At 46.6% G+C, this 57671-nt stretch carries 51 protein-coding genes (2 of these 51 cut by a window edge); 14 read left to right on the top strand and 37 right to left on the bottom strand.

The window, feature by feature from the left end; translation table 11 throughout:
* The 3 genes in view from gspE to gspC are tightly spaced (at most 52 nt apart) and all read right to left on the bottom strand, a layout consistent with a single transcriptional unit that may run on beyond the window.
* Positions 1-1291, bottom strand: partial view of a type II secretion system ATPase GspE gene (gspE, locus tag V1358_RS10695; protein ID WP_440589744.1) — the 5' portion only. The gene continues 206 nt to the left of window position 1, outside the view; only the first 1291 of its 1497 coding nucleotides appear in the window; the start codon lies at positions 1289-1291; its stop codon lies beyond the left edge, outside the window.
* A 52-nt stretch (positions 1292-1343) separates the two neighbouring features.
* Positions 1344-3410 carry a type II secretion system secretin GspD gene (gspD, locus tag V1358_RS10690; protein WP_347393544.1) on the bottom strand — a complete coding sequence of 689 codons (2067 nt, stop codon included), beginning with the start codon at positions 3408-3410 and terminating at the stop codon, positions 1344-1346.
* Between the two features lie 23 nt (positions 3411-3433).
* The gene (gene gspC, locus V1358_RS10685) at positions 3434-4378 is read right to left on the bottom strand and encodes a type II secretion system protein GspC (RefSeq protein WP_347393543.1); all 945 of its coding nucleotides are present in this window, start codon (positions 4376-4378) and stop codon (positions 3434-3436) included.
* 203 nt (positions 4379-4581) lie between these two features.
* On the opposite strand from gspC, the gene hslR reads away from it, so the two are divergent.
* The 3 genes from hslR (at position 4582) to V1358_RS10670 (ending at position 7698) form a co-directional block, all read left to right on the top strand.
* On the top strand, positions 4582-4986 hold the full coding sequence (gene hslR, locus V1358_RS10680) for a ribosome-associated heat shock protein Hsp15 (RefSeq protein ID WP_440589891.1): 405 nt from the start codon (positions 4582-4584) through the stop codon (positions 4984-4986).
* 8 nt (positions 4987-4994) lie between these two features.
* Entirely contained in the window at positions 4995-5840 is an 846-nt protein-coding gene (gene hslO / locus V1358_RS10675) for an Hsp33 family molecular chaperone HslO (protein ID WP_347393541.1), read from the top strand.
* A 319-nt stretch (positions 5841-6159) separates the two neighbouring features.
* Positions 6160-7698: a phosphoenolpyruvate carboxykinase gene (locus V1358_RS10670; RefSeq protein WP_347391292.1), complete on the top strand. Its 1539-nt coding sequence runs from the start codon at positions 6160-6162 to the stop codon at positions 7696-7698.
* A 179-nt stretch (positions 7699-7877) separates the two neighbouring features.
* Here V1358_RS10670 and envZ read toward each other — a convergent pair whose 3' ends face one another.
* The 3 genes from envZ to greB all read right to left on the bottom strand — a co-directional run bounded on the left by envZ (position 7878) and on the right by greB (position 10564).
* Entirely contained in the window at positions 7878-9197 is a 1320-nt protein-coding gene (envZ, locus tag V1358_RS10665) for a two-component system sensor histidine kinase EnvZ (RefSeq protein WP_347393540.1), read from the bottom strand.
* Positions 9198-9917: an osmolarity response regulator transcription factor OmpR gene (gene ompR, locus V1358_RS10660; protein ID WP_347391294.1), complete on the bottom strand. Its 720-nt coding sequence runs from the start codon at positions 9915-9917 to the stop codon at positions 9198-9200.
* A 161-nt stretch (positions 9918-10078) separates the two neighbouring features.
* Positions 10079-10564, bottom strand: coding sequence for a transcription elongation factor GreB (gene greB, locus V1358_RS10655; RefSeq protein WP_347391295.1), 486 nt, complete (start codon positions 10562-10564; stop codon positions 10079-10081).
* 90 nt (positions 10565-10654) lie between these two features.
* On the opposite strand from greB, the gene V1358_RS10650 reads away from it, so the two are divergent.
* The 3 genes from V1358_RS10650 to V1358_RS10640 all read left to right on the top strand — a co-directional run bounded on the left by V1358_RS10650 (position 10655) and on the right by V1358_RS10640 (position 14025).
* On the top strand, positions 10655-10954 hold the full coding sequence (locus tag V1358_RS10650; protein WP_347393539.1) for a hypothetical protein: 300 nt from the start codon (positions 10655-10657) through the stop codon (positions 10952-10954).
* 38 nt (positions 10955-10992) lie between these two features.
* Entirely contained in the window at positions 10993-11571 is a 579-nt protein-coding gene (locus V1358_RS10645) for a CBS domain-containing protein (RefSeq protein ID WP_347393538.1), read from the top strand.
* 135 nt (positions 11572-11706) lie between these two features.
* A complete protein-coding gene (locus V1358_RS10640; RefSeq protein ID WP_347393537.1) occupies positions 11707-14025 on the top strand; it encodes a Tex family protein in 2319 nt (772 codons plus the stop codon).
* 59 nt (positions 14026-14084) lie between these two features.
* Here V1358_RS10640 and V1358_RS10635 read toward each other — a convergent pair whose 3' ends face one another.
* From V1358_RS10635 to bioH, 3 genes are all read right to left on the bottom strand, one after another.
* A complete protein-coding gene (locus V1358_RS10635) occupies positions 14085-14864 on the bottom strand; it encodes a putative metalloprotease CJM1_0395 family protein (protein WP_347393536.1) in 780 nt (259 codons plus the stop codon).
* A gap of 3 nt (positions 14865-14867) precedes the next feature.
* On the bottom strand, positions 14868-15176 hold the full coding sequence (locus tag V1358_RS10630) for a hypothetical protein (protein WP_347391300.1): 309 nt from the start codon (positions 15174-15176) through the stop codon (positions 14868-14870).
* Between the two features lie 109 nt (positions 15177-15285).
* Positions 15286-16032 carry a pimeloyl-ACP methyl ester esterase BioH gene (bioH, locus tag V1358_RS10625; RefSeq protein ID WP_347391301.1) on the bottom strand — a complete coding sequence of 249 codons (747 nt, stop codon included), beginning with the start codon at positions 16030-16032 and terminating at the stop codon, positions 15286-15288.
* Positions 16033-16124: 92 nt separating this feature from the next.
* Between bioH and V1358_RS10620 the strand changes: the two genes are divergently transcribed.
* Entirely contained in the window at positions 16125-16823 is a 699-nt protein-coding gene (locus V1358_RS10620) for a ComF family protein (protein WP_347393535.1), read from the top strand.
* 43 nt (positions 16824-16866) lie between these two features.
* Here the strand turns inward: V1358_RS10620 and V1358_RS10615 are convergent, their stop codons facing one another.
* Positions 16867-19422: a M14 metallopeptidase family protein gene (locus V1358_RS10615; RefSeq protein WP_347393534.1), complete on the bottom strand. Its 2556-nt coding sequence runs from the start codon at positions 19420-19422 to the stop codon at positions 16867-16869.
* Between the two features lie 151 nt (positions 19423-19573).
* On the opposite strand from V1358_RS10615, the gene nfuA reads away from it, so the two are divergent.
* Positions 19574-20149 (top strand): Fe-S biogenesis protein NfuA, encoded by a 576-nt coding sequence (gene nfuA, locus V1358_RS10610; RefSeq protein ID WP_347391304.1) that lies wholly within the window; start codon positions 19574-19576, stop codon positions 20147-20149.
* The gene (locus tag V1358_RS10605) at positions 20127-20423 is read left to right on the top strand and encodes a hypothetical protein (protein ID WP_347391305.1); all 297 of its coding nucleotides are present in this window, start codon (positions 20127-20129) and stop codon (positions 20421-20423) included. Before nfuA ends, V1358_RS10605 begins: the two co-directional genes overlap by 23 nt.
* Here V1358_RS10605 and dinF read toward each other — a convergent pair.
* On the bottom strand, positions 20368-21702 hold the full coding sequence (gene dinF, locus V1358_RS10600) for an MATE family efflux transporter DinF (protein ID WP_440589742.1): 1335 nt from the start codon (positions 21700-21702) through the stop codon (positions 20368-20370). The genes V1358_RS10605 and dinF overlap by 56 nt on opposite strands.
* Here dinF and V1358_RS10595 point away from each other — a divergent pair.
* Positions 21682-22722, top strand: a complete 1041-nt coding sequence (locus V1358_RS10595) for a polysaccharide deacetylase family protein (RefSeq protein ID WP_347393533.1) — start codon at positions 21682-21684, stop codon at positions 22720-22722. The two genes, dinF and V1358_RS10595, sit on opposite strands and share 21 nt — an antisense overlap.
* On the opposite strand, the gene V1358_RS10590 is transcribed toward V1358_RS10595, so the two are convergent.
* From V1358_RS10590 to V1358_RS10530, 13 genes are all read right to left on the bottom strand, one after another.
* On the bottom strand, positions 22700-23737 hold the full coding sequence (locus V1358_RS10590) for a protein-glutamate methylesterase/protein-glutamine glutaminase (protein WP_347393532.1): 1038 nt from the start codon (positions 23735-23737) through the stop codon (positions 22700-22702). The genes V1358_RS10595 and V1358_RS10590 overlap by 23 nt on opposite strands.
* A 14-nt stretch (positions 23738-23751) precedes the next feature.
* Entirely contained in the window at positions 23752-24366 is a 615-nt protein-coding gene (gene cheD / locus V1358_RS10585) for a chemoreceptor glutamine deamidase CheD (RefSeq protein ID WP_347391308.1), read from the bottom strand.
* Complete coding sequence (locus V1358_RS10580) at positions 24367-25188, bottom strand: CheR family methyltransferase (protein WP_347393531.1); 822 nt, start codon at positions 25186-25188, stop codon at positions 24367-24369.
* A 57-nt stretch (positions 25189-25245) separates the two neighbouring features.
* Entirely contained in the window at positions 25246-27948 is a 2703-nt protein-coding gene (locus V1358_RS10575; protein ID WP_347393530.1) for a methyl-accepting chemotaxis protein, read from the bottom strand.
* A 32-nt stretch (positions 27949-27980) separates the two neighbouring features.
* The gene (locus V1358_RS10570) at positions 27981-28463 is read right to left on the bottom strand and encodes a chemotaxis protein CheW (RefSeq protein ID WP_347391311.1); all 483 of its coding nucleotides are present in this window, start codon (positions 28461-28463) and stop codon (positions 27981-27983) included.
* Positions 28460-30595, bottom strand: coding sequence for a chemotaxis protein CheA (locus V1358_RS10565; protein WP_347393529.1), 2136 nt, complete (start codon positions 30593-30595; stop codon positions 28460-28462). Before V1358_RS10565 ends, V1358_RS10570 begins: the two co-directional genes overlap by 4 nt.
* 12 nt (positions 30596-30607) lie before the next feature.
* Positions 30608-30970 carry a response regulator gene (locus V1358_RS10560; RefSeq protein WP_347391313.1) on the bottom strand — a complete coding sequence of 121 codons (363 nt, stop codon included), beginning with the start codon at positions 30968-30970 and terminating at the stop codon, positions 30608-30610.
* Positions 30971-30987: 17 nt separating this feature from the next.
* Positions 30988-31260 carry an STAS domain-containing protein gene (locus tag V1358_RS10555; RefSeq protein WP_347393528.1) on the bottom strand — a complete coding sequence of 91 codons (273 nt, stop codon included), beginning with the start codon at positions 31258-31260 and terminating at the stop codon, positions 30988-30990.
* Positions 31261-31413: 153 nt separating this feature from the next.
* Complete coding sequence (locus tag V1358_RS10550; RefSeq protein ID WP_347391315.1) at positions 31414-32019, bottom strand: SCO family protein; 606 nt, start codon at positions 32017-32019, stop codon at positions 31414-31416.
* Positions 32009-32917: a heme o synthase gene (gene cyoE, locus V1358_RS10545; RefSeq protein WP_347393527.1), complete on the bottom strand. Its 909-nt coding sequence runs from the start codon at positions 32915-32917 to the stop codon at positions 32009-32011. Before cyoE ends, V1358_RS10550 begins: the two co-directional genes overlap by 11 nt.
* A 15-nt stretch (positions 32918-32932) precedes the next feature.
* Complete coding sequence (locus V1358_RS10540; protein WP_347393526.1) at positions 32933-33922, bottom strand: COX15/CtaA family protein; 990 nt, start codon at positions 33920-33922, stop codon at positions 32933-32935.
* Between the two features lie 9 nt (positions 33923-33931).
* Positions 33932-34438: a redox-active disulfide-containing membrane protein gene (locus V1358_RS10535; RefSeq protein WP_347393525.1), complete on the bottom strand. Its 507-nt coding sequence runs from the start codon at positions 34436-34438 to the stop codon at positions 33932-33934.
* Positions 34425-35156, bottom strand: a complete 732-nt coding sequence (locus tag V1358_RS10530) for an SURF1 family protein (protein ID WP_347393524.1) — start codon at positions 35154-35156, stop codon at positions 34425-34427. Before V1358_RS10530 ends, V1358_RS10535 begins: the two co-directional genes overlap by 14 nt.
* A 29-nt stretch (positions 35157-35185) precedes the next feature.
* On the opposite strand from V1358_RS10530, the gene V1358_RS10525 reads away from it, so the two are divergent.
* Positions 35186-35488, top strand: coding sequence for a DUF2909 family protein (locus V1358_RS10525; RefSeq protein WP_347391320.1), 303 nt, complete (start codon positions 35186-35188; stop codon positions 35486-35488).
* Here V1358_RS10525 and V1358_RS10520 read toward each other — a convergent pair.
* The 6 genes from V1358_RS10520 to V1358_RS10495 form a co-directional block, all read right to left on the bottom strand.
* Positions 35388-36263 (bottom strand): cytochrome c oxidase subunit 3, encoded by an 876-nt coding sequence (locus V1358_RS10520; RefSeq protein ID WP_347391321.1) that lies wholly within the window; start codon positions 36261-36263, stop codon positions 35388-35390. The two genes, V1358_RS10525 and V1358_RS10520, sit on opposite strands and share 101 nt — an antisense overlap.
* Before the next feature lie 18 nt (positions 36264-36281).
* On the bottom strand, positions 36282-36824 hold the full coding sequence (locus V1358_RS10515) for a cytochrome c oxidase assembly protein (RefSeq protein ID WP_347391322.1): 543 nt from the start codon (positions 36822-36824) through the stop codon (positions 36282-36284).
* Positions 36824-38398 (bottom strand): cytochrome c oxidase subunit I, encoded by a 1575-nt coding sequence (gene ctaD, locus V1358_RS10510; RefSeq protein WP_347391323.1) that lies wholly within the window; start codon positions 38396-38398, stop codon positions 36824-36826. The genes V1358_RS10515 and ctaD overlap by 1 nt, the downstream gene beginning before the upstream one ends.
* Positions 38395-39528, bottom strand: coding sequence for a cytochrome c oxidase subunit II (gene coxB / locus V1358_RS10505; RefSeq protein ID WP_347391324.1), 1134 nt, complete (start codon positions 39526-39528; stop codon positions 38395-38397). Before coxB ends, ctaD begins: the two co-directional genes overlap by 4 nt.
* Before the next feature lie 317 nt (positions 39529-39845).
* Positions 39846-40463 (bottom strand): transcriptional repressor LexA, encoded by a 618-nt coding sequence (gene lexA / locus V1358_RS10500; RefSeq protein WP_347391325.1) that lies wholly within the window; start codon positions 40461-40463, stop codon positions 39846-39848.
* A gap of 143 nt (positions 40464-40606) precedes the next feature.
* Complete coding sequence (locus tag V1358_RS10495) at positions 40607-41137, bottom strand: DUF924 family protein (protein WP_347393523.1); 531 nt, start codon at positions 41135-41137, stop codon at positions 40607-40609.
* A 59-nt stretch (positions 41138-41196) separates the two neighbouring features.
* On the opposite strand from V1358_RS10495, the gene grxB reads away from it, so the two are divergent.
* The gene (gene grxB / locus V1358_RS10490; protein WP_347393522.1) at positions 41197-41835 is read left to right on the top strand and encodes a glutaredoxin 2; all 639 of its coding nucleotides are present in this window, start codon (positions 41197-41199) and stop codon (positions 41833-41835) included.
* A gap of 12 nt (positions 41836-41847) precedes the next feature.
* Positions 41848-42303: a PaaI family thioesterase gene (locus V1358_RS10485; RefSeq protein ID WP_347393521.1), complete on the top strand. Its 456-nt coding sequence runs from the start codon at positions 41848-41850 to the stop codon at positions 42301-42303.
* 165 nt (positions 42304-42468) lie between these two features.
* On the opposite strand, the gene V1358_RS10480 is transcribed toward V1358_RS10485, so the two are convergent.
* Positions 42469-43815: an FG-GAP repeat domain-containing protein gene (locus tag V1358_RS10480; protein WP_347393520.1), complete on the bottom strand. Its 1347-nt coding sequence runs from the start codon at positions 43813-43815 to the stop codon at positions 42469-42471.
* A gap of 138 nt (positions 43816-43953) precedes the next feature.
* On the opposite strand from V1358_RS10480, the gene V1358_RS10475 reads away from it, so the two are divergent.
* Positions 43954-45966: a winged helix-turn-helix domain-containing protein gene (locus tag V1358_RS10475; protein ID WP_347393519.1), complete on the top strand. Its 2013-nt coding sequence runs from the start codon at positions 43954-43956 to the stop codon at positions 45964-45966.
* Positions 45967-46605: 639 nt separating this feature from the next.
* Here the strand turns inward: V1358_RS10475 and tuf are convergent.
* The 6 genes from tuf to rpoB all read right to left on the bottom strand — a co-directional run.
* Complete coding sequence (gene tuf, locus V1358_RS10470) at positions 46606-47790, bottom strand: elongation factor Tu (protein ID WP_347391331.1); 1185 nt, start codon at positions 47788-47790, stop codon at positions 46606-46608.
* A gap of 57 nt (positions 47791-47847) precedes the next feature.
* A complete protein-coding gene (fusA, locus tag V1358_RS10465; RefSeq protein ID WP_347391332.1) occupies positions 47848-49962 on the bottom strand; it encodes an elongation factor G in 2115 nt (704 codons plus the stop codon).
* Positions 49963-49989: 27 nt separating this feature from the next.
* Complete coding sequence (rpsG, locus tag V1358_RS10460; RefSeq protein WP_347391333.1) at positions 49990-50460, bottom strand: 30S ribosomal protein S7; 471 nt, start codon at positions 50458-50460, stop codon at positions 49990-49992.
* Between the two features lie 94 nt (positions 50461-50554).
* The gene (gene rpsL / locus V1358_RS10455; protein ID WP_010387308.1) at positions 50555-50929 is read right to left on the bottom strand and encodes a 30S ribosomal protein S12; all 375 of its coding nucleotides are present in this window, start codon (positions 50927-50929) and stop codon (positions 50555-50557) included.
* Between the two features lie 188 nt (positions 50930-51117).
* The gene (gene rpoC, locus V1358_RS10450; RefSeq protein ID WP_347391334.1) at positions 51118-55296 is read right to left on the bottom strand and encodes a DNA-directed RNA polymerase subunit beta'; all 4179 of its coding nucleotides are present in this window, start codon (positions 55294-55296) and stop codon (positions 51118-51120) included.
* Positions 55297-55388: 92 nt separating this feature from the next.
* Positions 55389-57671, bottom strand: the 3' portion of a protein-coding gene (gene rpoB / locus V1358_RS10445; protein WP_347391335.1) for a DNA-directed RNA polymerase subunit beta. 1743 nt of this gene lie beyond the right edge of the window; the window shows 2283 of its 4026 coding nt (coding positions 1744-4026); its start codon lies off the right edge, out of view — the gene reads right to left on this strand; the stop codon is at positions 55389-55391.

Here is a 57671-nt window from a genome sequence, read left to right as displayed (position 1 = left end):
CATTATAGTTACACTCTTCACAACCTACCGCTCGATAGATAATAGGGGCCTGATCGCTAGGTACGCCAAGCAATTCACACTCGCTCGGATCTGCCTCATGTGGCTGTTTACAACTCTCACACAAGGTACGTACTAAGCGTTGCGACAACACCCCCAACAACGAAGATGACAGCAGGAAAGATTCAACCCCCATGTCTTCCATACGAGTGATAGCACCAGAGGCTGTGTTGGTGTGCAGCGTAGACATCACCAAGTGTCCCGTTAATGACGCTTGCACAGCTATTTGCGCGGTTTCCAAGTCTCGGATCTCACCGACCATAACCACGTCCGGGTCTTGACGTAAAATTGCACGTAAACCACGAGCAAAAGTCATATCCACTTTTGGGTTAACCTGTGTTTGGCCGATACCTGGGATCTCATACTCAATTGGATCTTCAACAGTAAGAATATTTCTATCTCTGCTGTTGATTTCGCTCATGCCAGCATACAAGGTAGTACTCTTACCCGAACCTGTTGGGCCCGTCACTAGGATGATTCCGTGTGGCTTGCGGATAAGATCGGCAAACAGCGCTTGGTTATCAGGCGTCATACCTAAATCATGCAGGTTCAATCGTGCATTGTTTTTATCAAGCAAACGCAACACGACTCGTTCGCCGAAGCTTGATGGCATGGTAGATACACGCACATCCACCGCTCGCCCTGCGATGCGGAGACTAATACGACCATCTTGAGGTACGCGCTTCTCTGCGATATCCAACTTCGCCATAACCTTGATACGCGATACCAGTAACGACGCGAGCTTGCGGTTTGGTTTTAATACTTCTTTAAGCACGCCATCGACACGGAAACGAATAACCAAATCTTGCTCGAAAGTTTCGATATGAATATCCGATGCCCCTTCTTTGATTGCCTCGCCCAACATGGCGTTAATCAATTTGATGATAGGCGCATCGTCATCTGCAGCTAACAGGTCTTCTGTTTGTGGCAACTCTTCAGCAAGTGAAAAGAGATCCGCTTCGTTGCCGATGTCTTCCATAATTTGCTGGGTCTCCGAGCTATCCCGCTGATAGGAAGCTTCCAGAAGTAGCTCAAACTTATCTTCAGCTAAGCGCTCTACTTTGAAGCCTCGGCCAGCAAAGCGGCGCACTTCAAGGAGCACATGCGCAACTAAGTCATGCGCATGATACAACACCAACAGTTCTTCTTTTTCGACCAACAGAACCTGAAAGCGACGAGCAAAGGCAAACGGCAAACGAAGTGGCGCATGTGCAATTGCTTCCGACACTTCCATTAGTTCTTCGTCACTGACAGGCACATCAGTGCTCATATCATTGACTACCTGCTCAGTCATTGTTGCGCTCAGCTTTGTTTTGTTCTTTTAGGTATTCTTCGTAAGTAGGTGGCAACACCAGTGCATCATTCCACTCAGGAAGCGTTGGTACTTCTTCGAATGGCATTAAATCAATACCATCGTCTTCTTGCTTCAACTGCTCACCACGAATGAAGTTGTACTTACTGTGACTCAAACGATTCATGCTTTCGCTATCACGAAGAATCGTTGGGCGAATAAACACAATCAGGTTGCGCTTACGTTTTGATGTGCTTGTCGATTTAAACAAATGACCCAACACCGGGATATCACCGAGTAGTGGAACTTTTGACACACTTTCTTGTACGTCTTCGTCAATCAAACCACCCAGTACAACCATGCCACCGTCATCGGCAAGAACCGTAGTAGTGATAGCACGTTTGTTGATAGAAATATCAACCGCCGTTGAGCCCGCTACGTTTGAAACTTCCTGTTCGATAGTTAACTGTACTGCGGTACCGTCGTTGATTTGTGGTGTTACTTTAAGCTTCACACCCACTTCTTGACGCTCAACTGTTTGGAATGGGTTTGCGTTATTACTGCCAGTAGAAGAACCCGTAATAATTGGTACTTCCTGACCGACGATCATCGACGCTTCTTCGTTATCCATCGTCGTGATTGAAGGCGTCGCGAGAATGTTCGAGTTAGTGTCGTTTGACACCGCTTGCACGATTGCACCCCAGTCATTTTTCACGATACCCATCGCTAGGCCATTGATACCGCCCAAAAGTGCTGCAAGAGGGCCCAAGTCACCTTCGACAGTTCTATCTACCTGTGTCGCCGTGCCCGTTTCAGACCCTACAACATTATCTGTAATGGTCTTATCACGCGCTTGCTCTGCTGCTACAGCAAGAGAACCGACTGGCACGGTTGTGCCGTTGTTAAATTGCAGCATGCCACCTTCTTCGGTGATCCATTGCATGCCAAAGTTGATGCCATCGCCTTCCGACACTTCAACGATAATCGCTTCAACCAATACTTGCGCACGGCGCACATCTAGGCGTTCAATTACTTTTTCAAGCGAGCGCATCATATCTGGCTGTGCTGTGATTACCAGTGAGTTCGAATCTTCATGCGCTTCAATGCTGATATCTGAGCGACTGCCGCGCGATGTTCGTTGCCCTGCCGCATTGCCTTGTTGCTCTTCGGTCAGTGATTTACTCACACCTTGAAGAACTTTAACTAGGTCAACCGCCTTGGCATAGTTGAGGTAGAACACTTTGGTGTTACCCGTTGTTTCTAACTCATTATCGAGACGCTTCACAAGCTCAATAGCGCGCGTACGTGCTTGGCCTTCACCACTGACGATCACACTGTTGGTACGCTCATCGGCGACAACACGCGGGATCAGGAAGTCTGGTACACTGCCTTTGCCGTTATCTTTGAAAATATTGTCAACAACAGACACAACATCGGCAGCGGTAGCGTGCTTCAAACGCACAATATCAACGCTCTTGTCACCTGCTTGGTCAACCAAACGAATGATTTCCACTAATCGGTTAATCGACTCCGCGTTACCCGTCAGCATCATTACGTTCGATGGATTGAAGTTTGTAACATGACCGCCGTCTTTTTGGTCGCTGAATTGGCGAATTAGCGGACCGAGTTCTTGAACTGTTACGTTCTTGACTCGCACAACACGAGTGACGAGCATATCGCCGCCATACCCATCTTCTTCACCGATAACTGGGACATTAGATTTTTTCGCGTCTGAGCTTTTTTCTACTTTGATGATACCGTTTGGCATTTCAACGGCTGCAAAGCCATGCACTTCGAGTACGTTGAGGAAAAATTGATAATACAGTTCTTCATCCATCAGCTCGTAACTGCGTACATTAATCTTGCCACGTACGTTAGGATCGATGATGACTGTTTTATTTAGGTTTTTACCGACAATATTAATGAACTCATTAATATCCGTGCCTTTAAAGTTCGCTGCATACTCAACAGCATATAAATTCAAGCTAATACCAGCGGCTAGGAAAAGCGCACCATATTTGGCAAGCCCGCTGATAATTTTTGTGCGAAATTTCGCGCCCATTATTCTTTTCTCCACGCTTGTGATTATTGCAGGCTAAATTGCACGTCGATTAGTTGCCCTTGACGGTTAACCGTAATCGCAGCATCAGTACTAGAACGAAGCTCTTGCAATGCTGCCATTGCTTGCTTCATATCAGTCAATTGATAGCCATTAATCGCAACAGCAATATCATTATTTTCTAGACCCATTTGTTTAAACAACACTGGATCTTTACCTGGACTTAATTTGTAACCTTGTAACTGACCGTTTTCACGCACCGGTGACACACGGATATAGTCCGACAACTTGCCGGGGTCAGCTAATAATTCTTCACGCTTTTGCAACAATTCTTCTTTGAGTTCTGGGTTTGCGGTGGCGTCAACTGTTTGTGTCGGACCTATGTCTTCTGTGGGCCCAACTTCTGGTTCCGGCTCAGGTTCTGGTCTACTTGCAGGAACTGGCATACTGACCGTTTTTGAGAAACTCAAACCATCTAGCATCAGAGTTTCAAAACGACCGCTCACGTCTAAAATCGCTCTGTCAGGCATTACCTTGGCCAATTTTGCGCGAGTACCTTTGATCACATCGTCTATGCCATACGTTTCCTGATTACCTTGTGACTCGATAATAGCTAAACCCGCATTTTTATCGTCTGTCGCGGCAACAACCCCAGTCAAATTAATGCTTAGGCGAGTTTCCGGAGCATCACTGATAACTTCTTGTTGTTGCTGTACCACAGGGGCAGAGGCCGCATCTCCAAATAGGTTAACCGCTCTTATTGCAGCAATATTGACGCTATTTGTTTTATTTTGAGACACGCCAACAGGCGGAATCACAGGAGCTGTATTCGGCTGAGGCCAAAGCAACCACATTAAAGATGCTGCAAGATAGCCGCAATAAATTGTTGCAATCAGCACTATTGCAGCCACAATTTTTCGTTGTGGAAGTTGCTTAAGCCTTTGTTGTAGTTGGGCTAAATCCAAAACCATTCACTATTACTAATTTGTTAACTAACGCCACATAGTACATTCATCATCTACGTTCAACAAGCGTACACTGTAGCAAACTGTAATTTTCGGGGCTCAGCGTACATGCTAAGTAAGGCATCTGTATTACAAAGTTGCCAACTTTTTTTACACCCGCATATATGCTAAATTTTGACCCCTATTGAGAGTAATTATTCAGACCTTAAATCGTGGCAAAAATTCTTGAACAAGATACACAAGGCGTACGTTTGGACAAGTGGTTATGGGCAGTTCGTTTATACAAAACCCGTGCGCTCGCAAGAGAGATGGTACAAGGCGGCAAAGTGCACTATAACGGCCAACGCTGCAAACCCAGCAAACTTGTAGAGATTGGCGGTAGTATCCGTCTTGCTCAGGGCTTCGATGAAAAGCTCATCACAGTCACAAAATTACTTGAAAAACGCGTCGCCGCCCCCATTGCTGTGACTTGCTACGAGGAAACTGAGCAAAGTAAGCAAAAACGTGAAGAAAATGCGCTTGCTAGGAAGAATAACGCCTTCTTTGCCCCGCACCCAGATCACAAGCCTGATAAAAAGCAACGCCGTGAACTGATGAAGTTAAAAGCTAGATAGAGATACACATGCAGCAAGATTTATTACATCGATATATTTTTGAAGAACTCGACGTTCGCGGCGAGCTAGTTCAAGTCAGTGATTCCTTCACCAACATGATCGCGGGCCACGATTACCCAGATCCTGTTAAAAAGTTGCTTGGTGAGCTCTTTGTAACCACCTCTTTGCTTACGGCAACATTGAAATTTCAGGGTCATATTAGCGTACAAATCCAAGGCGATGGCCCGGTAAAGTTTGCCTCAATCAATGGCGATCATGAGCAAAACATGCGTGGTGTTGCACGACTACAAGGTGAAGTGAATAGTGACAACCTATTGGAATTAATGGGCAAAGGCCACATGGTCATCACCATCACTCCAGTCAAAGGTGAGCGCTATCAAGGTATTGTGCCACTTGAACACGACACTTTGGCAAAATGCGTCGAGCAATACTTTGTTCAATCAGAGCAACTTCAGACACGCTTATGGTTTGCAACAGATGTCACAGCAGGCCAAGAAAAAGCGGCTGGCTTATTCTTGCAAGTGTTACCAGTCAACAAAGAAAAGTCGGAAGTGGATTTTAGTCACCTTGAAGCCCTCAGCGACACCGTGACGAATGATGAGTTACTGAATCTTGACGCACACACGGTACTCACTCGTTTGTATCATGAAGACAACCCACAACTATTTGAGCCTCAACCAGTGCGTTTCAAATGCACTTGTAGCCGTGATAAAACCATTGATGCACTCGTGAATGTAGGCAAAGATGAATTGCTAGCAGATGCCCAAAAAAATGGTGAGATTGTCATTAGCTGTCACTATTGCTTAACCGACTACAAATTTAATGAAGAGCAAATTAAAGCTATCTTTAATTAAATTCAGTGAGCAAGAACCTAAATAAGGTAATTGCAGAGGATATATATCCAAATATACTCCCTTAGTCGTATATAAAAACTCGGGCTCTTAAAACCCGAGTTTTTTTGTGCAAAAAAATGACACCGGTATCAATAAAACATGTATTTTTCATGACACCGGTATCACTGAAATTATTCATGTTTTTTCACCTAAAACTGCCATTTTTAGGGCTTTCAAAGCTCGTATAAGCCCAAACCATCTGTTACTATAAATCGCATAAAGCACTCTCACACAGCTTTAGATTAACCCGTTCAACCTCTCACAACTTTTAGGTAAAAAAATGACTTCAAGCGCTACTCGTTTTGTTGATCTTACAACCGCAGAACTAATCGAGCAGGCTATTCGCCGTGGCGAAGGCTCACTTGCTGCAAATGGAGCTTTCGTTGCTAAAACTGGTCGCCGTACTGGTCGCTCACCAAACGATCGTTTTATCGTAAAAGAGCCAAGCACTGAAAATGACATTCAATGGGGCAACGTCAACCGTCCATTCGACGCTGAGAAATTCAATGCCCTTTGGGAACGCGTTGAAGCTCACGTGTCTAAGAATGACCATTTCGTTTCTCACCTTGAAGTAGGTGCAGATCCAGAGCACTATTTACCAATCGTTGTAACTACTGAAACTGCATGGCACCACGTTTTTGCTAAGAACATGTTCATCGAGCCTGAGCAGTTCAACAAAGCAAATATGCCACAGTGGCAGATCCTAAACGTACCTTCTTTCGTTTGTGAGCCAGAGCGTGACGGTACGAACAGTGACGGAACGGTTATCATCAACTTCGCAGAGCGTAAAGTACTACTTGCGGGTATGCACTACGCAGGCGAAATGAAAAAGTCTATGTTCTCTGTACAGAACTTCCTACTTCCAGCAAAAGGCGTGCTACCTATGCACTGCTCTGCAAACGTAGGTGAAGCAGGTGACACAGCATTATTCTTCGGTCTATCTGGCACAGGTAAAACCACACTTTCTGCCGACCCTAGCCGTTTCCTTATCGGTGATGACGAGCACGGTTGGGCACCTGGCAGCGTATTCAACATTGAAGGTGGTTGTTACGCAAAATGTATCGACCTATCGCAAAAGAACGAGCCAGTTATCTGGGATGCTATCCGTTTCGGTACAATCCTAGAAAACGTTGTGCTAGACGACACACGCACTCCTGACTATACAGATTCATCATTGACGCAAAACACACGTGCAGCTTACCCACTTGAGCACGTTGCGAAGCGTAAAGAAGAAAACCGTGCTGGCGAGCCTAAAGCGGTTGTATTCCTAACATGTGACGTAAGTGGTGTGCTACCTCCAGTGTCAGTGCTAAGCGAAGAAGCTGCGGCTTACCACTTCCTAAGTGGCTACACTGCGAAAGTAGGCTCAACTGAGATCGGTTCTACTTCTGACATCGAATCAACGTTCTCAACCTGTTTTGGCGCACCATTCTTCCCACGTCCAGCTGGCGTTTATGCTGAGCTTCTGATGAAGCGTGTACGTGAGTTCGGCGCTAAAGTTTACCTAGTAAACACAGGTTGGACAGGTGGACCTTACGGTATCGGTAAGCGTTTTGATATCCCAACTACACGTGCTGTTGTTGATGCAATCGTATCTGGCGCTCTTGCCGACGTTGAAACACAACACATCGACGTTCTTAACCTTGACGTACCAGTTGCAGTGCCTGGTGTTGATAGTGCGGTTCTTAACCCAATCAACACGTGGACAGATAAAGAGAAGTACGCCGAGTACGCTCAGAAGCTAGCGACTGATTTCAATGAGAACTTCGCGAAGTACGATGTATCAGAAGCAATTAAACAAGCTGGCCCTAAAAGCTAAGGGTAAGCTTCTTTAACTTAGCCATTGCGCTGAGAATTCAACACCAACGCCAGCTATATGCTGGCGTTTTTAATGCCTGTAAAAAATATTCATCACCAATCACTGCCTGCACTAGGTCAGTAAGGCGACTTCTTGCTAGAGGAGATAAGGCTTGGAAGTTAACAGTGAAAACGCCAGCATTATGCTGGCGTTTTAATGGGTAAGTAAATCGTCGCGCACAACCCACCTTCGGCGCGGTTTCTCAGTTCTACCCGACCATTGTGCATGGTCACAATCCGTTTGATAATCGCAAGGCCGAGACCACTGCCCTCACTACCTCGAGCTTGGTCACCTTGGGTAAACGGCGCAAACACTTTTTCTAGTTCCGACTCAGGGATGCCCGGTCCCCGGTCTTTTACGCTTACACACACATGCGTTTTACGTAAACAGTAGTGGGTCGACACATCAATATCGCCATCGGAATAACGAATTGCATTTTCAATCATGTTGGTGAGCACGCGTTTAATCGCTACATTACTCAATGGGACGTTGGGCAAGCTTGGGTTGAGTTCACAGGTAATTTTGCGGCCCTGCTGGCGCCCATGTTGCTGCTCGGCATGCACAACTTCCTCGACTAGGGCATTGAGATCTTCATGTTGATAATCTCCTTTATCATGGTGACGCAGATATTCAATGAACTGATCGATGATGGCATTCATGTCTTCAATGTCATGAATAATACCATCGCGCAGGTAGTCTTCATCCGCGGACATCATTTCTGTCGCTAAACGTATGCGCGTCAGTGGTGTTCGAAGATCATGAGATACCCCAGCCATCAACAAGCGGCGGTCCTGCTCAAGTGCTGCGATACTGCGCGACATTTGATTAAAGGCCTTCGTTACCTCAACCATCTCGGTGGAGCCTTGCTCCGCCACATTGGTACTAAAATCTCCCTTACTTACTTTAATCGCAGCTTCTTGCAACGCTTTGAGCGGGCGGTTCAAGTGTCGTGCGAATAACCAGCCACCTAATACGCTCAAAAAACCGATACTGGTGAGGTAGAAAGTGAGGAATTCAATGTTGGCTTCAGTAAAGCCAGATAAAGGCACTCGCACCCAGTAACCCGGTGCTTGCGGTGGTTCAATCCAATACACAAGTGGGTTTGTTTGGCTGATACGCACGCGGGCTGAGCCGTTGAGTTGTTCAGACATGATATTCGACAACATTGAATATTCGCGCGCTTGGCCAAGGCCATTAATGTAAGCTTCACGCTGGGTCAACAGCTCAATGCCGGTTTCCTCAAAGAAGCGTTTTGATACTGCTTCACTCACTTCAATACCGTCGTTAACACCGATGAATACAGTTTTAACTTGTTTGGCAAGCATGATGTTCACTTGCTCAATGGTGGGCTTCACGACGTAAAAGCTCACCGCCACATAGGACACGACTTGGTTAATCAGCAACAGTGCACCGACCAAAAACACGGTTTGGCCAAATGCACTTTTGGGAAATATACGCATCTACTTGTTTCCGTCAGGCACGAAAACGTAGCCCAGCCCCCACACTGTTTGAATATATCGTGGATTCGCTGCGTCCGCTTCTATCATACGACGCAAACGAGAGACTTGAACGTCAATGCTGCGCTCTAATGCGCTGTAGTCGCGGCCACGTGCCAAGTTCATTAATTTATCTCGACTCAAAGGCTCTCGAGGATGTGACACTAAGGCTTTCAGTACAGCAAATTCACCGCTGGTAAGTGAAATAACTTCGTCACCACGGGTCATTTCTCGAGTTGCTAAGTTCAACGCAAACTCACCGAACTTCACTTGGTTTTCTTCGGCTGCTGGGGCACCTGGCACCTCTTTTGCGCGGCGACGCAAAATTGCTTTGATGCGAGCAAGTAATTCACGAGGGTTAAAAGGTTTTGGAATGTAATCATCGGCTCCTAGTTCCAGACCAATGATACGATCAACCTCATCGCCTTTCGCAGTCAGCATGACGATGGGGATCTCATTTTCTTTTTGTCGCAACCGGCGGCATATAGACAAGCCATCTTCGCCAGGTAACATCAAATCGAGTACCATAAGATGGAAATTTTCTCGTTCTAGGAGCTTATCCATTTGCTCAGAGTTTGCCGCACTACGAACAATAAAGCCCTGCTCTACTAAGTAACGCTCTAACAAGCTGCGCAGACGCATGTCGTCATCCACTACGAGAATTTTTGTTGTTTCTTGTCCCATGTTAATTGCTTAATTTTTCTTATAGTTACTTAACTATATGCGAATTAACGCGCTTGGGAAATGTTCACGATTGAGAAGATTGTTACATTTGTTTTCGAAACTTGCACAGCAGACACGCTATGAACTGAATCAAGACTCAGTGTAAGTAGCCAACACAGGGGCTACTGTGCATCATCAACATCATAACGGATGCTATTGATGTACCATACTTTGCGGCCTGTTGGTGTATTGACCCACGCCTCATCATCCACCTCTTTTTTAAGTAATGCCCGCGCCATGGGAGCGTCTATCGATACCACGCCTTTGTTGTCATAGATTTCATCAGGTCCCACAATCTGAAAGCTGAGCACCTCTGCGTTTTCATCTTCCACCTCTACAAAAGCACCAAAAAACACTTTGCCAGCTTGTTCATGGCTATAATCCACGATTCGAAGTTCATCTAAGCGCTTGGTGAGGTAACGTACACGACGGTCTATTTCGCGCAAACGTTTTTTGTTGTATTGATAATCCGCGTTTTCAGAGCGATCCCCAAGACTCGCGGCCCATGCGACTTTTTTAGTCACTTCTGGCCGTTCCGTACGCCACAAGAAGTCGAGTTCTTGCTGTAATTTTTTGTACCCTTTGCGAGTAATTAATTTCGTCTTCATCTTTTCATTCAGTTTTTGTTCATTTTACTGGGACCATATTTACCAGTAGGTAGTAGTTTAGAGGTGGGTGATGTTTTGCAACAGTACAACATGAAATACACCCTTATATTTTTATTTGGCTTGTTTGCTTTCACTGGCTTAATCGCCAGCCAGCACATGTTCGCCAATGCGCCATCTACTGCCGATCAGTATACACTGACTATTCAAGTCGACTCTTCACAATGCACTCATCAAGATTCTGACACTGAAGATGAACCTGATACGTGCTTTGCCAGTAATCTAAAGACTCACACACACAATTACAATGATGCTACCCAAACGCCAGTTGAGGTACTTAGCCATCAAGTAATTACCAGTGCGCAACAAAGAGCCCCGCCTATTTTCTCCTAAAAAATCAGTTTTCACTTACATTTTTTTGGAGAATTATTATGACTAATTTCAACTTTTTACGTACTCATCACGTATCTAGCGGTGCACGCCTTGTTTCAACTGAGCAAACAGAACAAGCGCTAAACTTAACAAGCCCTGCGACCACTTTAATGCAAGACTTCACTGTTAAGGCCCCTATCAGCATTTTGGCAAATACACCGCTTGATGCCGCGCGCAAATTAGCAACGGCCACACCCACAGATGCACTCATGGTAATGGACGACAAAGGGCAAGTGGTTGGCGTGACTTCAAGCGTTGAATTACAAAGCATTCGTGTTACTACACAAGCCTTGCAAATGGGCTTGAAGCCAAGCGATTTACTTGTTCATGATGTTATGCGCTCATTGCATGTACTCCCGTGTATTTCACTGCAAAATGCACGCAATACCAATTTGGGCAATGTGCTTACCACAATGGAACATCGCGGCAGCTTTTATTTGATGGTTACTGACAGAGAACAAATTCGCGGTATCTTCAACGCCCGTAAGATTGCAAAAGCACTGGGAGTGGGCTTGGATATCACGCCGGTTGCACAATCTTTCCAAGATGTGGTGGCATCCGTCGAACACCCTCATTAATTGTTAGTTTGATTCCTATTACGTGTCGCCAAGGATGGCGAAATTTGCCCTTCTGTTAAGACTTAGCTGTGATATTATCCAACTAATTTAATAGGTACTCGCTCTCACGCAGAGCATGAAATCAAAAGGTTTTTAATGGGTAATCTCACCTCGATTCTTGCGCAAGAACTTCAGGCGCAAGAACATCAAGTACTCGCAGCAACCAAATTATTAGATGAAGGCGCAACCGTGCCTTTCATCGCCCGTTACCGTAAAGAGGTCACAGGCGGATTAGATGACACACAGCTACGCACTTTAGAGCAGCGCCTGGGTTATCTTCGTGAACTAGAAGAACGCCGCCAGTTCATCATCAAGACAATTGCCGAGCAAGATAAGCTCACTGCACAATTAAATGCTGATATTAATGCCGCGACAACGAAAACAGAGTTAGAAGATCTTTATCTTCCTTACAAGCCTAAACGTCGTACTAAAGGCCAAATCGCCATTGAGGCGGGCCTAACACCACTTGCAGATGCGCTATTCGCTGATCCTAATTTAGATCCAGAGCATGAAGCAGCCGCTTTCATTGATAGCGACAAAGGTATCGCTGACACCAAAGCTGCCCTTGACGGTGCACGATATATCTTGATGGAACGCTTTGCTGAAGATGCGAAACTACTCGCTAAGCTGCGCAGCCAAATCAAGCAGCATGGCCATATCACTAGTACGGTTATTGCTGGCCAAGAAAAAGCGGGCGTGAAATACCAAGATTACTTTGAACACAGTGAAGCAATCGCCACAATTCCATCACACCGAGCGCTTGCCATGCTGCGTGCACGAAATGAAGGCATTTTAACTCTGAACATCAATCCAGATGCACAAAGTGAAGACGGTCACGCATTATGTGTAAACATGATAGCCACACACTTTGGCTTAGCCGTTGAAGGCAAGGCTGCAAGTAAATGGCTCCAGCAAGTTGCGCAATGGACATGGAAAGTGAAGCTTTCTTTGCATTTAGAAAACGAGTTTCTGGCAAATATGCGCGAGCACGCTGAAACTGGCGCAATAGATGTATTTGCAAAGAATCTTAAAGACTTATTAATGGCTGCACCGGCTGGCGCCAAAGTCACTCTAGGACTGGATCCTGGTTTACGTACGGGCTGTAAAATCGCAGTCGTGGATGCTACGGGTAAATTACTGGCAACCAACACTATTTTCCCACATGCACCACAAAATCAATGGGACAAATCTCTGCGTACCATCGAGCAATTGTGCCGTCAGTACAATGTCGAGTTGATTGCCATAGGTAACGGCACCGCAAGCCGTGAAAGTGACAAACTAATAGCCGAATTTATTAAAAGTGCGCCTGAATTAAAGCTCAATAAGATCATGGTTAGTGAAGCGGGGGCATCGGTTTACTCTGCTTCTGAATTCGCTGCGCAAGAGTTTCCAGATTTAGATGTGTCGCTGCGCGGTGCAGTATCGATCGCACGTCGCTTACAAGACCCTCTTGCTGAATTGGTAAAAATTGAGCCAAAGTCGATTGGTGTAGGCCAGTATCAACATGACGTATCGCAAAGCCAGTTGGGCCAGACGCTTACATCTGTCGTTGAGGACTGTGTAAACGCCGTAGGTGTCGATGTGAACACTGCGTCAGTTCCTTTGCTCACTCGAGTTTCTGGATTAAATAAAACCTTGGCGCAGAACATCGTTTCTTACCGCGATAATAACGGTGCATTCGCGAATCGCAGTCAATTGAAGAAGGTGGAGCGTCTTGGACCAAAAGCCTTTGAACAAAGCGCTGGTTTCTTACGCATCGTCAATGGCACCGACCCTCTTGATGCCTCTGCCGTTCACCCTGAAGCGTACCCTGTGGTTAAGAATATTTGTGCCGCCAACGATCAAGACATCGGCTCATTGATTGGTAATGTCACTGTACTTAAAGGTCTCGATGCCAAAGATTACACTGATGAGACTTTCGGTCTACCCACTGTGACCGATATCATCAATGAATTACACAAACCGGGTCGCGACCCGCGCCCTGAATTCAAAACAGCTGCGTTCAAAGCGGGCGTAGAAACCATTTCTGACTTGAAACCAGGTATGGTCCTTGAAGGTGTCGTTTCAAACGTTGCGAATTTTGGTGCTTTCGTAGACGTAGGTGTTCACCAAGATGGCTTAGTGCATATCTCAGCATTAACTGACAAATTCATCTCTGACCCGCGCGAAGTGGTGAAGGCGGGTGATATTGTTAAAGTGAAAGTGGTTGAAGTAGACACAGCCCGCAAACGCATCAGCTTTACTATGCGTTTGAATGATGAAGTACAAACCAGCTCTGCTAAACAAGAGCAAAAGCCGACAGCGAAAAAGGCTGCACCGGGTAAAGCCAAATCACAAAACCGCAATCGCCAAGATCAAGGCAATGCGGCGATGGGTAACGCTTTTGCCGAAGCATTTGCAAAACTGAAAAAGTAAGTGTAATTGCATCACAAAAAAACGCAGCCTAGGCTGCGTTTTTTATCTCAACTTCTTTCTTAAGCGCTGGTAGATAAAGACGAAAAGTCGCTCGGTTTACTCGCTTGCTGGTAAAAATCAGCGATACGTAATGCGCGAGACTCTACCGCATCTTCTCTAGTGAATCGTTTTGTCGGCTCTGACACTGAATATGCCGGCTGCTTCTTCTGCTCTTCATCGTTTTGATTCGCAAGCTCTGTTTGTGCCTGCGCTAATTTGCGTGTCGCCTCACTGGCGATAGATCTATCAGCTCCTGAAGGCTCCGCCGGCGCCAAAGCGGCAGAACGTACTTGCTGCATCTTTTCGATAGTGGCACGAGGGTCGCCTGGGACCTCTGAAATATCGATGGGTACCTCACCACCGACAGCATAGCTTTTACCATCAGGACCACGTTGGTACTCGTAAGATGGCGAACCTGCATATCGCCCACCCACTGACGCATGGGCTTGCTCGTGCATACGCACTTCTTGGTCGCGGGCAGCGAGTTCTTCGATTTGTTGCTGCTCTTTGCGCTGCTGCTCTTTATCCTCAGAAGACCCTTCTTGTGAAGACTCTTCATCACGCTCGCCAACAGCACGTTGCTCTTCACTTTGCTGCTTGTTGGTTTCTTGCGTTTCTTTGCTTTGCGCGGGTGTGCGTGCTTTATCTGCATCGGACGCGGCTTTGTTGTCCGTTGCACTTTGAGAAGAAGCTTGTGGCGCAGGTATTACTTCGCGCAATTGGTTATCACGACGCGCGCTTTCGGTGTAAACGTTAGCTGTGTTTACATTGTAGGCAGGAAACGGCGTGATAATATTCATATTCTAAGCTCGAATATCAACGATAGTCCCGAGCACTTCGTCCGCGGTTTGAATAGTTTTGGCATTCGCTTTGGCGGCAAACTCGGCAACTTTAAGATTAACGATTTCTTCCTCAATACGCGGTGTTTCAGCAACAGGTGCAGTGATTGCTTCACCTGTATTAGCACCTTGCAACTGACGCTCATTTTGCAGCTCTTGCTGACTTTGTTGATCAATGGTTGCTCGGTTAATGTTCACGGTTGCTTGTTGAACATCTTGTTGAGCGCGGTTAAATCCTTCTACACCGGCATTAAATACTGCGCCTATAGGCATAAGAAAACCTCACACTCATCCATTTACACTTACATGTCATTATTGCGCAAAAATCATACTAAATAAAGAAAAACCCAGTGATTACACGCATGCATCAAGCCCCACGCACTCAAAGCATTGATTTTAAAACAGCTATGAATTCTTCTTTATGAGAAATAAAGGGAGCGTGAGAGGCTTTATCTATGACGGCGATATCCAACTCAGGTCGCAAATGCTGCATTTGCTCTATCGCTTTGTATGGCACCAGAGCATCTAAGCGCCCGAATATCGCACTGATAGGTTGAGGTAGCTTTGCGAATTCTTGACGCAAGTCTTGGTTTTCTAAAATATCTAGGCCTTGCTTGAGCACCTCGCTGTCTGTCGCCGGCGCCTGTTGGATCAGCCCTTTAAGCTGCTTGATATCTTGTCGAGCAGACTGGCTTCCCATAGCTTGAATCGCTAAAAATCGTTCAATGGTTTTCGCACTGTTATCGATAAGTTGTTGGTTGAAGTCTTCTAACACACTGAGCTTGATGCCTGGCCAATCCTCTGATTGAGCAAAGAACGGCGTTGATGCGACAAGTATGACTTTACTAACTTTTTGCGGGTAAAAATGAGCTAGATACAAAGCCACTAAACCACCGAGCGACCAACCCATAACAATACTGTTGTCATGCAACTTTTCGGACAAAGATTCCGCCATGCCATGCAAGTCGAATTTAGCACCGGGGTAATTGCTCGCGTGGTCATAGCCATAACCAGGCAAATCAAAGGCTTTTACTTCACCATCAAATACGAAGCGTAACTCTGGATGAATTAAATCCCACACCTCTCGATTCATTCCCCAGCCATGAAGTAATACCAATTGTTTTTGCATTCTACCTGTTCCGCATCCACTATTATCAAGGTGCTTGTAAGCACCTAATTAAACACACACATGCATTATTAACGGGAATAAAGGGTTATGCAATGGACGCATTTACAAAAGCCTGCGCGTGGTTATTTCCTCAACATTGTAAGCTTTGCCATCAGTCACTAAGGCCAGCGCAACAACTCTGCGATTATTGTTGCGCGCAATTTACGGCGCTAACTGACCAAGGCGAAACAAATCTACTCCTGCGCGCTGATGTGCAGCGGCAATTTTCATTACCAGACGTTGACCATCTCGTCGCGTTGGATTGGTATCGCCCTCCGCTGTCACTGTGGCTCAAACAATTTAAGTATGAGCAACGAGCATATTGCCAGCGCGCAGTGTCGCAATTGTTGGCACAGCAGTTCGCGCGACTATCAATGACGGCCACTTGGTCATGGCCCGATACAGCTACAGTCATTCCGCTTACCCCTTCTCGGCTAGTGTGGCGCGGCTTCAATCAAGTCGTGCAACTATGGCAAGAAGTACTGCCTCAGTCGCTGTTTGACGTGAACATATTAGATCGACGCACCAGCTATAGGCCGCAGGCTAAACTCAACGCCCAACAAAGGCGCCGCAATCTTGGACATGCTTTTTCTACGAATAAGACATTACACAACCAACACGTAGCGATTATTGATGACGTACTAACAACCGGTTCGACAATCAATGCTGCAGCCAGAGTACTCAAACAGGCGGGTGCCTCATCAGTCTCCGCTTGGGTCGTGTGCTTAACTCCCAAAGAAACGGTGCAATAAAAAAGCCGGCACTCGGCCGGCTTCTATTCAACTTATCTAGCGATTATTCAGCATAAGCCTCAACGTGCTCACCAAAGAATAACGCGTTACTAAAAATACGGCTTGTGCCATACCAGAAACCACGGAAAACAGGATTGTCACTCATAGCAACAACGGTTCCACGGCCATAACTGTGCGCTAAAATAGCCCCACCATTTGCGATTTGTGCAACGTTGTTCTCATCGGTGAAACCTGCTAGCAAAGGTTTCTCTGAGTATGTAGCTACATTCACAAAAGGTGCAGCAGACTGCTCCAATAGGAAGGTGCTGTTTTTAAACACTGGTAGTGATTCACGAGTCAGTGAGAAGCTCAATGGGTGCGTCAAATCAACCTGCGTGTCGAAGATGGCACCGGCAATACGCTGTTTGCCCGCCAGCATATCTTTATCACCATAATGTAAGCCTTCTGTGGAGAATGCCGCAGCCATATCCTTGCGAGATAAATAGCTCGCTTTTAAGATTTGTTCATCTGCTAGGAATTGAGCACCACCTTTATGACCCCAAACTACACCACCGGCTTGCACCCAAGTTTGCAGTTGTGATTTAAATGATTTAGATAAGCTCCCGTAACGACCTTGGGAAAATACAATATGAGTGTAGTTATCAAGGTCAACACGGGTTAGGTTGTCAGCTTCGATAATGCTTGGCGCTAAACCAACATGGCGGTCTAGGTAGTACCATAACTCGCCTACTTCATATTGGCTCGCAGGCTCACCACCAACCAGCAATACTTTCGGTAAAGTCACAGGCGCTAGTTGGCGAGAACCCAAGTCCACACCTTTACTGGTTAAACCTGAATTGATACCAAACACATCAATAGCAAACTCAGCGCTCACAGAGTTGAGCACGGCTAGCCAATCATCACGCTTTTGAATGCCTGCTGGGATCACAATAGTACCCGGAGCAAGGTCGCGCTGCTCACCATCACTGTTTGCGGTAAAGCCTGAGAGGGCAACACGAGCTTCAACACCTTGTTGCAATAACTTAGTCAGTAACTTTGGCGCATGATAGTCATACCACTCAAACGCGAATGCATAGTGTCGGTTAAGAGGTTGTGCCTGCGATTTTGGCGTGTCTGCAGACCAAGCTTGGTCTTCAACTTCCAATCCCCACGCACTGCTTAGCGGTTTAAACTCAAGATTGAATGCATGTGCTAATGTCCAACCAGATACATCGTAAAACGTGTTATCGACAAAGTTTTGCTGCTCAGTGAACATGGCTTTAATTAAGCGATACTGGCGCTGGTCCAGTGGCACGTAGTAACTGTTCTGCGCATCAAATTCTTGCTTCTCAACGGTCGTCGGCTCAGTCAGTGCATATGCATTAATCTGATGTTGTTCCAGAATCGACAAGAAGTAAGCCAAACGCGTTGGGTCTTTCGGCGCACTGACGACGTACCCTTTAACCTTGTCCTTATCCGCCAATTTCGTTGACTCTTTAAAGAAGTCCTGTTGGTAAGTTAACAACTTTTGGCGATTTTCCAGTACCGCGTCAAAGGTTGAGAAGTTCGTGAGCAATTGATTTTTAATGGTAAATGGGAATTCTAAACGACCATTGATGGTGTCTTGAACATGACCACGGCTGCTTCCTTGTTCAAACAGGATACCGATACTGCCGTTGATATCTGGATAGGTTGAGCCTTTACCGACATAAAAGTCATCAAATGCTTCTTCAGTGAAATACAAGCGGTCGTGTTTATCTAAAATACGCGCATGGTGTGTCGCAATTGTTTTCGTCAAATCGACATTTTCATCTGGCGTCAGCGGGTTTTTACGTGACGGAATACCTGGTTGGAAAAAGAACGTGCTATTTGGACCCATTTCATGGAAGTCGGTCAACACATTCGGTTGCCACGCTTGGAATTGCGCAATACGAGCACGCGACTCAGGGTGTTGCAACAACAACCAGTCACGGTTTAAGTCGAACCAATAGTGGTTGGTGCGACTGCGAGGCCAATTTTCATTATGCTCACGTGTTTCTGGATCTGCACTTGGGATCATCGCACGGTTTGAGTTAGCCCAACTTGCAAAGCGCGCTAAACCATCTGGGTTCAACGACGGGTCTAACAAGATAACACTGTGCTCAAGCAGCTGTTCTACACGTTTGTCTTGCGCAGCCGCCAAATAATAGGCCACTAATAACGACGCATTGCTGCCCGAAGGCTCATTGCCGTGCACACTATAACCCATGTACATCACCGCAGGTGCATCAGCAGTGACGGCACTGTTACCGTTAACACGCTCTAAATGCGCTTGGCGCACTTGGTCAATGTTACCAAGACGCTCAGGCTTAGTAATAGTAAGCATGACCAGCGGACGCTGCTCATGGGTATAACCAATTGTTTGAATATTCACGCGATCACTATGCTGTGCTAGTTCACGCATGTAATACACCAGTTGATCATGGCGAACATGCCACTCACCCACTTCATAGCCTAATACAGACTCAGGGGTGGGAACCTTAGGATCAAACTGAATATCTTCATCGAAATAATAACTCAGTGGTTTGGCGCCTACTGAGGTACAGACAACAAGAAATAATAAAATGAAAATTTGGCGCATGGGTATAGTTAGCTAATTAAAAAACCATATATGCACGCTACCATTGGCTGAAAATTAAGCCAACTTTTTACGTTCAACACTGGCGGCAACGCGATGAGCGGAGTATCATAGCGATTAACCGAGTAAAACAGTCAAGTATAGTGTTGTTACTATGATCACAATTTCAGAAACTGCGCAAAGTCACTTTGCAAAACTGCTTTCAGAACAAGCAGATGGTACGAATATCCGCGTTTTCGTTGTTAACCCTGGCACTTCGCAAGCTGAGTGTGGCGTTTCTTACTGCCCTGCTGATGCGGTTGAAGAAGACGATATCCGCCTTAACTTTAATGGGTTTGATGCGGTTGTTGATAAAGAAAGTGCACCGTTTTTAGAAGAAGCTGAAATCGACTTCGTAACTGACAAGATGGGCACTCAATTAACGTTAAAAGCACCAAACGCGAAAGCGCGAAAATTATCTAACGATGCGTCGTTAGAGGAGCGCGTTGAGCACATGCTAGTAACAGAAGTGAACCCACAATTAGCGAACCACGGCGGCCAAGTACAGCTGGTTGAGATTACAGCTGAAGGCATCGCTGTTCTGCAATTTGGTGGCGGTTGTAATGGTTGTTCGATGATCGACGTTACACTTAAAGACGGTATCGAGAAAGAGATGATCGAGAAGTTCGAAGAGATCACTGGCGTCCGTGACATTACTGAGCACAACCGTGGCGACCACTCATACTACTAAGTTCAAATCCTTGGTATATCGCTTGGGCTCTGAGCCCAAGCTGAGCCTCAAGCGTTTCTTCACTGGGCTTGGTTTATTCGCTATTGCGGTAGCGTTAATTCTTGGCGGTTATGCTTATCAGCCTTGGTTACAAATTCCCGGTTTAGCTGTGCTTGCTGTGGCACTGTTTTTTGCTGCTTGGGGCTATCTCGGCATATTCGCAAATCGTTTTGCACAAGTTATTGCAGTAACTGATGTGCACCTACCAACTGACGATAACGAATTACCAAAGTAATTCCGCGCATCGCCATAAATGCACTCATCGCTGACCACAGAGCGTGATTTCCCCACTGCTGAGTTAGTAGAAATACCCCGAAAAACCCAACCACTGCTGATAGAATCATGGTGTTACGCATATCTTTCGCTCGCATCAAACCAACAAATACACCATCGAAAATAAAACAGGCCATCGCCAATAAAGGCATGACAATCAGCCAAGGCAGGTAGTCAATCGCTAACTCATTCACCGCAGGCACATCGGTAAGTAGACGAATAATATGCTCGCCAGCGACGAAGAAGAACAACGCATAAACGATGGCAAAGACAGCGCCCCATTGCACGCTGATGGTTACCCACATATGCACGTCACCCGCCTTTTTGGCGCCACGCGCTTGGCCCACTTTCGCTTCTGACGCATAGGCGATACCGTCCATCGCGAAGCTGATAAGCAGGAGAAAATTCATCAGTACCGCGTTGGCTGCAAGCACCGTATCGCCGATACGGGCACCGTAAAAGGTCATAAAACTAAAACACAATTGCAGCATTAAGGAGCGGAAGAATATATCGCCATTGAGGCGCAGCAAAGCACCGATATCAAGCACTTTGAGTGATGTTGGCCATGTCCAAGTTAGCCCAAGTTTTACGAACAAGCGAGCAACCATCCACAACGCAAATATGAGTGCGCAATAGTCGGCAATTACAGACGCCAACGCCGCTCCCTTGACCTCCAATCCTAAGCCGATAACAAAGAAGACATCGAGCACAATATTGACCATATTGGTGAGCAGCACTAAATAAAATGGTCCTCGTCCATATTGCACTCCTAACATCCACCCTAATAGCACTAAATTGACCAGTGCAGCAGGCGCGCTGTAGATACGAATATGGAAATAGTTAAAGGCTTGGGTGAGAGTCTGCTGGGACGCATCCGACAACATAGCCATGACGTTGGCGATGGGGTATTGCAGCAGCAAAAGCAACCCTGCCACCAACAACGCCAGACACACACTTTTTTGCAGTGAGCTCACCAAGGCCGATTTATCGTTGGCACCGAAAGCAGATGCAATCAAGCCTGTGGTGCTCATGCGTAAAAAACCCACCAGCCAGAACAGCATGGAAATAACCGTTGCACCGAGCGCGATCCCTGCTAAATAATGGGCGCTCCCTAGGTGACCGATGACCGCAGTATCAACTAGCCCTAGTAAAGGCACAGTGATGTTCGATAGAATCATAGGCCCAGCGAGCAACAATAAGCTTTTATGGTGAGTCTTATTATGTTTAGAAAGTTGTCCCATTTATTTTTCTCTTTAGTCGCTCTTTGCAGCGCATCGACACAAGCAGCGGTTATTCTACAGTATCATCATGTAAGTAAAACCTTGCCCAAGGTAACCAGCGTTGAAAGCGATACATTTCGTGCCCATTTGCTGTATTTACAGCAAAAAAAATTCAATGTTGTAGCCCTTGATACCTTGATTGACGGCCTGCGCGAAGGCCAAACCTTCCCAGATAAAACTGTGGCGATCACCTTTGATGATGGCTACGACAACAATATTGAACAAGCAGCGCCTATCTTGGCTGAATTTAATTATCCCTACACTATCTTCGTAAACCCGGCGCTTATCGATGACGGCAAAGGCTATGTCATGACGTGGGAGCAGCTGCGTACCCTAAGTAAACAAGGCGCATTAATTGCCAATCACAGCAGCCGCCATGATTATTTACATCACAAACTGGCTGGGGAAACACAAAAGCAGTGGCAAGAGCGTATCAAAGAAGACATCACCACCGCTGAGCGTCGTATTGAGCAAGAGTTAGGCTACAGCGTTAAGTACCTTGCTTACCCTTATGGAGAGTTTGACCGAGCATTGCAAGAGTTAGTCAAAGAGCTTGGCTATGTGGGCATCGGCCAACACTCCGGAGCTCTGAGTGAAAATAACGATATGACTCGTTTACCTCGTTTTCCTGCATCCGGCTTCTATGCAGACCTTGAAACACTGGGCACTAAATTAGCGTCGCAGCCCTTTAATATTGCCAAACTAGACTATTTAGACACAGTGACCACTGACACCCAACCGCAATTGCGCATTGAGTTCACAGAAAAACCATTCGCTAACGCGCAGTTTGCCTGTTATGTCTCTGGCCAAGGCCGCGCCGATGTACAATGGGAAGAGGGTAATGTCGCTAAGATTGTCGCACAACAGCCATTAGCACAGGGGCGTGCACGCTATAACTGTACTGCGCCGGTGAAAGGCCAAGCGGGTCGCTACTATTGGTTTTCACAGCCTTGGGTGATCACTTCTTCGCCTGCTGAATAAGCCAAGACGCACATTCTTGCAAACTCACCGTGTCACGGGCCGCGCCAAGATCAATCGCGGCCTTCGGCATTCCCCACACCACAGAACTGGCTTGATCTTGTGCTGCGGTAACCGCACCGGAACGACGCAAATTCAATAAGCCTTGAGCACCATCCGCCCCCATCCCTGTTAGCAGCACTGCGCAAGTTCGTTTTGCTAGTTCCTGCTCGACGATAGAGTTAAACATTACATCCACCGCAGGGCGATGACGATTCACCGGCGGGGCCGAGGACAAACGACACACTATCTTGCCGCCATTACGCTCAAGTAAAAGATGCTCGCCACCTGGGGCTATATAAATATTGCCGGTCTTGATCTGTTGGCCATCTTCAGCCTCGTGCACTGTCATTGCACACATGGAGTCCATTCGGGTGGCAAAAGACTTACTGAAAACAGGCGGAATATGCTGAGTGATTACCACAGGTGGAAAGTTTGCTGGTAAGCGAGTAATCACTTCTTTAATTGCTTCGGTACCACCGGTCGACGCACCGATTGCGATTAACTGACTGAGTTTAAATTCAATATGCTGATCGGCGCTACTTCGACTCGGCTGTGGGCTCGCTTTAGCATGACGACGCACATTCGCCCCCGCTGCTGTGCGCACTTTCTGCTGCAACATTTGCGCATAGGAGTGCATTTCATCTGCCACATTGGCGGTTGGCTTGGCCACAAAATCCACCGCGCCGATTTCCAGCGCTTCCAAGGTAATCGGTGCACCTTGTTGCGTTAACGTCGAGATCATCACTACAGGCATAGGACGCAAACGCATGAGGTTTTTCAAGAAGCTAATGCCATCCATTTTCGGCATTTCAACGTCCAAAGTCAGCACGTCAGGATTGTGCTGCTTGATGAGCTCGCGTGCTTGATAAGGATCGCTGGCACAGGCAACCACTTCCATATCCGCAGTTTGACCGATAATTTCAGTCAACAGTGATTGAATTAGCGGGGAATCATCAACTATCAATACTCGAATCATAGTGCTCTGCGCCCTTAAAACAGCTCAATATCCGTGCTCGTATCTTGCGTTTCAATATCGTGAAGGTATTTAAGTTCACGTTTTTGAATTGTATCGTTGTGCATGGTCTGTAGTTTTTTCATCTTAACACTCCCAGTTTCTGGGTGAAAAATGATTTTTCTGGGCCATGGCCCACCCACATCATGAGCCACAAGGTTAAGCCCTTCCTCCTTTACGTAGGCGTTAGCAAAACGAATATTACCTAGGCCTACATCGGTCATTGAACGAATAATTTTACCCCCACCAAACAGCTTTACCTTTAAGTTCTTACGACTGCCACCATTTTTAATGATCTCATTAACCAAGATCTCCATCGCCCAGTTGCCATAGCGACAGTCGGTATTATCAGGGTCTATTTCATCAAACTTTAAAGACGTCGGGAGCATAAAGTGATTCATGCCACCGATACCCATCACTGGGTCGTAGATGCACGCAGCAATACACGACCCAAGTACTGTGGAGATTAACTCATCATGCTTGGTGACATAAAACTCCCCAGGCAAGACCTTCGCCATGACCTTGTGTCGACTTGAATCCCAGAACCGTTTTACGTGCTCGAAGCCAGCCAGCGTAGGATGAAAGGCATGCATTTACGTATGCGCCTTTACATACATGGTACGACCGAGATTACGAAACTGGTGCTGATCTTTACCCATACTTTCAGAGTGTCCTAAAAATAAATGACCGTGATTTGTTAGCCGCTGAGCAAACTGATCGTACAAATATTCTTTGGTGGTTTTATCAAAGTAAATCACCACGTTGCGGCAAAAAATAACGTCAAACTGGCCTTTCATTGGCCAAGGTTCTAATAAATTCAAACGCTTGAAAGTAATGTATTTTTGCAGCGCGGGTTTTACTTTCAGTTGATCGCCATGGCGACTTTTCAAAAACCACTGTTTGATCAGGGGCTCAGGTATCCCTGTGATTTGGCGTTGGTTATACACCCCTTGCTGCGCTGTTGCTAACACATTGGAGTCTAAATCGGTGGCCAAAATTTTAATGTCCCAACCGGCTCGCGGGCACACTTTTGCAACCGACATCGCAATCGAGTAAGGCTCCTCACCCGTGGAACATCCCGCTGACCAAATACGGATTTTGCGATTCGCTGCGTTGTCTTTTAACAGCTTAGGTAGTAATACTTTTTCCAGATAATCGAAGTGATGTTTCTCGCGGTAAAACGACGTGAGGTTAGTGGTCAATGCATTGATGAAGTTGCTAAATTCATCTCCTGCATGACCATCTAAATATTCAAGATACTGACTAAACTGGGTGAAACCAAACTGGCGTAAACGCTTCGCTAGTCGCGAATACACCATTTCTCGTTTATGAGGACCAAGAACGATGCCACACGCCTGATAAACGCGCTCGGAAATATTCTTAAAATCTTTATCCGTAAAGGTAAATTCCGCCATTTCCGAGCCCTAATTCACGTTTAACAGGCGCCTTTGCGGCGCGTCTCAAGTTAGTCGTTAAAACTCTTCCCATTCATCGCCGTCATCGACGAAGTTGTTACCCGCTGGCGGGTTGGGCGTGGTACGTGAAGTCGAACCATTCAACCGCTTCACAGGCGGAGCAACTGGACGTGAGTCCGGTAGCCCCGAAGACATATTCACGGAGAAGAAGCTCAACATCTGACGCATACTATTGGCTTGCTCTGCCATGGATTCACTCGCCGCCGATGCTTGCTCTACAAGTGCGGCATTTTGTTGCGTCATTTCATCCATCTGCGCCACCGCTTTATTCACTTGTTCAATACCCGAGCTTTGCTCTGCTGAAGCTTGTGAAATATCAGCAATCATCTGTGATACACGTTGCACCGACTCAACAATGTCTTGGAGCGTCGCGCCAGACTCATTCACCAATGTTGAACCATCTTCAACTTTACCGACACTGTCACGGATCAGCTCTTTAATCTCTTTCGCCGCACCCGCAGAGCGCTGTGCCAAATTACGCACTTCACCCGCAACCACCGCAAAGCCGCGACCTTGCTCTCCCGCCCGCGCAGCCTCAACCGCAGCGTTTAGCGCAAGTAAGTTAGTTTGGAATGCTATTTCGTCGATTACACCTATGATGTCAGCAATCTTCTTACTCGATTCATTGATTTCAGCCATACCGGTGACGGCGCGATTCACGACTTCACCACCGTGCTTCGCTTTATCGCAGGTTTGCGCTGCCAACTCACTGGCTACTTTAGCGTTATCAGCGTTTTGACGAACCGTACTGGTCATCTCTTCCATACTAGATGCAGTTTCTTCAAGGGATGACGCTTGCTCTTCGGTACGTTGACTCAAATCGGTGTTACCTTGCGAAATCTCTTCCGCCCCAGTCGCCACTAAATTCGCAGAGCCGCTTACTTTGTCGATTACTTCAGTCAGTTTATCTGCAGTGCTGTTAGCATCGCGTTTGAGTTTCTCAAAGGCACCTTGGAAGTCTCGGTCAATACGCTTAGTGAGATCACCATGCGCCAGTGCATCGAGCATGATTGCGGTCTCAGCAACCGCATCGTCGACCACACTCACTAATTCATTTAATCCTTCAGACAAGCGTAAGAAGAAGCCATCTTTACCATCAACGCTCACACGAGCATCTAACTCACCGCCTCGCGCTGCATTAACTAACTTGTTGATTTCACCTTCAATCGCTACTTCCGCCGTTCTATCAGACCATTCAACTACGGTGCCCGCTCGTTCACCTTCTTCGGTCATGATGGGGTTAGCTATCAAAGAGAACGTGCGCCCACCGACCACGATTTGAGTGCGATAAGTACTAGAGAGTTTCGCCAACATACCGCGTTGGTGCGCAGGATTTTTGTGGAACACATCGATGTTCTGGCCAATCAAATTATTGCTGTCAAAATTCGGCAAGTCTCGGCGCAAATCCTGTTCGGCATTGCGCATCATATTGACCACCGCTTTGTTCATATACACTATGTTGTGCTCAGCATCGGCAATCATGGTGTTGGTGGCAACGTTATCGAGGGCATGACGAACACGTAAGTTTTCTTTTGCTGTTTGCTTCTCGTGTTCAGAGCGTGCGAGCTCTTCAGTAATATCCTGCCATTCAACTATGGTGCCCAGACGGTTACCATCGAGGTCAAACCAAGGTGTGGCAATCAAGTTGAAGGTAAGCCCAGCCAACTTGAGGTTAGTATTGTATGGTTCGTTAAGGCGCGCGAGCATGCCGCGTTGGTGCGCTGGATTTTTGTGGAAATCATCCACACAGGTACCAATGAGTGAGCTGACCTTAAAGTTCGGCAACACAGTTTGCAACTGCGCCTCACGATTACGCAGCATCTTCAATACTTGGTCGTTCACGTAGACGATTTCAAGGTCATTGTTGGCCATCATCACATTGGCCTGACACACTTTCAGTGCATTAACTAACTTGGCTGATTCTTTGGCTTTAAGCTGCTCTGCACGCTGCTGTGTAATATCGTTGGCGTATTTAACAACCTTGATGGGTTTGCCCGTCATATCGAGAATCGGGTTGTAAGAAGCTTGTATCCATACTTCTTTGCCACCTTTACCAACACGTTGATATTGACCGCTGTTATATTCACCGCGAGCTAAACGCTGCCAAAAATCACTGTACTCAGGACTTGCAGCATATTCAGGGGTCACAAACATGCGATGATGTTGGCCTTTGATTTCATTGAGTTGATAACCCATGGTCTGCAAGAAGTTGTCATTGGCGTTGAGGATGTTGCCGCTGAGATCGAACTCAATAACGGCTTGTGAGCGGCCAATGGCATCGACCTGTCCCTCTAATTCGGCTGTTTTTAATTTACTACGGGTGATATCGGTGGCCACTTTCACCACTTTGAGTACGCAGCCTTGCTTATCCAATATCGGGTTGTAAGATGCTTGAATCCACACATCATCGCCATTTTTGTTGATGCGTTTAAACTCATCGGCGATAAACTCACCTCGGCCTAGGCGCTGCCAAAAAGCACTGTACTCGGGACTCGATGACTCATCGGCAGGTACAAACATTCTATGATGTTGACCGCGAATTTCATCGAGGCGATAACCCATTACATTGAGGAAGTTATCATTGGCGGTAATGATCATACCCGAGGGTTCGAATTCGATCACCGCCTGCGAGCGGTTCAGCGCTTGGAGCACTAGCGCGTCTTCACCTGTATCTTTCGATTCCTTAGTAAACCAGACCATTTTTAATCCACCCTGTTCGTGCTAATTCAGTATCAACAATCAATAATTTTTGGTAAATCGAGCAAGATAACCATCTTGTCGCCCACATTTACCAGCCTGTCTACGAATTCGTTGTCCGTAGAGTCATGAAACTCTGGGGCTGAGCGCGCATCGTCATTGTTGATGGTGTATACATCAGACACAGCATCAACGACTAAACCCACCACCTTTTCTTTATCGCCCACGTATTCTTTGACAATAATGACCACAGTTAAGGGGCCGTATTCTTTGTGTGCAATGGTAAAGCGCAAGCGTAAATCAATGATGGGCACTATGGTGCCGCGCAGGTTTATCACCCCTTTTAAAAACTCAGGCGCATTGGGGATTTCAGTAATTTCCTCCCAGCCTCGAATTTCTTGCACTTTGAGAATATCGACACCGTATTCCTCTGCTGCCATCATAAATGTGAGGTACTGCTGCACTTCACCCTGATGGTTTTGCAGCACAATGTACTCATCGATACCTTCTACCTTCATGCTTGCTCCTCTTGTAGCAGAGCAGCATCTAACATGCTGTCTTGTGAGCCTGGCTTTTTCAGCCCTGCTAACTTAATTAATCCGGCAATATCAACAATCAAAGACACGCGGCCATCACCCAAAATAGTGGCGCCTGAGATGCCATCTACACGTTGGTAATTGGCCTCCAAGCTTTTGATAACAACCTGCTGTTGCGCCAGTAAATCATCTACCAGCAAACCCACTTTCTGATTGTCATTTTCCACCACAACAAGCAGTGCTTTACTGAGCTCAGTAATGGCATTGGGGTGATTGAATATTTTGTATAAACGCAATATCGGGATGTATTCATCGCGCAGACGCAGCACTTCAAGGCCACTGCCCACAGTACTGACTTTCGCGGTATCAATTTGCAATGATTCAACAATGGAGATCAGCGGCACGATATAAGTATGCTTATCAACACGTACTAGCTGCCCGTCCAATATCGCCAACGTCAGCGGTAAGCGAATGGTGAAAGTAGACCCCACACCGGCGCTGGAGGTAACCTCAATCGAACCGTTCAAATCCGAGATATTAGACTTCACCACGTCCATGCCTACACCGCGTCCCGATATGTCGCTCACCTCGTCAGCAGTGGAAAAACCGGGTTCAAAAATAAGCTCATGAACCTTTTCTTCCGTGAGATCTTCTTGCGCGTTGATTAACCCATTGGCGATCGCTTTTTCACGAATCTTCTCGGTGTTAAGGCCGCGCCCATCATCCATTATTTCAATGACGATGTTGCCGCCTTGATGGAAGGCATTGAGGGTCACAGTGCCTACAGGCTCTTTACCAGCAGCTTCGCGCTGTTCAGGCGTTTCTAAACCGTGGTCGAGGGAGTTGCGCACCAAGTGCACCATAGGATCGGAAATCTTCTCCATCACCGTTTTATCAAGCTCAGTGCCTTCACCTAAAAGTTTCAATTCCACATTTTTATTAAGCTTTTGCGAAATATCACGCACCAAACGTGGGAACCGGCTGAACACAAAACTGATGGGCAACATGCGAATACGCATAACATTTTCTTGCAGGTCACGCGTGTTATGAGCCAATTGCGCGAGCCCCTCTTGCAGTGCAGCTAAGGTATGCTCAGTGATCTCTTGCTCGCTCAACTGACTGAGCATTGATTGGGTGATGACGAGCTCCCCGACCATGTTGATAAGCGAGTCAATTTTATCAATACCAACACGAATAGAAGTGGACTCAGTACTAGATGCTTTCTTCGCTGGTTTTCCAGCTTTTGCAGCCGCACTTGCAGCCGCACTTGCAGCTGCTCCTTGCGCTATGGCTGGGTTAGCAGCAAGCGTTTGCGTGGGTGCTTCTATGTCGCTTTCATCGTCAATCGGCAAGGCTTGGGGCTGTATATCGGCGCTTTGCTGTTGCTCAGCAAACAACCCGCCACATAAAGTAATTTCTATCTCGGCGTCGTCTTCAACCCACTCAAATACTTCTTCTATTTGTTCTTTTTTGGCATCGGTTTCGAGGAATAACTGCCAAGACATAAAACACTCATCACTCTGCAACTGATCAATCGTTGGAATTGCACCTAACTCTACATGCACCTCTAGATGACCTAACTCAGCCAAATCACTGAGCATATACAAGGGTTCATTGCCGGTTTTGAATAAGTGATGGTGCGGTTTGAAGTTAATTTGAAAGGTTTGTGTTTCTTTTTCTGTGGTTGCGCTGTATTGAGCCGGCTCTTCGGATTCAACCGCCGAAGCAAAGCCCAAGATCACTTCAAATTTTTGTTTTAACTCCCCCGCTACTGTGAGATCGGGTTCCTGCTCGCTTTGCAAGGCGCGTAACATTTCTCTCAAGCAATCAACCGATTGCAGCAGTAGGTTTACATGTTCAGAGGTTAGTTCTCGTTGTCCTTGGCGGATTTGATCCAACAAGGTTTCCAAAACATGGGTAAAGTCTGACACCGATGTGAACCCGAAGGTACCACTGCCGCCTTTAATGGAGTGCGCAGCACGAAAAATAGTATTGAGCGTCTCACTATCAGTATCGCCAGGCGTGAGGTTTAGAAGCTCCGTTTCCATGGCATCCAAGCCTTCAAAACTTTCTTCAAAGAAGACTTCAAAAAATTGACTCAGATCGATACTCATAGGCCGCGGCTCTTAACGAATGACTTTTTTGAGAACGGCCAACAATTGGTCAGGGTTAAATGGTTTTACAATCCACCCCGTTGCCCCAGCTGCTTTTCCTTCTGATTTTTTATCCAATCCAGATTCTGTGGTCAGCATCAGTAATGGCGTGAATTTGTAATCTGCAAGCCCCCGCAACTCACGGATAAGCGTAATACCATCCATGATGGGCATGTTGACGTCCGAAATGACTGCATCAAATTTGTTTTGTTTAGCTATCGCCAGCGCCTCACTGCCATCTTTCGCCTCGGTTACATCAAAGCCCGCTTTTTTGAGAGTAAAACTCACCATTTGGCGCATTGATGCAGAATCATCAACAGCTAAAATCTTTTTCATAGACACCCTCTAAAATATTATCTATTGCCATTCAGTGCTAAGTAGGTAGAGACACCCAGTGTTTCACATGCGCTTTGTAGAGCTTCGCTGGCACCTTCCCATACAATGGCATGATCCCCCAATTGCAGGCTCTTTTGTAAGGCGCACAAAAGTTGTACACACGCGGTGTCTGCTTTGGTCACTTCACTGATATCAAGGCACACATTACTGTCGTTTTGAAGCTGCGCTTGTAGTTCTGTATGCAATGCTTCAACCTGAGATATCGTCATCTCATTGGGCAGTTTCAACATAATTTATGCTTGTTATTTACTAGCGTCTATTCAAAAGCTTAGACACAGTTTGCTCAATTGCCAGTCGATGATGTAAAAATTTCTTTCAGTGAAATAGGGGCTTAGGTGATCAAGCCCCTATTTTAAGAGATGTGGAGATATCGAAGGAATTTCTTAGCTGGAGTAGTGATTGATGATCGCTTGTAACTCGTTAGTCATTATTTCAGTGTTTATTGTAGGTACAGACCCCACAGCATATTCAGGTTTGAAAATCGCGCGAATGAAACCGTCGGGATCGACCAAAACAACCGATGCACTGTGATCAACAAGGTAATTCCCCGTCTGCTCCTCGGTTATTGCATAAATTAACCCCAAATTCTGTACAAAGGGATAAAGTTGCGCGTGAGGTCCCGACACCGCTTTGAACTCAGGATTGAAATAGGTGATGTACTGACGACGCTTTGCGGCAGTGTCTCGATTTGGGTCTACCGAGACAAACCATACATTCAGGTCTTTACGCCCTAGATTACTGACGACCTGACTTAACTTAGCCAAGGTCATCGGACATACATCAGGGCAACTGGTATAGCCGAGAAACACCAAGTCCCATTGCCCTTGTAGTTGGGCTACGCCCACCTCAGCGCTATGTTGGTCTTGCAACGTAAAGGCATTTATTTTTTTCGCCGGTTCATACACCAAGGCTTGCACATCCAGTTCAGGCTTTGAGCACCCTACTAACGACAACGCAACACAACCAGCCCATAACCACCTAAGCGACATAAAATACCCATTTATCAATAAATAATGCGACAAAGAGTAACATTAAATGAAGAATTGAGAACTTAAAAACCGCCATGGCACTGCGGTGCTCAGGATCACGCTTTAAGCGCCATGCATAGACTACAAATAGCGCGTTAAGTATGGTGCTTGCTAGTAAATAGAAAAGCCCAGACATACCAATCAGATAAGGTATCACGCATACCAATGCCAGTATGACGGTGTAACCCAACACACAGGTTTTACAAAAATCGATACCGTGAGTTACCGGTAACATAGGCACATCGGCACGACGATAATCGGCTTCACGGGCAATGGCCAGCGCCCAGAAGTGCGGCGGCGTCCACGTGAATATAATCATGACTAACAGCCAAGGCGCAGCAGCAAGTTGCCCTGTTTCACTGACCCAACCTAGCAGTGGCGGCATCGCCCCAGCTAAGCCACCAATTACAATGTTCTGCGGCGTCGCACGCTTTAAAAACATCGTGTAGATAACCGCATAGCCAACCAAAGCGAACAAAGTCAGAATGGCACACAACCAATTTGATGCTGCCACCAGAGCCACAAAGCCAGTGACACCAAGAACAGCGGCAAAAGCAAAACCACGGGCTTCGCTGACCTTGCCTAAAGCGACAGGGCGATGACGAGTGCGCGCCATCTTAATATCTATTTCGCGGTCAACAATATGGTTAATCACCGCAGCTGCGGCTGAAAGCAGACCGATAGCAGTTAAGCTCACCAGTTGCAGTAACCAAGAACGCCCCATATCGGGCGCAAGCGCCACTCCAACCCAAGCGGTCAGTACCAACATCAGTACCACTTTAGCTTTACACATCGCCAAATAATCACGCCAACTTGCTTGCTGCGTGGCAATGGCATTAACAGACAATACTTTACTCATAGCGACTTCCTCCCCCTAACACTTGGCTTTTTGCAAGTAACACAAACGCACAAGCGTGAGTAACAACAGCAGCGCCATCAAGTTATGTGCAAGTGCCACCAGCAATGGAATTTGCATATACACCAAGGCAATACCAATGCAAACTTGCGCGACTAATGCTGCGACAACAGCAAGCACCGCATTTTTAATTGTTCTAGAATACGCACCTTTGAACACCTGCCACATAGCGCTGAAAACCACCAGCAATGTCATCAATGCGCCAAAACGATGCAGAAGATGAATGGACATCCGCGAGTCATACGACAACACGCCATATTCATAATTGGCATGCTCCATAGGTAAGTGGAAAACTTTTGACAGTGAAAAGGCTTCACTGCCTTCGCACATTGGGAAACCAACACAGTGTGCGGCCGCATAATTCGCTGCCAACCAGCCACCCAAGGCGATTTGAATTATCACCATCGACAACGCTGCCATACTCCAACCTTGCAGCGCTTTGGCCCCAGCGTCACCGCCAAACACAGGTTTAGTGTGTGAGCGCAAATACAACAACCACAATAAACTAGCGATAGAAAAGCCCCCGAGTAAATGCCCCATAACAATTAGCGGCTGCAAATTCATGGTGACTGTCCACATTCCTAGCAAGGCTTGGAATATCACCAGTAACAACAACACTACAGGCAAGCGCAACGGTACATTTGGCAGCTTGGCATTGCGCATGGCATACACGGCAATGGCGAGTATCAATAACCCCAAGGTGCCAGCAAAATAGCGATGCACCATTTCCTTGAGCGCCTTTCCTTGATGCACTTCTAAACCAGGAAAGTTTTGCTCGGCGGCGGCGATTTCATGGGCCTTATCTGGCACCGTTAAAAAGCCATAACACCCCGGCCAATCAGGGCACCCTAACCCCGCATCGCTCAAGCGTGTATACGCACCTAATCCTACTACCATCACGGCAAGTAATGCCGTCATTAACACCAGACGTTTATAATTTTTAGTCATACTGGCCTCTTAGCTGCTGCGCGAATAATTCAAAAGTTTCTTCAAATCTTTTAGTAACCCTTTGTGCATCAACCTATTTTCTTGTGGTTGCTGTACATAGTCGTACTCCAAGACCACCAAGCCATGATGGTCAATTAAATATAAATTTCCTGGCGTCAGTTGTGTGGGAGCATCCTGCATGTGCAATGTAGGATGCGCCTCTCCTTCAACATCGAGGTCGGGACCCATCAAGGCCAAACGCACCTTGCCTTGGTTTTTACCCAGTGCCACATACAATGCCTGCACATCTTGCCATTGGTTGGCGCAGCTCTCACATTGCGGCGTGTTCACCATCGCAATGGTCCAAGGTGACAAGGGATGCTCTTGCCATTGCTCCAGCGCCACCTGTTCATCTAAAAATCGACCATGATTGCTTTGCTCGCCCGGCAACCAGCCACTTTTAAGCACTAATACGGCGGCTACCACCGGCACTAAAAAGCAGCCAATGAATAAATAGAGCGGTTTATTGTTTTTCATGTGTTCTCCTTGCTCGCCAATATGCACTGAGCGCAATGATCAAAGCCGCCAGCGCAATCAAAAACCACTGTAACGCATAAGCATTGTGCTTCTGCGCCGACATAGTTACGCCCTGATAATGCGGCTGAGCGTTGACGCTGCTATTGGGCAGCCCCGCATAAGCCATAAAGGGATGAATTGGCTTACGAGTTTGCTGCGCCATACTGTGTAAATCTATTTGTTGAATACGCTTGGGCCAAGCGTCTTGCTGAATATCATCTTTGAGGGTAATACCGCCCAACTCGCCGTCTTTAATTAGCGCTTGGGGCAGCGTAATTTCGCTGGGAAGGTTTATTATCGGCAGTTCATTTCGGGTCAGAGGTGCTGGCACAAACCCAAGGTTGACGAGCAACCAACGATTAGACGTATCAGGTAACATCAACACTAATACGTCGTAGCCGACTTTTCCTTGATAAACCTGATTGTCGAGCAACCAATATTGAGGAGAAACTTCTCCTGTAATCACGACTTGCATCCCTGTTGCGTCACCGTCTTGGATAACACGCAACGCTTGCGCAAAATCAAGCACACCACGCTCAGACCATGAATCCAGCATTTGTTGCCTTTGCTGCTTCTGTTCAGCGCGCTCCAGCTGCCAAAAACCCAAGCGAGTACAAACAGTTATCGTTAGGATAACCAGCCCTGTCCATAAAATTGCGCTAAGCTTACCTGTAAACACTCAACCACCAACCTCGGAGTATCCGTACCGTGCTTATAAAAATTATTATTATTGCGCTACTGCTAGTCGTCATTTACACCCTCTTTAGGGCGCTGTTAGCGATGATAAAATCCGATAACAAAGTGCCTATGTCTCATTTTTTGGGCAAGCGAGTCGCGCTTTGCGTGCTTGTCCTCATTATTATTCTTGTTGCGCAGCAACTTGGGCTGCTGCGCTTTAATCAATCACCCATTACAACACATACACAAACACAAACAGGCACAGCCACACCACATCTACAAAGTGCCAGTACCATGCTGCAGCTTGAAATGCGAAATGCTTCTCGCTGCTAAAGTGCCCTTTTAATACTCGAATAAACACCACGCTGAGCATGATGGCCCCAAGGGTCACGTGCATGCCGTGGAATCCGGTAAGTAAGAAGAAGGTGTTGCCATAGATACCCGAATCAAGTTTTAGTCCCAAGTCTCTATAAGCGTGGATATATTCTTGCACTTGCAAGCCCAAGAAGATCACACCCAATAAGATGGTTAGAAACAAGAAGATAGCCAGTGGCTTACGGTTGTCTTTTTCGATAGCGGTGTGAGCAAACTGCAAAGTGACAGAGGAAACCAGTAAAATAATGGTGTTGATCAGCGGTAAGCCTTGCCAGCCCATAGCTTGAGTTGTGGTGCCACCTGGTGTGCTCTCCAGTGGCCAAGCCGATGTAAACTCAGGCCACAATACTTCACCTGTCATGACATTATTGCCATCACCGCCTAACCAAGGCACCGCCAGCATACGGGCATAAAATAATGCACCGAAGAAAGCAGCAAAGAACATCACTTCTGAGAAGATAAACCAACTCATCCCCTGCTTAAACGAACGATCCATTTGCGCTGAATATAGGCCCCCATGGGACTCATTGATCACATTGCGGAACCACCCCACTAGCATGTACAGCAGTACTGCTATGCCTGCAAATAGCAAATAGTGACCATGGCTACTTTCTTGACCCATCTGCATTACGGTTAAACCCGCACCTGCAGCGATGAAGAACATGGCTACTGCACCGACAATCGGCCAAGGGCTCTGGGCCGGTACGTAGTACTTTTCATACTGTTCACTCATATTTATGCCTCATTTGGTTTATCGCGCCGAGGCAACCAAAGCTTCTGGATGCTTGGCGCTGATATCAAAAAGCGTGTATGACAACGTTAACTCTTCGTATTCAGGAGGTAACGCTGTATCGACATAAAACCTTAATTGATATTCTTGTTTTTCATTGGCTTGCATTGTTTGTTGGTCAAAGCAAAAGCACGCCAGTTTGTGTAAGTATTTTGCTGCTAAGCCCGGGGACACAGATGGAATAGCCTGCATCACCCGCGCTTCATCTGCGGTGTTGGCCGCAGAGAAAGTCACGACGCTCATTTCTCCGGGCTTTACCACGACTTCTTGTACTTGTGCATCAACTATGAAGGGTGCGCCGCTTTGCGCATGGGTGGTGAAGCTCACAGTGACTTCTCTGCTTTCATCCACCACTTCGCTTTGCTGCGCTTGCTCCATGGATGGCTTGCCATTGAGGCCAGTGACATCACAAAACACGTCGTACAGCGGTACCAGTGCGAATGCAAAAGCAAACATTGCTATCACACTGATCACGAGTTTCTTCAATAACGGCGCGTGGTTCATTACTGCACCTTAGGCGGCGTTTCAAAGGTGTGGTATGGCGCCGGCGATGCGACTTCCCACTCCAGACCTTCGGCACCGTCCCACACTTTTGCAGGTGCTTTTTCACCCGCTTTAATGCACTTGAAGACCACAGCAACAAACAGTAATTGTGATAAACCAAAGGCAAAACCACCGATACTGATAATGGCGTTGAAGTCAGCAAATTGCAGTGCATAGTCTGGGATTCGACGTGGCATGCCAGCCAGGCCAACAAAGTGCATTGGGAAGAACAGCACATTAACGCTGATCAGCGACATCCAGAAGTGCCATTTTGCCAAGGTGGTGCTGTACATGTGCCCTGTCCATTTAGGTAGCCAGTAATAAGCTGCTGCCATTATCGAGAACACCGCCCCAGTTACCAATACGTAATGGAAGTGCGCCACCACGAAGTAGGTGTCGTGGTATTGGAAATCCACCGGCGTAATCGCCAGCATCAAGCCGGAGAAACCGCCAAGGGTAAACAGCACAATAAAGGCGATGGAGAACATCATCGGTATTTCAAAGCTGATAGAACCTCGCCACATGGTGGCCACCCAGTTGAATACCTTCACCCCGGTCGGCACGGATATCAGCATGGTGGAGTACATAAAGAACAACTCCCCTGCGAGCGGCATACCTGTGGTGAACATATGGTGCGCCCACACCACAAATGACAACAAGGCGATAGATGCGGTGGCGTACACCATCGACGCATACCCAAACAGCTTTTTACGCGAGAAGGTAGGTACAATCGTCGAGATAATACCGAATGCCGGTAAAATCATGATGTATACCTCAGGGTGACCAAAGAACCAGAAAATATGCTGGAACATGACTGGATCACCACCCCCTGCGGCATTGAAGAAGTCGGTACCAAAGTATTTATCCGTGAGTACCATGGTTACCGCACCGGCAAGCACTGGCATAACCGCAATCAGCAGGAAGGCGGTGATCAACCATGTCCACACAAACAGCGGCAGTTTCATCCACGTCATACCTGGTGCGCGTAAGTTCACTATGGTAACAATCACGTTTATAGCCCCCATAATGGAGCTGATACCCATGATGTGCACCGCGAACACAAACAACGCTGTGTTGTCGTTACTATAAGTCGTTGAAAGTGGCGCGTAGAAAGTCCAACCAAACGCCGGACCACCACCTTCCATAAACAGCGACAACAATAAAATCGCAAACGCGAATGGTAAAATCCAGAAGCTCCAGTTGTTCATACGCGGAAGCGCCATATCTGGCGCGCCAATCATCATCGGGATCATCCAGTTAGCTAGTCCCGTAAAGGCTGGCATAACCGCACCGAACACCATGATTAAGCCATGCACTGTGGTCATCTGGTTAAAAAAGTGTGGGTCAACGAGCTGTAGTCCCGGCTGGAATAGCTCGGCGCGAATGACCATGGCCATCGCTCCGCCCGTCAAAAACATAAGCAGTGAAAACAACAGGTAAAGTGTACCTATGTCTTTATGGTTAGTGGTAAAGAGCCAGCGTTTAATACCCGTTGCAGGCCCGTGATGTTCATGTGTTGCAGCAGCTGTACTCATTGTCCTTCCCCATCAATTGCGGCCTGAATCGCACTTGGTTGCACTGTGTCACCAGTATCGTTGCCAAATGCATTACGCTGGTAAGTCACGACAGCAGCGAGTTCTTTGAGTGTTAGCTGGCTAACGAATGCCTGCATCGCTGTACCTGGCTTACCATGAACCACGATATCTATGTGGTCCTTGATCTCCCCTTTGGCGATAGGGCTGTCCTTAATCGCAGGGAATACACCCGGTAACCCCAGACCTGTGGGTTGGTGACACGCTGCGCAGCGCGCCATGTAAACTTGTTCACCTGTGGCCATAAGCTCTTCTTGAGTGAGCGTCTGGTCAAGCAAGGCAGCATCGGCATCCGCCTGAGCTTGCACTGCTTGTTTTTGCTCAGCCAACCACGCTTCGAATTCTTCAGGCGCTTTGGCTTCAACCACTACAGGCATAAAGCCATGGTCTTTACCACATAGCTCAGCACATTGGCCGCGGTAGATGCCCGCTTCGTTTACCTTGGTCCAAGCTTCGTTGATAAAGCCTGGATTGGCATCTTTTTTAACTGCGAAATCCGGCACCCACCAAGAGTGAATAACGTCGTCTGAAGTCATTAAAAAGCGTACTTTTTTATCTGTTGGGATCACCAACGGCTTGTCGACTTCTAGCAAATAATGCTCGCCTTTATCTTGAGCATTTTGAATTTGCTCTTGTGGCGTTGAGAGCAACGAGTAGAAGCCAACATCATGGCCCATGTATTCGTAGTGCCACTTCCACTGTGAACCGGTGATCTTGATGGTGACATCTGCTTTAGAAGTGTCTTCCATCGCTATCAAGGTTTTGGTGGCAGGAACAGCCATACCTATGAGGATTAAAAATGGGATCGCGGTCCAAAGTATTTCGACCTTGGTGCTTTCGTGGAAAGATGCGGGTTTAGCCCCTTTAGATTTGCGGTGTCTGAGTAAGGCCCAGAACATCACACCAAACACTATTACCCCAATGACACAGCAGATGATAAATATCGTCATGTGTAACTGGTAAACATTTTCACTGATGTCGGTCACCCCTGGGCGCAAATTATAATCACTATTTGCTAAAGCCAAGTGCGGGGCAAACAAACACAGCAACATGAGGGAGCAAAGCTTCTTCATGTACCATCTCCTTAAAACGCGCAACGCAAAAAGAGAAGAGGCAGTTACTGCTAGCCAATCTTCATTATTATTATGCTTAGAACTGGCCGATTACATTTACTTTACACAAAGCGATTAAAAAGCAACCAGCAAAGCCTGTAATCTAACCAATTAGTCAAGAATTGGGCATATAGCAAGAAAATAGGCGTTTTTGTTTTGCTTTTTTCAATAAATATTTTGGGGAGTTTCAATCTGTTAGCGTACAGAAAAAGGAATTAGAAAAGGGCTGGAAACCCCCAATCAACGGCGTATTGGGGGCCTATATTTACTCGTTACAACTACATCCAATCGGCATTTCGGATAACACCAACCGCTAAACCCTCAATATTGAAGGATTCATGTTCTAGGTCGACTTCGATTGGCGCAAATTCTTCGTTTTCTGCATGTAGCAATACTTTACGACCGGCTTTCTCTAAACGCTTCACGGTGACGTCATCACCAACACGCGCAACCACCACTTGGCCGTTCTCCGCAACCTGAGCACGATGCACAGCCAGCAGGTCGCCGTCCATAATACCGATGTCTTTCATACTCATACCATCAACACGTAGTAGGTAATCAGCGGCAGGCTTAAACAGTAATGGATCGATTTGGCAGTGACTTTCAATGTGCTCTTGGGCCAAGATGGGTTCACCGGCAGCGACGCGACCTATCAGAGGCAAGCCTAATTGCTCAGGCTCTTCCTCTTCGACCAATTGAATACCACGGCTGGCACCGGGCTTCATTTTGATCACCCCTTTTTTAGCAAGGGCTTTAAGGTGTTCTTCTGCGGCATTCGCACTGCGAAACCCCAGTGTTTGTGCAATTTCAGCACGCGTAGGCGGCATGCCTGTGTCTTTAATAAATACTTTGATCAGCTCTAAAATTTGCGATTGGCGATTAGTTAAAGGACGCATACAACTGGGTTTCCATACAGTACATTTAACTGTGAGTATATACAGTTGTCAGAAAATCGCAAATAAAATCAGGCAATTTGCTCAGCTCAAAAAAATGCGCCTACTTAGGTTTGGGTTTTTGTCATTACGCCAACGCTTAAATACTAAAAGCTGCTGTTAGGCTGAGTTAAAAACACAATTTCATCATCCGTGGATTTGCGCCCCAGTATTTCATTGCGATGCGGGTATCGACCAAAACGATCAATAATCTTCTTGTGCGCCACTTCAAATTCATAATTATCCAATGGCTTGAACAACCTATCAGCCTCCTGATGGATAACCTTACTTTCACTGTGCATGTAGGGCATGTACATAAACGGACGCTCTTGCTCATTCAATTGCATGTCGAAACCCTTATCCACCGCGTGCTGAGCCAAACACAGTGCGAGTCCATCAAAGGCTAAAGCCTTTGGCGTATCGCGAAACATGTTGCGCGAGAATTGGTCGAGCACAATGATTTCACACAGCGCCCCTTGAGCTGTGTTGCGCCAATGCGCTAACTCGCCCATGGCTGCGGCATGATGCAGTTGCGAAAATAGCTTAATGACCTTGTCGTCAAACGCTACACTCTTTTTGAACCAGTCCTCGGGTTGGCATTGCTCAAACCAAAAATCATACACAGATTGAAAATCCATATTCTCTCCTTCAAAGTAAAGAGGGTGTGAAGCCGTTTGCAAACAAGGCAATATTAACCGTGAAGAAACTCTACATTTATGAACATTGCCCTTATTCAGTTAAAGCCACAATGGTCGCTCGTGCACGAAATATAGACGTGCAAATATGCTACTTACAAGCCGACGACACGACCACCGCTATCCAGTTAGTGGGCAAAAGCACTGTTCCCATATTAGCTAAAAACCAAAACATTGCCATGGCGCAAAGCCTCGATATTGCCGCCTATTTCTGCAAACGTGCAAAAATGCCATTGGATCATGGTGATTACCTCACGCCAGCAAGCAAATGGGTAGAGACCTACTTACCTACCTTTTTACGCTTAACCTTACCGCGCTGGCCGCAACTCGCTCTACCGGAATTTGGCACACCAAACGCCATCGTCTATTACTGCGATAAAAAGGAGGCGCTCTTGGGGGCTACCTTCGCTGATATTCTTGCCCACAGTGATGAAGATATAACGATCATGGATAGGGCTTTGGATGAGCTCTCTTGGCTCGATGCGCCGGATGAAATCTCATGGGCCGATGTTGCTATCTTCCCCTTCTTGCGCAACCTAACCGTCGTAAAAGGCTTGCACACTCCCGAACATATCCAGCACTATGTGCACCAAGTTGCCACCATGAGCAACATCAGAACATTCACAGACGTTGCTGTATAAGGAGTAGTAAGCATGAGCAAACGTATTTGGGCCCAAGATATCGATTTTGACCTGTGTAAAAAGCTCGACCTTGGCGTGGGTGAAAAAGGCACCTTAATGACCAAGCTCGGCATTGAAATAAGCGAAATCGGCGACGATTACCTTGTTGCCACCATGCCAGTAACCAACGAATTATATAACCCTATCGGCATCGTCCACGGTGGCGCATATGTAGTATTGGCTGAAACCGTCGCCAGCTACGCCGCCAACTTTGTTGTCGATACCAGCAAATACTACTGCGTCGGCCAAGAGATCAACGCCAACCACCTCAAAGCGTCACGCACCGGCACACTCAAAGCCGTGACCAAACCCGTGCACCTAGGCGGCCGCTCATCGGTGTGGGAGATTAAGATTTACAATAGCGCTGGCGATCTGTGTTGTATTTCAAGGATGACTGCTGCGGTGGTGGAGAAAAGAAGTAAAGGGTGAGAGCTGCCCGAACATGCGAATAGTGTTGCCATGCTGAACTCGAACATAATACAACGGATTTAGAAAACTTTGTTACGAGTCTAAAAGCGCAGCACAGACAAGTTGCTTGCACTTCGCTGGAAAATAGAAAAGGCTCATTGAGAGCCTTTGCATTTTAGCTGAGGGTTACACCCTAAAGTATCGGCGTAAATAAATGCCTGCAGCCAACAACAACAATAGCAAGTTAGTAGTACCGCCAGTTGACCCTTTATCGCTTGGCGAATTATCGCCAGGTTGTGGCTGAGCGGGAGGAGGAGTAGCCGATTGCCCCTCTGTAAAGACAGCTTTAAGCTCAATATTAGTGCCCTGATTTACCAAACAATCCTGATAGTTGTAGCCAGCAAAATAATAAAATTTCTTCGTATTAAATTCGCCTGTTGCGACATCTAAATAACCGTCATTATTTAAATCAGCTACCGCAGTAGCGGTAAGTCCGTCAGCAGCCGCTGCAACATCACCTTTCTGTTTGCCATTGTTATAAAGAACACTTAAACGAGGTTGAAGGTAATGAGCTGACAGGACTTCCACACTGCCATTTTTATCTACATCAGCAAATGCAACACCATAGGGGGCGTCACTACTGTCAATAACTAGGCGGGAAAAGCCACTGCCTTGACTATACACACTCACCGCCTCAGCGACTATTTCTGCGGCAACCAGTTGCACCTGACCGGAAACAGGGTCTGTATGACTATCAAGTGTAATTGCGGCATGGTCGGAAATATGCAAAGCTTCTGTGAACACGTCGCTTTCGTTGATATATAAGGCAGTTTTAGCCTCACTTATACTGTCCACTAGAGCATACAGGTCGCCAGATGTATCGGCTGTGAAACTAGAAATAAACAAATCGGGCTGACCATCTTGGTCATAATCATTAACGGTAAAGGCGTAAGGCCTTATTCCCTCAATCACTATATCCTTCGTGAAGTTAAATTGACCTAAACCATCGTTGATATATAGTTTGATCCTTCTTGTTGTAAAGTCACTCACTAGTAAATCTTCGAAGCCGTCATTGTTCCAATCATAAGCATCTAGAGCGGCTGGATAACTTAAGCCACTGAGCAGTTTCTGACGTGCAAACCCCTCACCAGACTGATTGATAAGTTGATGCACTACCCCTGTAAATAAACTTATGCCGACTAAGTCTGTGTATTCATCATTATTAATATTAATAGCCTGCAATGTTTTTGCTCCGCCACTTGCAGAACTAATATCACTTAAATTATCTTCAAGCTTTAGATAGTTGCCACCATCACATTGCTGACCCTGCCAAGCCTCGAAACTCCAGCCCTCACTGGGCGTTACTTGAAGCATCCGACTCACATTTGTAGTGTCGATGGTACAAGATTCACTACAGCTCACTTCACCGCTGGCTGAGGATACAACCCCAGAGCCTTCTATTATAAGTTTTATTTCCCCTGCTTGGCTTGCCAACGAACAGCTTACTAAAGCTAAATAGAGTAATTTTTGCATGTTTTCACCTGTAAAATAACAACATAGTTTGTGATGCGATGCAGTTGTATAGTCATCCTCTATTACTTACAATTATGTAACTGTTATGTTGCCATAATATTTTTATTTTTATATTTTTCAGCTGTTTAAGGGAATATTTTGCAAAAGGATTTTTGGGTTGGTGATTATTTAGTCTCACCTAAACACAATAAGTTAACTTTACTTAAGCAAACATTCACCCTTGAACCAAAAGTGATGGCGATATTATGTTTGTTGGTAAAAAACCATGGTGAAGTGCTCAGCAGACAAGAAATCTTAAGTACACTGTGGCCCAACCAAGTGACCGAGCCAGAAGTAGTTACTCGCGCTATCTTCGAGTTAAGAAAGGTTTTTTGCGATAATCCTAAACAGCCTACCTATATCGAAACCATAGCTAAAAAAGGTTATTGTTTTATTCATCCTACAACACCGATAAAGGGCGCCAAAAATAGAAAACGCAGCGTTATAGGATTGGTTGGTTTGTTTGTATTTTTTGGCTTGAGCAGCCTTGTTTACTTTACCCAGTTTATGCTGCCGACCAATGTTGGTCCAACTACGCAATTCAAGGTTCAGCCCCTCTCTAGCTCCAGTGATAAGATCGTCTACGCAGCTCCGGATAGCCATTGGCAATCCGCACTTGTGATCAGTGGTGAAGACAGGCAAAAACAATTAAGCATTAAAAGCTTGCATAGCCATAAGTCAACCCCACTGACTCCTAACACATCGGATTACAGGTCGCCCATATGGGGCAGCAAGTCAAATTCTTGGTACTATGTAAATTGTCTCGAAGCGAGCTGCGCTATTGAAAAGTACACAGTTAGTAACGGTGCACAAGAGCGTGTTTTTAGTACAAATGATGAGATCAAGTCTATTGCTCTTGCCGATTCAGAGAACATTCTGGCACTGAGCTTAAAAGATAGTTCTAACGAACAACTCGCACTTTTAGATCTTAATGCAGATAGACCGTTGTTAACCTATATAACTCAGCCCGGTCTCAACATGCTACCTGTTTTTCTTCCTCATCAAGAAGGCCTTTTTTATGTGAATTTTCACGCTACAAGTAGCACCCGAATCATGTACTACGATATTGCCCAACATAAGTCCTCTGAGGCTAGCTCTAAGTTAGACCGCATCACCGCATTAGTTTCCGCAGCAGCAAATACACTTATTGCGGCCGCAAAAGTAAAAGGGGAGTACGCACTGTGGCAGCTCGATCTAGACTCCAACAGAGTTACCCGCTACGCCTCAATTGAGCCCGGAGCGAATATTAAAGATTTACATTTAAGTAAGTCAGGCGAGAAGTTGCTTTATATAAAAAACAATTCTGACTTAGACATAAAGTTTGCCGGCTTCCCTAGCGCTTTCTCCAACATAAATAGTGATGCTCACGATATGAAAGCAGTGATGGCGGCAGCCAATAGCATTTACTTTGTGTCTAATAGAACTGGTAGCTATGAACTATGGCGACATCATGATGACAGTAATGAAAAGTTAACAGCTTTGTTTGCCGACAGTATTGCCCAACCAGTTTTGTCGCCAACCCAAGATAAGTTAGCCTTCATAACTCGGAGAAACAACCAATCTAGGCTTCACCTTTATAACGCAAAAAGTGCGGCTACTGCAGAGCTTGATATATTGTCATCAGGTAGTTTTTTACTCGGCTGGTCGCATGACGAGAAAGAGCTCTACCTCAGTATACGGAGCGAAAACCTCTATGATCTCGCCAAATATAATATAGCAACAGGCGAGCTAAAAACCATCAAGCTTGGTGCTGGCTTGCTAGCATCTGAAGACCCATCTACTAATAACTTTTACTATGGGGATCTCGCAAGCAGTCAATTAAAGCGTACCACCGAGGATGGTTCAGAAGAGAGCCTATATGACTTTACAAATACTCCACTGCTCATAGCTCCTAATAGTATTAAGGTTGCTGATGGGCTGGTATATTACCTAGGCAATACAAAACAAGGCATAACCTTAATTCATGATAAAGAGACGTTATTGACCCTTCCTAAAGGGGCCTTTGTTAGCCAGATTCTTACCAAGCCGACGCCTAGGGTCATTTATGATATTAAAGTGCTCTCACCTTCAATATTAGAGATGCAGGTAGCACATTCACCCATGGGAGAATAAATATTCTTGCCTTGCCATAGCTAACCGCGGCGACGCTAAATTAGATAAGGCCGTTTAAATAAGCGACATCCGTGGCGACCACCTTGTAGCCAGCATGGTTGAAACCCATGACTTGTATAACTCAATCGGACTGGGGCTGTATTTCCTTTAGATTGCTATCGCCAGCGCGAGAAGTACTCACCACAAAACCAAAACCTCTCCTAGACGCCGATACCTCAGCCAAATTCCCCGTGCATTTGCGCTGAGCATGATGGTGCTGATAGCACAACGAGGCATGGATGCCGAGTTAAGCGAATCGAGACAGGACGTCGAGTTTCGCTGGGTGCGTTAGCAGCGCCAGCACGCGCAGGCAATAGCAAATGCTTCGGGGTACGGGGGGATTCCAAAGGGGGAATCGTATTATTCTCCCTTTGGTTGCCGTCGCCAACGCGACAAGATCGCACTACAGAGAGCTGTGGGGAGATTTAATTGAAAAGGTTAGTAGCGTTCACATAAACACGCTTAAAAGGCTGTGTGGGGAGATACAGGGGTTGTCAGGCTGAAACCTGACCTACAATTAACGGCCGTGAAGGCGCCCGTACTCAACAAATAGGCACAAAAAAGGCCGCTAAAAGCGGCCTTTTTTCTCGAGAGTAGCTATTACTCTACGATTGATGCTACAACACCAGCACCAACTGTACGGCCACCTTCACGGATTGCGAAACGTAGACCTTCGTCCATCGCGATTGGGCAGATTAGCTCTACTACCATCTTGATGTTGTCACCAGGCATTACCATTTCTACGCCTTCTGGTAACTGGATGTCACCAGTTACGTCAGTTGTACGGAAGTAGAACTGTGGACGGTAACCTTTGAAGAATGGAGTGTGACGACCACCTTCATCTTTTGATAGTACGTATACTTCTGCTTCGAACTTCGTGTGAGGAGTGATTGAACCAGGCTTCGCTAGTACTTGACCACGCTCTACTTCGTCACGCTTAGTACCACGTAGAAGCGCACCGATGTTCTCACCCGCACGACCTTCGTCTAGAAGCTTACGGAACATCTCAACACCTGTACAAGTTGTCTTCGTTGTATCTTTGATACCTACGATTTCAACTTCGTCATTCACGTTGATGATACCAGCTTCAACACGACCTGTTACTACTGTACCACGGCCTTGGATTGAGAATACGTCTTCGATAGGCATGATGAATGGCTTATCGATGTCACGCTCTGGCTCTGGGATGTATGTGTCTAGCGCGTCTGCTAGTTCAACAATCTTGTCTTCCCACTCTTTCTCGCCTTCTAGTGCTTTAAGAGCTGAACCTTGGATTAGTGGTAGGTCATCACCTGGGAAGTCGTACTCAGAAAGAAGTTCACGAACTTCCATCTCTACTAGCTCTAGTAGTTCTTCGTCGTCAACCATGTCACATTTGTTCATGAATACGATGATGTAAGGTACACCAACCTGACGTGAAAGAAGGATGTGCTCACGAGTCTGTGGCATAGGACCGTCAGTCGCAGCTACTACTAGGATCGCGCCGTCCATCTGTGCAGCACCAGTGATCATGTTTTTAACATAGTCAGCGTGTCCAGGACAGTCTACGTGTGCGTAGTGACGAGTTGGAGTGTCGTACTCAACGTGTGAAGTTGAGATTGTGATACCACGCTCACGCTCTTCTGGAGCGTTATCGATTGATGCGAAGTCTTTAGCTGTACCACCGTATACTTTTGCAAGTACGTTAGTGATTGCTGCAGTTAGAGTTGTTTTACCGTGGTCAACGTGGCCGATTGTACCTACGTTTACGTGCGGTTTTACGCGTTCAAACTTTTCTTTTGCCATTTTAAAAATTCCTATAAAGAAATTAAAGTCCGACCCGTAGATCGGACCGAACTCAAATTACTTAACAGCGCGAGCTGCAATAATAGATTCTGCTACATTCTTAGCCGCCTCTGCGTACTTGAGGAATTCCATCGAGTACGAAGCACGACCTTGCGTTGCAGAACGTAAATCAGTTGCATAACCGAACATTTCAGAAAGCGGAACTTCAGCGTTGATTTGTTTCAATCCGCCTGGTGCCTCTTCCATTCCATCGATCATACCGCGGCGACGGTTTAAGTCGCCTACAACATCACCCATGTTTGCTTCAGGAGTGATAACTTCAACCTTCATGATAGGCTCTAACAAGACTGGGTTCGCTTCAAGCGCCCCCTTTCTCATTGCCATTGCACCAGCAATCTTAAAGGCCATTTCGTTCGAGTCGACATCGTGGAATGAACCATCGAATAATGTCGCTTTCACGCCAAGTAGTGGATAACCAGCAAGAACACCTTGCTCCATCTGCTCATGAAGACCTTTTTCTACCGCAGGAATATATTCCTTCGGTACTGCACCACCAACAACTTCGTTACCAAAAACGAAATTAGGTGCATCATCACTGACCTCAATAGGTTCAAGTCTAACCCAAACGTGACCATATTGACCACGACCACCTGATTGACGAACAAACTTACCCTCAACCTCAACGGTTGAACGAATCGCTTCACGATAGGCAACTTGAGGCTTACCAACGTTACATTCAACTTTGAACTCACGCTTCATACGGTCAACGATGATATCGAGGTGAAGCTCACCCATACCAGAGATAATTGTCTGGCCTGATTCTTCGTCGGTTTGTACGCGGAAAGATGGATCTTCAGCAGCTAGTTTACCTAGTGCTATACCCATTTTTTCCTGGTCTGCCTTAGTTTTTGGCTCTACCGCAATAGAGATTACCGGCTCTGGGAATTCCATACGCTCTAGCGTAATGATTGAATTCGCATCGCACAGGGTATCACCTGTTGTTACGTCCTTGAGACCAATTGCAGCGGCGATATCGCCAGCGCAAACTTCTTTGATCTCTTCACGTGAGTTTGAGTGCATCTGAACGATACGACCGAAGCGCTCACGCTTTGATTTAACTGGGTTATAAACCGTGTCACCTTGGCCCACTGTGCCTGAGTAAACACGGAAGAAGGTTAGCGTACCAACAAATGGGTCTGTCGCAATCTTAAACGCTAGCGCCGAGAATGGAGCTGCGTCGTCAGCTTGACGTGTATCTTCGGTTTCACCGTCTTCAAGCACGCCTTGGATTGCTTTAACTTCTGTTGGTGAAGGCATGTATTCAATAACGGCATCAAGCACAGCTTGAACACCTTTGTTTTTGAACGCACTGCCGCAACTCATTAGCACGATGTCGTTAGCTAGAGTGCGAGCACGAAGGCCTTCTTTGATCTCAGCTTCGCTGAGGTCGCCTTCCTCTAAATATTTGTCCATTAGTTCTTCAGACGCTTCTGCTGCCGCTTCGATTAGCTCGCTGCGGTATTCTTCAGCTTGGTCTTGAAGTTCTGCCGGGATCTCTTCATAAGTGAACGTCATCCCCTGGTCCGCTTCGTTCCAGTTGATAGCTTTCATCTTGATGAGATCGATTACACCTTTAAAGTCTTCTTCAGCACCGATAGGTAGCTGAATGGGAACAGGAGTTGCACCCAGACGGGTTTTCACCTGATCTACAACCGACAGAAAGTCGGCGCCAATACGGTCCATCTTGTTAACGAAGATCATTCGAGGAACTTCGTACTTGTTGGCCTGACGCCAAACCGTTTCTGTCTGTGGCTGTACACCTGATGACGCACATAGAACAACCACGGCACCATCGAGTACACGCAATGAACGCTCAACTTCAATGGTGAAGTCTACGTGTCCAGGAGTATCGATGATATTAATGCGGTGGTCTTCAAATTGCGCGTCCATCCCCTTCCAGAAACAAGTAGTCGCAGCAGACGTGATAGTGATACCACGCTCCTGCTCTTGCTCCATCCAGTCCATAGTTGCAGCACCATCATGTACCTCACCTATTTTGTGAGATAGGCCCGTGTAGAAAAGTACACGTTCCGTAGTGGTGGTTTTACCCGCATCTACGTGAGCACAAATACCGATGTTGCGGTAGCGCTCAATTGGAGTTGTACGTGCCATATTATCCTCTTAAAGGTTAAGGACAGATTACCAACGGTAATGTGCGAACGCTTTGTTCGCTTCAGCCATACGGTGAACGTCTTCACGTTTCTTAACCGCAGAGCCTTTGTTATCAGCTGCGTCAACGATTTCTTGAGCCAGACGAAGGCCCATAGATTTTTCGCCACGCTTACGTGCAGCGTCAACTAACCAACGCATACCTAGTGCGTTGCGACGAACTGGACGTACTTCAACTGGTACTTGGTACGTTGAACCACCAACACGGCGAGATTTAACCTCTACCTGTGGGCGAACGTTATCAAGTGCAGCTTCAAAGATTTCTAGGTGCGACTTGCCTGATTTCTCAGCAGCCACGTCTAGCGCACCATATACGATTTTTTCAGCAGTAGATTTTTTGCCGTCAAGCATTACTACGTTGACGAACTTTGCAAGTAATTCTGATCCGAACTTAGGATCTGGAAGAATTTTACGTTGACCTATAACGCGTCTTCTTGGCATTTTGAATCTCCGGTATCTTCAGGTCTGTCTTTTGAACAGATTCCCAAAACTAATATTAAAAAATTAAGTGCTTGGCCTTACTAACGGAGAACCATTAGCCCTTAGGGCGTTTTGCACCGTACTTAGAACGACCTTGTTTACGGTCATTTACGCCTGCACAGTCAAGTGCACCGCGAACAGTGTGGAAACGTACACCTGGTAAGTCTTTAACACGACCACCACGGATAAGGATTACACTGTGCTCTTGAAGGTTGTGACCTTCACCACCGATGTATGATGTAACTTCGAAACCGTTCGTTAGACGAACACGGGCTACTTTACGTAGAGCCGAGTTTGGTTTCTTTGGAGTAGTAGTATATACACGAGTACATACACCACGCTTTTGTGGACATGCCTTTAGCGCGGCTGAGTTACTTTTTGTAACCTTGCTGCGACGTGGCTTGCGCACTAGCTGGTTAATAGTTGCCATTAAATAGCTCCTGAAAAATTAAAATTACTACTGAAATTAAAAATTCCGCCCAATTTATCCACTGCGATAACACCAGCGAGTAAAAGGGTGGCGGAATTTTAATGAGCAAAGTTTAGCCTGTCAACTAAAACAATGCCCGGAGCGGTATAATACCACCCCAGGCATGACTTAATTATGACAAATTAAGCTTACTCTTGGTCGCCAGATAAATCTGCGTTAAGCGCGTCAGTTAGTGCTTGAGTTGCCTCTTCTGCACTTACTGTAGGCTCTAGCAAATCTTCTGCAGACTGCTTGCGACGATTTTGACGATCTAAGTGATACGCAAAGCCGGTACCAGCTGGGATCAAACGACCCACGATTACGTTTTCTTTCAGACCGCGAAGTTCATCGCTCTTACCATTTACAGCTGCTTCAGTTAGGACACGAGTTGTCTCCTGGAACGACGCTGCTGAAATGAATGATTCTGTTGCAAGTGATGCTTTAGTAATACCCATCAGCTGAATTTCGAATTTCGCTGGGATCTTACCTTGTTCTTCTAGCTCACGGTTCGCAATGTTTACGCGTGCTACTTCAACCTGCTCACCTGCTAGGAACTCAGAGTCACCACCGTCGATGATGAGACACTTACGTAACATCTGACGGATAACAGTTTCGATGTGCTTATCGTTAATCTTTACACCTTGCAGACGGTAAACGTCTTGCACTTCGTTAACGATGTAGTTAGCAACATCAGTTACACCACGTAGACGAAGGATGTCATGCGGAGACTCAGGACCATCGGCGATAACTTCACCTTTAGATACTGTCTCACCTTCGAACACGTTAAGCTGGCGCCACTTAGGAATCATTTCTTCGTACGGATCACCCTCTTCTGGCGTGATCACAAGACGTTTCTTACCTTTGGTCTCTTTACCCATGCTCACCATACCTGAGATTTCAGCAAGGATTGCTGGATCTTTCGGCTTACGAGCTTCGAATAAGTCCGCTACGCGCGGTAGACCACCGGTGATGTCACGAGTCTTCGAACCTTCTTGAGGAATACGCGCTAGTACGTCACCTGGTTTAGATGTCGCGCCATCGCTCACTTCAATTGTTGTGAATGATGGAAGACGAATTTCCTGCAGGCCACGCTCTTCATTTTCAATGATTAGCTTAGGCTCTTTCGCATTAACTTTCGCTAGGTCTTTAACAACAACACGTGTTAGACCTGTAAGATCGTCTGTTTGCGTTTCCGTGTTCGAATCGTCGATGTCGCTGAACGACACTTTTGACTCGTGCTCGATGATAATTGGGTGACTGTGCGGGTCCCACATCGCTACGATGTCGTTACCTTTCACTTCAGCGCCGTCTTGTACAGTTAGAACTGCACCGTAAGGTACTTTATAACGCTCTTTCTCACGACCATGCTCATCGATGATAGTGATTTCTGTTGAACGTGAAGTGATTACAATCTTGCCTTCAGTGTTCAATACGAATTTCGCATTGTGTAGCTTAAGGCGACCGTTGTTCTTAACTTGTACGCTGTTCTCTGCTGACGCTCGAGATGCCGCACCACCGATGTGGAACGTACGCATCGTAAGCTGTGTACCCGGCTCACCGATTGACTGTGCCGCGATAACACCCACTGCTTCACCAGCATTGATGATGTGGCCACGTGCAAGGTCACGACCGTAACAGTTAGAACATACGCCGAAGTCGTTTTCACAAGTGATTACTGAACGTACGCGTACTTCGTCCACTGAGTGCTCTTCTAGAAGGTCACACAGTTTCTCGTCAAGCATCACGTTGCGCTCTACAAGCACTTCGTTAGTGTTAGGAATTAATACGTCTTCTGCAACCACACGACCTAGTACACGCTCGCGTAGCGGCTCAACTACGTCACCACCTTCGATAAGTGGCTTCATTGTAAGACCGTTTTCAGTACCACAATCTACTTCGTTGATTACCAAGTCTTGTGCAACGTCTACTAGACGACGCGTTAGGTAACCCGAGTTCGCTGTCTTCAATGCTGTATCGGCAAGACCTTTACGCGCACCGTGCGTCGAGATGAAGTACTGAAGTACGTTTAGACCTTCACGGAAGTTTGCTGTGATTGGCGTCTCGATGATTGAACCATCTGGACGTGCCATTAGACCACGCATACCCGCTAGCTGACGAATCTGAGCTGCGCTACCACGTGCGCCCGAGTCGGCCATCATAAACACTGAGTTGAATGAGTCTTGCTCTTCTTCTTGGCCTTCAGCGTTGATAACTGTGTCTTTCGATAGGTTAGCCATCATTTCGCGTGAAAGGTTTTCGTTCACACGTGACCAGATATCGATAACTTTGTTGTATTTCTCACCCGCTGTTACAAGACCTGATTGGAACTGCTGGTTGATTTCAGCAACTTCTTCCTCTGCAGCTTCAATGATTTCTGTTTTAACTGGTGGAATTTCCATATCGTTAATACCGATAGAAACACCAGACTTCATCGCGTAGTGGAAACCGGTATACATTACTTGGTCAGCAAAGATTACTGTGTCTTTTAGACCTAGTAGACGGTAACACTCGTTCAACATGCCAGAGATTTGCTTCTTACCAAGTGGGCGGTTAACCAACTCGAACGGTAAGCCTTGTGGCATGATCAATGAGAAGATTGCACGACCTACAGTCGTATCAACGATGCCAGTTACTTCACTTGAAGTACCGTCTTCTGCAATCACTGTTTGCGTCATACGTACTTTTACACGTGCGTGTAATTGCGCAACGCCAGTACGGTATGCTTTTTCAGCTTCTTTCGCGTCTTTAAATACTAGGCCTTCACCTTTAGCATTAATGCGATCACGGGTCATGTAGTACAGACCCAATACAACGTCCTGTGAAGGTACGATGATTGGCTCACCGTTCGCAGGCGAAAGAATGTTGTTTGTTGACATCATCAACGCACGCGCTTCTAGCTGCGCTTCTAGCGTCAATGGTACGTGAACCGCCATTTGGTCACCGTCGAAGTCAGCGTTATACGCCGCACACACTAGTGGGTGTAGGTGAATCGCTTTACCTTCGATTAGTACCGGCTCAAACGCCTGGATACCCAAACGGTGAAGTGTAGGTGCACGGTTAAGTAGCACTGGGTGCTCACGAATTACTTCGTCTAGTACGTCCCAAACCTCTGGTACTTCACGCTCAACCATCTTCTTCGCAGCTTTGATGGTTGTCGCCATACCGCGGCGCTCTAGTTTGCCGTAGATGAATGGCTTGAATAGCTCAAGTGCCATTTTCTTAGGAAGACCACACTGGTGTAGTTTCAGTGTAGGACCTACGGTGATTACAGAACGGCCTGAGTAGTCAACACGCTTACCAAGAAGGTTTTGACGGAAACGACCTTGCTTACCTTTGATCATGTCTGCAAGCGACTTAAGTGGACGCTTGTTAGAACCAGTGATCGCACGACCACGACGACCATTATCAAGTAGCGCATCTACCGCTTCTTGAAGCATACGCTTTTCGTTACGTACGATGATGTCTGGTGCCGCTAGGTCAAGAAGACGCTTCAAACGGTTGTTACGGTTGATTACACGACGGTATAGGTCGTTCAGATCAGACGTCGCAAAACGACCGCCATCTAGTGGTACTAGTGGGCGTAGATCTGGTGGAAGAACCGGAAGAACTGTCATGATCATCCACTCTGGGTTGTTACCAGATTGGTGGAATGATTCCATCAATTTCAGACGCTTAGTAATTTTCTTACGCTTAGTTTCTGAGTTGATAGTCGGTAGTTCTTCACGCATTTCTGCGATTAACTGACCTAGGTCTAGTTCACGTAGAAGATCAAGTACAGCCTCTGCACCCATCTTCGCTTCAAACTCATCGCCGTGCTCTTCAAGCGCGTCTAGGTATTCTTCTTCACCTAGAAGCTGGCCACGCTCAAGCGTAGTCATGCCTGGCTCAGTCACAACGAATGATTCAAAGTAAAGTACGCGTTCGATATCACGCAGTGTCATATCAAGCATTAGGCCGATACGAGACGGTAGTGATTTCAAGAACCAGATGTGTGCAACTGGGCTTGCTAGCTCGATGTGACCCATACGGTCACGACGCACTTTAGTAAGTGTTACTTCAACGCCACACTTTTCACAAATAACACCACGGTGTTTCAAGCGCTTGTATTTACCACACAAACACTCATAGTCTTTCACTGGGCCGAAAATACGGGCACAGAATAAGCCGTCACGCTCAGGCTTGAAAGTACGGTAGTTAATGGTCTCAGGTTTCTTTACTTCACCGAATGACCATGAACGCACCATGTCTGGCGAAGCAAGACCAATGCGAATTGCATCGAATTCTTCGGTCTTATTTTGTTGCTTCAGAAACTTAAGTAAGTCTTTCACCTTAGCTCTCCTGTCGGAGGTTAATCTCGAGGGCGGAAATCCGCCCATTCATTCTTTTTGCAGGTAGTGAGCGCACTGTGCGCCCAACCGGCTTATTCTTCTTCAAGCTCGATGTTGATACCGAGTGAACGGATTTCTTTCAACAATACGTTGAATGATTCCGGCATACCTGGCTCCATCTTATGGTTGCCATCAACGATGTTCTTATACATCTTGGTACGACCGTTCACGTCATCCGACTTCACTGTCAACATCTCTTGTAGCGTGTAAGCTGCGCCGTACGCTTCAAGTGCCCATACTTCCATCTCACCGAAGCGCTGACCACCGAACTGAGCTTTACCACCCAGCGGCTGTTGCGTAACAAGACTGTATGAACCAGTTGAACGCGCGTGCATCTTGTCGTCAACAAGGTGGTTCAGTTTCAGCATGTACATGTAACCTACAGTTACTTGACGCTCAAACTGGTCACCAGTACGACCATCATACAGCGTTACCTGACCGCTTGACGGGTAACCACCTAGCTCTAGCATTTCTTTGATTTCGCTTTCTTTCGCGCCATCGAATGCTGGAGTTGCGATTGGTAGACCGCCTTTTAGGTTTTCTGCAAGACGACGGATTTCGTCATCTGAGAAGCTGTCGATGTCTACTTTCTGACGACATTCACCTAGCTCGTATGCTTTCTTGATGAATTCACGCAGTTCGTGAAGCTCACGCTGCTCTTTCATCATTTCTTCGATACGCTCACCGATACCACGTGCCGCAAGGCCCATGTGGGTTTCAAGGATCTGACCGATGTTCATACGTGATGGTACACCCAGCGGGTTCAACACGATGTCTACTGTACGGCCCTTGTCATCGTAAGGCATGTCTTCTACTGGAACGATAGTCGAGATAACACCTTTGTTACCGTGACGACCCGCCATCTTATCACCTGGCTGGATGCGACGTTTAACCGCTAGGTAAACCTTCACAATCTTCAATACGCCTGGCGCTAAGTCATCACCTTGAGTGATCTTGCGACGTTTCGTTTCGAATTTCTTATCGTATTCAGTCTTCAGTTCGTCGTACTGAGCAGCTAGTTGCTCTAGTTCAGCTTGCTTGTCTTCTTCAGCTAGGCTTTGCGTTAGGATCTTATCCGCAGACAGACCTACTAGTTTCGCTGCATCTACACCTGAATCAGTCAGTAGCTTACGTGCACGGCTCAATACACCTTCTTCAAGGATCTTGAACTCTTCGTTGAAGTCTTTCTTCGCTTCACGAAGCTGCATTTCTTCGATTTCAAGTGCACGCTTGTCTTTCTCTACGCCATCGCGAGTGAAGACTTGTACGTCGATAACAGTACCTGATACTGAGTTTGGTACACGCAGTGAGCTGTCTTTAACGTCAGACGCTTTCTCACCGAAGATAGCACGTAGTAGCTTCTCTTCAGGTGTAAGCTGCGTTTCACCTTTAGGTGTTACTTTACCTACAAGAATGTCACCGCCTTTTACTTCTGCACCGATGTAAACAACGCCAGATTCATCTAGCTTGCCTAGCGCAGACTCACCCACGTTCGGGATGTCAGCTGTGATTTCTTCAGGCCCAAGCTTAGTATCACGAGCAATACACTGAAGCTCTTGGATATGGATAGTCGTTAGACGATCTTCTTTTACAACGTTCTCTGAAAGTAGGATTGAATCCTCGAAGTTGTAACCGTTCCAAGGCATGAATGCCACGCGTAAGTTTTGACCCAATGCCAAGTCACCTAGGTCTGTTGAAGGACCATCAGCAAGTACGTCACCACGTACAATTGGCTCACCAACCATACATGTTGGCTTTTGGTTAATACATGTGTTCTGGTTGGAACGTGTGTACTTAGTCAGGTTGTAGATGTCGATACCCGCTTCACCAGGTACACGCTCATCTTCATTTACGTTGATAACGATACGGCTCGCATCAGCGTAATCAACCACACCACCACGCTTAGCAACGATAGTTACACCCGAGTCTTTCGCAAGTGTAAGCTCGATACCTGTACCTACTAGCGGCTTATCAGCACGTAGTGTAGGAACAGCCTGACGTTGCATGTTCGATCCCATCAATGCACGGTTCGCATCATCGTGCTCTAGGAATGGAATAAGTGCAGCAGCAACTGAAATTACCTGTTGTGGCGATACGTCCATATATTGGATGTCTTCGCGCGGCATCAAGGTTGATTCACCTTTGTGACGACACGTAACCAGTTCTTCAATAAATTCGTTGTTTTCGTTTAAGTCAACGTTTGCCTGAGCAATTACGAATTGACCTTCTTCGATCGCAGATAGGTAATCAACATCGTCAGTTACCGCACCGTCTACCACTTTACGGTAAGGTGTTTCTAGGAAACCGAAGTCATT

The organism is Pseudoalteromonas pernae (genome assembly GCF_039831865.1).
Taxonomy (GTDB): Bacteria; Pseudomonadota; Gammaproteobacteria; order Enterobacterales; family Alteromonadaceae; genus Pseudoalteromonas; species Pseudoalteromonas pernae.
This window is presented reverse-complemented; position numbering and strand designations above follow the sequence as displayed.

Coding starts and splice junctions, on each gene's coding strand:
- gspD (WP_347393544.1), bottom strand. CDS start 3,410: ATGGGCGCGAAATTTCGCACAAAAATTATCAGCGGGCTTGCCAAATAT.
- gspC (WP_347393543.1), bottom strand. CDS start 4,378: ATGGTTTTGGATTTAGCCCAACTACAACAAAGGCTTAAGCAACTTCCA.
- hslO (WP_347393541.1), top strand. CDS start 4,995: ATGCAGCAAGATTTATTACATCGATATATTTTTGAAGAACTCGACGTT.
- V1358_RS10670 (WP_347391292.1), top strand. CDS start 6,160: ATGACTTCAAGCGCTACTCGTTTTGTTGATCTTACAACCGCAGAACTA.
- envZ (WP_347393540.1), bottom strand. CDS start 9,197: ATGCGTATATTTCCCAAAAGTGCATTTGGCCAAACCGTGTTTTTGGTC.
- ompR (WP_347391294.1), bottom strand. CDS start 9,917: ATGGGACAAGAAACAACAAAAATTCTCGTAGTGGATGACGACATGCGT.
- greB (WP_347391295.1), bottom strand. CDS start 10,564: ATGAAGACGAAATTAATTACTCGCAAAGGGTACAAAAAATTACAGCAA.
- V1358_RS10650 (WP_347393539.1), top strand. CDS start 10,655: ATGAAATACACCCTTATATTTTTATTTGGCTTGTTTGCTTTCACTGGC.
- V1358_RS10645 (WP_347393538.1), top strand. CDS start 10,993: ATGACTAATTTCAACTTTTTACGTACTCATCACGTATCTAGCGGTGCA.
- V1358_RS10640 (WP_347393537.1), top strand. CDS start 11,707: ATGGGTAATCTCACCTCGATTCTTGCGCAAGAACTTCAGGCGCAAGAA.
- V1358_RS10635 (WP_347393536.1), bottom strand. CDS start 14,864: ATGAATATTATCACGCCGTTTCCTGCCTACAATGTAAACACAGCTAAC.
- V1358_RS10630 (WP_347391300.1), bottom strand. CDS start 15,176: ATGCCTATAGGCGCAGTATTTAATGCCGGTGTAGAAGGATTTAACCGC.
- bioH (WP_347391301.1), bottom strand. CDS start 16,032: ATGCAAAAACAATTGGTATTACTTCATGGCTGGGGAATGAATCGAGAG.
- V1358_RS10620 (WP_347393535.1), top strand. CDS start 16,125: ATGGACGCATTTACAAAAGCCTGCGCGTGGTTATTTCCTCAACATTGT.
- V1358_RS10615 (WP_347393534.1), bottom strand. CDS start 19,422: ATGCGCCAAATTTTCATTTTATTATTTCTTGTTGTCTGTACCTCAGTA.
- nfuA (WP_347391304.1), top strand. CDS start 19,574: ATGATCACAATTTCAGAAACTGCGCAAAGTCACTTTGCAAAACTGCTT.
- V1358_RS10595 (WP_347393533.1), top strand. CDS start 21,682: ATGTTTAGAAAGTTGTCCCATTTATTTTTCTCTTTAGTCGCTCTTTGC.
- dinF (WP_440589742.1), bottom strand. CDS start 21,702: ATGGGACAACTTTCTAAACATAATAAGACTCACCATAAAAGCTTATTG.
- V1358_RS10590 (WP_347393532.1), bottom strand. CDS start 23,737: ATGATTCGAGTATTGATAGTTGATGATTCCCCGCTAATTCAATCACTG.
- cheD (WP_347391308.1), bottom strand. CDS start 24,366: ATGCATGCCTTTCATCCTACGCTGGCTGGCTTCGAGCACGTAAAACGG.
- V1358_RS10580 (WP_347393531.1), bottom strand. CDS start 25,188: ATGGCGGAATTTACCTTTACGGATAAAGATTTTAAGAATATTTCCGAG.
- V1358_RS10575 (WP_347393530.1), bottom strand. CDS start 27,948: ATGGTCTGGTTTACTAAGGAATCGAAAGATACAGGTGAAGACGCGCTA.
- V1358_RS10570 (WP_347391311.1), bottom strand. CDS start 28,463: ATGAAGGTAGAAGGTATCGATGAGTACATTGTGCTGCAAAACCATCAG.
- V1358_RS10565 (WP_347393529.1), bottom strand. CDS start 30,595: ATGAGTATCGATCTGAGTCAATTTTTTGAAGTCTTCTTTGAAGAAAGT.
- V1358_RS10560 (WP_347391313.1), bottom strand. CDS start 30,970: ATGAAAAAGATTTTAGCTGTTGATGATTCTGCATCAATGCGCCAAATG.
- V1358_RS10555 (WP_347393528.1), bottom strand. CDS start 31,260: ATGTTGAAACTGCCCAATGAGATGACGATATCTCAGGTTGAAGCATTG.
- V1358_RS10550 (WP_347391315.1), bottom strand. CDS start 32,019: ATGTCGCTTAGGTGGTTATGGGCTGGTTGTGTTGCGTTGTCGTTAGTA.
- cyoE (WP_347393527.1), bottom strand. CDS start 32,917: ATGAGTAAAGTATTGTCTGTTAATGCCATTGCCACGCAGCAAGCAAGT.
- V1358_RS10540 (WP_347393526.1), bottom strand. CDS start 33,922: ATGACTAAAAATTATAAACGTCTGGTGTTAATGACGGCATTACTTGCC.
- V1358_RS10535 (WP_347393525.1), bottom strand. CDS start 34,438: ATGAAAAACAATAAACCGCTCTATTTATTCATTGGCTGCTTTTTAGTG.
- V1358_RS10520 (WP_347391321.1), bottom strand. CDS start 36,263: ATGAGTGAACAGTATGAAAAGTACTACGTACCGGCCCAGAGCCCTTGG.
- V1358_RS10515 (WP_347391322.1), bottom strand. CDS start 36,824: ATGAACCACGCGCCGTTATTGAAGAAACTCGTGATCAGTGTGATAGCA.
- ctaD (WP_347391323.1), bottom strand. CDS start 38,398: ATGAGTACAGCTGCTGCAACACATGAACATCACGGGCCTGCAACGGGT.
- coxB (WP_347391324.1), bottom strand. CDS start 39,528: ATGAAGAAGCTTTGCTCCCTCATGTTGCTGTGTTTGTTTGCCCCGCAC.
- lexA (WP_347391325.1), bottom strand. CDS start 40,463: ATGCGTCCTTTAACTAATCGCCAATCGCAAATTTTAGAGCTGATCAAA.
- V1358_RS10495 (WP_347393523.1), bottom strand. CDS start 41,137: ATGGATTTTCAATCTGTGTATGATTTTTGGTTTGAGCAATGCCAACCC.
- V1358_RS10485 (WP_347393521.1), top strand. CDS start 41,848: ATGAGCAAACGTATTTGGGCCCAAGATATCGATTTTGACCTGTGTAAA.
- V1358_RS10480 (WP_347393520.1), bottom strand. CDS start 43,815: ATGCAAAAATTACTCTATTTAGCTTTAGTAAGCTGTTCGTTGGCAAGC.
- tuf (WP_347391331.1), bottom strand. CDS start 47,790: ATGGCAAAAGAAAAGTTTGAACGCGTAAAACCGCACGTAAACGTAGGT.
- fusA (WP_347391332.1), bottom strand. CDS start 49,962: ATGGCACGTACAACTCCAATTGAGCGCTACCGCAACATCGGTATTTGT.
- rpsG (WP_347391333.1), bottom strand. CDS start 50,460: ATGCCAAGAAGACGCGTTATAGGTCAACGTAAAATTCTTCCAGATCCT.
- rpsL (WP_010387308.1), bottom strand. CDS start 50,929: ATGGCAACTATTAACCAGCTAGTGCGCAAGCCACGTCGCAGCAAGGTT.